This window comes from Agarivorans sp. D1326 (assembly GCF_056958115.1).
Genome location: NZ_JBTWEN010000004.1, coordinates 294366 through 351909, shown reverse-complemented (window position 1 = coordinate 351909; position 57544 = coordinate 294366). Strand labels below are relative to the sequence as shown.

Annotated in this window: 55 protein-coding genes (2 of these 55 only partly in view); 34 read left to right on the top strand and 21 right to left on the bottom strand. The window is 43.6% G+C overall.

Going from position 1 to position 57544, the window contains the following annotated elements; all coding sequences use genetic code 11:
- Positions 1-75: the 5' portion of a GTP cyclohydrolase FolE2 gene (gene folE2 / locus ACYFDN_RS10340; RefSeq protein WP_338623940.1), read on the bottom strand. The gene continues 849 nt to the left of window position 1, outside the view; the window shows 75 of its 924 coding nt (coding positions 1-75); its start codon is at positions 73-75; its stop codon lies off the left edge, out of view.
- A 170-nt stretch (positions 76-245) separates the two neighbouring features.
- On the opposite strand from folE2, the gene arcB reads away from it, so the two are divergent.
- Complete coding sequence (arcB, locus tag ACYFDN_RS10335; protein ID WP_483511015.1) at positions 246-2588, top strand: aerobic respiration two-component sensor histidine kinase ArcB; 2343 nt, start codon at positions 246-248, stop codon at positions 2586-2588.
- On the opposite strand, the gene ACYFDN_RS10330 is transcribed toward arcB, so the two are convergent.
- Positions 2585-3493, bottom strand: a complete 909-nt coding sequence (locus tag ACYFDN_RS10330; protein ID WP_483511013.1) for a LysO family transporter — start codon at positions 3491-3493, stop codon at positions 2585-2587. The two genes, arcB and ACYFDN_RS10330, sit on opposite strands and share 4 nt — an antisense overlap.
- A 149-nt stretch (positions 3494-3642) precedes the next feature.
- Positions 3643-4383 carry a sterol desaturase family protein gene (locus tag ACYFDN_RS10325; RefSeq protein ID WP_483511011.1) on the bottom strand — a complete coding sequence of 247 codons (741 nt, stop codon included), beginning with the start codon at positions 4381-4383 and terminating at the stop codon, positions 3643-3645.
- 155 nt (positions 4384-4538) lie between these two features.
- Here ACYFDN_RS10325 and ACYFDN_RS10320 point away from each other — a divergent pair, with 155 nt between their 5' ends.
- A complete protein-coding gene (locus ACYFDN_RS10320; protein ID WP_016403527.1) occupies positions 4539-4961 on the top strand; it encodes a GAF domain-containing protein in 423 nt (140 codons plus the stop codon).
- A gap of 153 nt (positions 4962-5114) precedes the next feature.
- On the top strand, positions 5115-6308 hold the full coding sequence (locus ACYFDN_RS10315; protein ID WP_040307596.1) for a cyclic di-GMP phosphodiesterase: 1194 nt from the start codon (positions 5115-5117) through the stop codon (positions 6306-6308).
- 63 nt (positions 6309-6371) lie between these two features.
- Here the strand turns inward: ACYFDN_RS10315 and ACYFDN_RS10310 are convergent, their stop codons facing one another.
- From ACYFDN_RS10310 to ACYFDN_RS10300, 3 genes are read right to left on the bottom strand one after another with little or no spacing between them, the layout of a single operon-like run.
- Positions 6372-6818 (bottom strand): copper chaperone PCu(A)C, encoded by a 447-nt coding sequence (locus ACYFDN_RS10310; RefSeq protein WP_152784167.1) that lies wholly within the window; start codon positions 6816-6818, stop codon positions 6372-6374.
- A gap of 14 nt (positions 6819-6832) precedes the next feature.
- A complete protein-coding gene (locus tag ACYFDN_RS10305) occupies positions 6833-7444 on the bottom strand; it encodes an SCO family protein (RefSeq protein WP_483511008.1) in 612 nt (203 codons plus the stop codon).
- The gene (locus tag ACYFDN_RS10300) at positions 7441-7896 is read right to left on the bottom strand and encodes a hypothetical protein (RefSeq protein WP_483511006.1); all 456 of its coding nucleotides are present in this window, start codon (positions 7894-7896) and stop codon (positions 7441-7443) included. The genes ACYFDN_RS10305 and ACYFDN_RS10300 overlap by 4 nt, the downstream gene beginning before the upstream one ends.
- Positions 7897-8048: 152 nt before the next feature.
- On the opposite strand from ACYFDN_RS10300, the gene ACYFDN_RS10295 reads away from it, so the two are divergent.
- Entirely contained in the window at positions 8049-8999 is a 951-nt protein-coding gene (locus ACYFDN_RS10295) for a DUF6279 family lipoprotein (RefSeq protein ID WP_483511005.1), read from the top strand.
- Here ACYFDN_RS10295 and ACYFDN_RS10290 read toward each other — a convergent pair.
- Positions 8932-9537, bottom strand: a complete 606-nt coding sequence (locus tag ACYFDN_RS10290) for an acetate uptake transporter (protein ID WP_040307594.1) — start codon at positions 9535-9537, stop codon at positions 8932-8934. The two genes, ACYFDN_RS10295 and ACYFDN_RS10290, sit on opposite strands and share 68 nt — an antisense overlap.
- A gap of 183 nt (positions 9538-9720) precedes the next feature.
- Between ACYFDN_RS10290 and ACYFDN_RS10285 the strand changes: the two genes are divergently transcribed.
- Positions 9721-10062, top strand: a complete 342-nt coding sequence (locus tag ACYFDN_RS10285; protein ID WP_483511004.1) for a 5-carboxymethyl-2-hydroxymuconate Delta-isomerase — start codon at positions 9721-9723, stop codon at positions 10060-10062.
- 4 nt (positions 10063-10066) lie between these two features.
- Here ACYFDN_RS10285 and ACYFDN_RS10280 read toward each other — a convergent pair whose 3' ends face one another.
- The 5 genes from ACYFDN_RS10280 to ACYFDN_RS10260 form a co-directional block, all read right to left on the bottom strand.
- Entirely contained in the window at positions 10067-11053 is a 987-nt protein-coding gene (locus ACYFDN_RS10280) for a carboxylesterase family protein (RefSeq protein ID WP_483511003.1), read from the bottom strand.
- Positions 11054-11107: 54 nt separating this feature from the next.
- A complete protein-coding gene (locus ACYFDN_RS10275) occupies positions 11108-11788 on the bottom strand; it encodes a MaoC family dehydratase (protein WP_016403519.1) in 681 nt (226 codons plus the stop codon).
- 169 nt (positions 11789-11957) lie between these two features.
- Positions 11958-13172 carry a phosphoenolpyruvate carboxylase gene (locus ACYFDN_RS10270; RefSeq protein ID WP_249483344.1) on the bottom strand — a complete coding sequence of 405 codons (1215 nt, stop codon included), beginning with the start codon at positions 13170-13172 and terminating at the stop codon, positions 11958-11960.
- Positions 13169-13828, bottom strand: a complete 660-nt coding sequence (locus ACYFDN_RS10265) for a condensin complex protein MksE (protein WP_152784175.1) — start codon at positions 13826-13828, stop codon at positions 13169-13171. The genes ACYFDN_RS10270 and ACYFDN_RS10265 overlap by 4 nt, the downstream gene beginning before the upstream one ends.
- The gene (locus tag ACYFDN_RS10260; RefSeq protein WP_483511002.1) at positions 13825-17544 is read right to left on the bottom strand and encodes an ATP-binding protein; all 3720 of its coding nucleotides are present in this window, start codon (positions 17542-17544) and stop codon (positions 13825-13827) included. Before ACYFDN_RS10260 ends, ACYFDN_RS10265 begins: the two co-directional genes overlap by 4 nt.
- A gap of 311 nt (positions 17545-17855) precedes the next feature.
- Here ACYFDN_RS10260 and ACYFDN_RS10255 point away from each other — a divergent pair, with 311 nt between their 5' ends.
- Entirely contained in the window at positions 17856-18509 is a 654-nt protein-coding gene (locus ACYFDN_RS10255; RefSeq protein ID WP_472589204.1) for a 7-cyano-7-deazaguanine/7-aminomethyl-7-deazaguanine transporter, read from the top strand.
- 59 nt (positions 18510-18568) lie between these two features.
- Here the strand turns inward: ACYFDN_RS10255 and ACYFDN_RS10250 are convergent, their stop codons facing one another.
- On the bottom strand, positions 18569-19012 hold the full coding sequence (locus ACYFDN_RS10250) for a DUF2059 domain-containing protein (protein ID WP_016403514.1): 444 nt from the start codon (positions 19010-19012) through the stop codon (positions 18569-18571).
- 171 nt (positions 19013-19183) lie between these two features.
- Between ACYFDN_RS10250 and ACYFDN_RS10245 the strand changes: the two genes are divergently transcribed.
- Positions 19184-19615, top strand: coding sequence for a DUF3859 domain-containing protein (locus ACYFDN_RS10245; protein ID WP_483511001.1), 432 nt, complete (start codon positions 19184-19186; stop codon positions 19613-19615).
- A 17-nt stretch (positions 19616-19632) separates the two neighbouring features.
- On the opposite strand, the gene ACYFDN_RS10240 is transcribed toward ACYFDN_RS10245, so the two are convergent.
- Both ACYFDN_RS10240 and ACYFDN_RS10235 read right to left on the bottom strand, forming a co-directional pair.
- Complete coding sequence (locus ACYFDN_RS10240; protein ID WP_016403512.1) at positions 19633-20046, bottom strand: VOC family protein; 414 nt, start codon at positions 20044-20046, stop codon at positions 19633-19635.
- A 71-nt stretch (positions 20047-20117) separates the two neighbouring features.
- Complete coding sequence (locus ACYFDN_RS10235; protein WP_016403511.1) at positions 20118-20285, bottom strand: PA3496 family putative envelope integrity protein; 168 nt, start codon at positions 20283-20285, stop codon at positions 20118-20120.
- A gap of 449 nt (positions 20286-20734) precedes the next feature.
- On the opposite strand from ACYFDN_RS10235, the gene ACYFDN_RS10230 reads away from it, so the two are divergent.
- The 3 genes from ACYFDN_RS10230 to ACYFDN_RS10220 all read left to right on the top strand — a co-directional run bounded on the left by ACYFDN_RS10230 (position 20735) and on the right by ACYFDN_RS10220 (position 22553).
- The gene (locus ACYFDN_RS10230) at positions 20735-21286 is read left to right on the top strand and encodes a cytochrome b (protein WP_483511000.1); all 552 of its coding nucleotides are present in this window, start codon (positions 20735-20737) and stop codon (positions 21284-21286) included.
- Between the two features lie 16 nt (positions 21287-21302).
- A complete protein-coding gene (locus ACYFDN_RS10225; protein WP_220718968.1) occupies positions 21303-21881 on the top strand; it encodes a YceI family protein in 579 nt (192 codons plus the stop codon).
- A gap of 336 nt (positions 21882-22217) precedes the next feature.
- A complete protein-coding gene (locus tag ACYFDN_RS10220) occupies positions 22218-22553 on the top strand; it encodes a DUF3634 family protein (protein WP_016403508.1) in 336 nt (111 codons plus the stop codon).
- 44 nt (positions 22554-22597) lie between these two features.
- Here the strand turns inward: ACYFDN_RS10220 and ACYFDN_RS10215 are convergent, their stop codons facing one another.
- Both ACYFDN_RS10215 and ACYFDN_RS10210 read right to left on the bottom strand, forming a co-directional pair.
- A complete protein-coding gene (locus tag ACYFDN_RS10215; protein ID WP_152784182.1) occupies positions 22598-23602 on the bottom strand; it encodes a glycosyltransferase family protein in 1005 nt (334 codons plus the stop codon).
- An 11-nt stretch (positions 23603-23613) separates the two neighbouring features.
- Positions 23614-24711 (bottom strand): glycosyltransferase family 4 protein, encoded by a 1098-nt coding sequence (locus ACYFDN_RS10210; protein ID WP_483510998.1) that lies wholly within the window; start codon positions 24709-24711, stop codon positions 23614-23616.
- A 149-nt stretch (positions 24712-24860) separates the two neighbouring features.
- Here ACYFDN_RS10210 and ACYFDN_RS10205 point away from each other — a divergent pair, with 149 nt between their 5' ends.
- Positions 24861-25916 carry a glycosyltransferase family 4 protein gene (locus ACYFDN_RS10205; RefSeq protein WP_338623979.1) on the top strand — a complete coding sequence of 352 codons (1056 nt, stop codon included), beginning with the start codon at positions 24861-24863 and terminating at the stop codon, positions 25914-25916.
- Between the two features lie 352 nt (positions 25917-26268).
- Here ACYFDN_RS10205 and ACYFDN_RS10200 read toward each other — a convergent pair whose 3' ends face one another.
- Positions 26269-27174 carry a LysR substrate-binding domain-containing protein gene (locus tag ACYFDN_RS10200; RefSeq protein ID WP_016403401.1) on the bottom strand — a complete coding sequence of 302 codons (906 nt, stop codon included), beginning with the start codon at positions 27172-27174 and terminating at the stop codon, positions 26269-26271.
- Between the two features lie 188 nt (positions 27175-27362).
- Here ACYFDN_RS10200 and focA point away from each other — a divergent pair, with 188 nt between their 5' ends.
- The 6 genes from focA (at position 27363) to ACYFDN_RS10170 (ending at position 36823) form a co-directional block, all read left to right on the top strand.
- Positions 27363-28886, top strand: a complete 1524-nt coding sequence (gene focA, locus ACYFDN_RS10195; RefSeq protein WP_483510996.1) for a formate transporter FocA — start codon at positions 27363-27365, stop codon at positions 28884-28886.
- Between the two features lie 983 nt (positions 28887-29869).
- Positions 29870-32317, top strand: coding sequence for an EAL domain-containing protein (locus tag ACYFDN_RS10190; RefSeq protein WP_483510995.1), 2448 nt, complete (start codon positions 29870-29872; stop codon positions 32315-32317).
- Positions 32318-32424: 107 nt separating this feature from the next.
- Positions 32425-32838, top strand: a complete 414-nt coding sequence (gene arfB / locus ACYFDN_RS10185; protein ID WP_220718960.1) for an alternative ribosome rescue aminoacyl-tRNA hydrolase ArfB — start codon at positions 32425-32427, stop codon at positions 32836-32838.
- 152 nt (positions 32839-32990) lie between these two features.
- A complete protein-coding gene (locus ACYFDN_RS10180) occupies positions 32991-33977 on the top strand; it encodes a carbohydrate kinase family protein (RefSeq protein WP_483510992.1) in 987 nt (328 codons plus the stop codon).
- A gap of 2 nt (positions 33978-33979) precedes the next feature.
- Positions 33980-35164, top strand: a complete 1185-nt coding sequence (locus ACYFDN_RS10175) for an AGE family epimerase/isomerase (protein ID WP_483510991.1) — start codon at positions 33980-33982, stop codon at positions 35162-35164.
- Between the two features lie 387 nt (positions 35165-35551).
- Entirely contained in the window at positions 35552-36823 is a 1272-nt protein-coding gene (locus ACYFDN_RS10170; RefSeq protein ID WP_483510990.1) for a cation:proton antiporter, read from the top strand.
- A gap of 25 nt (positions 36824-36848) precedes the next feature.
- On the opposite strand, the gene ACYFDN_RS10165 is transcribed toward ACYFDN_RS10170, so the two are convergent.
- Positions 36849-37577, bottom strand: coding sequence for a substrate-binding periplasmic protein (locus tag ACYFDN_RS10165; protein ID WP_016403394.1), 729 nt, complete (start codon positions 37575-37577; stop codon positions 36849-36851).
- Positions 37578-37781: 204 nt separating this feature from the next.
- Here ACYFDN_RS10165 and ACYFDN_RS10160 point away from each other — a divergent pair, with 204 nt between their 5' ends.
- Complete coding sequence (locus ACYFDN_RS10160) at positions 37782-39545, top strand: phospholipase D-like domain-containing protein (RefSeq protein ID WP_483510988.1); 1764 nt, start codon at positions 37782-37784, stop codon at positions 39543-39545.
- 42 nt (positions 39546-39587) lie between these two features.
- On the opposite strand, the gene ACYFDN_RS10155 is transcribed toward ACYFDN_RS10160, so the two are convergent.
- Positions 39588-41480 (bottom strand): putative ATP-dependent zinc protease, encoded by a 1893-nt coding sequence (locus tag ACYFDN_RS10155; RefSeq protein WP_483510987.1) that lies wholly within the window; start codon positions 41478-41480, stop codon positions 39588-39590.
- Between the two features lie 163 nt (positions 41481-41643).
- Positions 41644-42858: a hypothetical protein gene (locus ACYFDN_RS10150; RefSeq protein WP_483510985.1), complete on the bottom strand. Its 1215-nt coding sequence runs from the start codon at positions 42856-42858 to the stop codon at positions 41644-41646.
- A gap of 341 nt (positions 42859-43199) precedes the next feature.
- Between ACYFDN_RS10150 and ACYFDN_RS10145 the strand changes: the two genes are divergently transcribed.
- The 16 genes from ACYFDN_RS10145 to ACYFDN_RS10070 form a co-directional block, all read left to right on the top strand.
- Complete coding sequence (locus ACYFDN_RS10145) at positions 43200-45005, top strand: coiled-coil domain-containing protein (RefSeq protein WP_483510984.1); 1806 nt, start codon at positions 43200-43202, stop codon at positions 45003-45005.
- A 77-nt stretch (positions 45006-45082) separates the two neighbouring features.
- On the top strand, positions 45083-45598 hold the full coding sequence (locus ACYFDN_RS10140) for a 4'-phosphopantetheinyl transferase family protein (RefSeq protein ID WP_483510983.1): 516 nt from the start codon (positions 45083-45085) through the stop codon (positions 45596-45598).
- A 152-nt stretch (positions 45599-45750) separates the two neighbouring features.
- Positions 45751-46434: a beta-ketoacyl synthase chain length factor gene (locus ACYFDN_RS10135; RefSeq protein WP_483510982.1), complete on the top strand. Its 684-nt coding sequence runs from the start codon at positions 45751-45753 to the stop codon at positions 46432-46434.
- Complete coding sequence (locus ACYFDN_RS10130) at positions 46427-47197, top strand: lysophospholipid acyltransferase family protein (protein WP_483510981.1); 771 nt, start codon at positions 46427-46429, stop codon at positions 47195-47197. The genes ACYFDN_RS10135 and ACYFDN_RS10130 overlap by 8 nt, the downstream gene beginning before the upstream one ends.
- The gene (locus ACYFDN_RS10125) at positions 47194-47457 is read left to right on the top strand and encodes a phosphopantetheine-binding protein (RefSeq protein WP_221074802.1); all 264 of its coding nucleotides are present in this window, start codon (positions 47194-47196) and stop codon (positions 47455-47457) included. Before ACYFDN_RS10130 ends, ACYFDN_RS10125 begins: the two co-directional genes overlap by 4 nt.
- A gap of 6 nt (positions 47458-47463) precedes the next feature.
- Positions 47464-47715 carry an acyl carrier protein gene (locus ACYFDN_RS10120; protein WP_221074801.1) on the top strand — a complete coding sequence of 84 codons (252 nt, stop codon included), beginning with the start codon at positions 47464-47466 and terminating at the stop codon, positions 47713-47715.
- A 192-nt stretch (positions 47716-47907) separates the two neighbouring features.
- Positions 47908-48291 carry a COG4648 family protein gene (locus ACYFDN_RS10115; RefSeq protein WP_483510980.1) on the top strand — a complete coding sequence of 128 codons (384 nt, stop codon included), beginning with the start codon at positions 47908-47910 and terminating at the stop codon, positions 48289-48291.
- Positions 48284-49618 carry an AMP-binding protein gene (locus tag ACYFDN_RS10110; protein WP_483510979.1) on the top strand — a complete coding sequence of 445 codons (1335 nt, stop codon included), beginning with the start codon at positions 48284-48286 and terminating at the stop codon, positions 49616-49618. Before ACYFDN_RS10115 ends, ACYFDN_RS10110 begins: the two co-directional genes overlap by 8 nt.
- Positions 49615-49974 (top strand): ApeI family dehydratase, encoded by a 360-nt coding sequence (locus ACYFDN_RS10105; protein ID WP_406610448.1) that lies wholly within the window; start codon positions 49615-49617, stop codon positions 49972-49974. The genes ACYFDN_RS10110 and ACYFDN_RS10105 overlap by 4 nt, the downstream gene beginning before the upstream one ends.
- Positions 49967-51646: a glycosyltransferase family 2 protein gene (locus tag ACYFDN_RS10100; RefSeq protein WP_483510977.1), complete on the top strand. Its 1680-nt coding sequence runs from the start codon at positions 49967-49969 to the stop codon at positions 51644-51646. Before ACYFDN_RS10105 ends, ACYFDN_RS10100 begins: the two co-directional genes overlap by 8 nt.
- The gene (locus tag ACYFDN_RS10095; protein ID WP_483510976.1) at positions 51643-53235 is read left to right on the top strand and encodes an HAL/PAL/TAL family ammonia-lyase; all 1593 of its coding nucleotides are present in this window, start codon (positions 51643-51645) and stop codon (positions 53233-53235) included. Before ACYFDN_RS10100 ends, ACYFDN_RS10095 begins: the two co-directional genes overlap by 4 nt.
- Positions 53235-53660: an acyl-CoA thioesterase gene (locus ACYFDN_RS10090; protein WP_221074795.1), complete on the top strand. Its 426-nt coding sequence runs from the start codon at positions 53235-53237 to the stop codon at positions 53658-53660. The genes ACYFDN_RS10095 and ACYFDN_RS10090 overlap by 1 nt, the downstream gene beginning before the upstream one ends.
- The gene (locus tag ACYFDN_RS10085) at positions 53651-54307 is read left to right on the top strand and encodes a LolA family protein (protein WP_483510975.1); all 657 of its coding nucleotides are present in this window, start codon (positions 53651-53653) and stop codon (positions 54305-54307) included. The genes ACYFDN_RS10090 and ACYFDN_RS10085 overlap by 10 nt, the downstream gene beginning before the upstream one ends.
- Positions 54300-56576, top strand: coding sequence for an MMPL family transporter (locus ACYFDN_RS10080; RefSeq protein ID WP_483510973.1), 2277 nt, complete (start codon positions 54300-54302; stop codon positions 56574-56576). Before ACYFDN_RS10085 ends, ACYFDN_RS10080 begins: the two co-directional genes overlap by 8 nt.
- A complete protein-coding gene (locus tag ACYFDN_RS10075; protein ID WP_406610454.1) occupies positions 56573-57145 on the top strand; it encodes a DUF3261 domain-containing protein in 573 nt (190 codons plus the stop codon). Before ACYFDN_RS10080 ends, ACYFDN_RS10075 begins: the two co-directional genes overlap by 4 nt.
- Positions 57138-57544, top strand: partial view of a beta-ketoacyl-[acyl-carrier-protein] synthase family protein gene (locus ACYFDN_RS10070; protein WP_483510972.1) — the 5' end (the start) only. It continues 802 nt past the right edge of the window; 407 of the gene's 1209 nt are visible here — the first part of the coding sequence; the start codon lies at positions 57138-57140; the stop codon falls past the right edge of the window. Before ACYFDN_RS10075 ends, ACYFDN_RS10070 begins: the two co-directional genes overlap by 8 nt.

Sequence of the window (57544 nt, the reverse complement as noted above, 5' to 3'; positions counted from 1 at the left end):
CATACCTACCCAATCGAGCTTTCCTTCGGTTTGGGCACGGCTTGAGTTTGCTACGTCAGGCATTGCAGTAGACATGCACTTAGTACTCCACAACAGGATGCGTGAGCTAGGGCTCATTGCATTTATATGACACAAAAAGATGGGCTGTTATACCACAAAAGCTAGGTTAATATTAACCATCTTTATTTTATGGATTAGCTAACATTTGCTTAGCTTGCTTCGCGCTATAAAAGGAATCTGGCTTAATGACGCCACTGAAAAATCTTGCCACCTATTACGTTCATTTATTATCTCGATTGGGCGTAGTTAAATTTACCATAAGCTTAGCTAGCGCCATTATTTTAGTGGCCTTGGCAATCCAAATGAGTGTTACCTTCGCGCTTACTGGCCAGGTGTCGTCGGTGGATTTAGTTCGCTCGGTGTTTTTTGGTTTAATTATTACGCCGTGGGCGGTGTTTTTTATGTCGGTGGTAGTAGAGCAAATTGAAGACTCGCGCCAACGCTTGAGCAAGATGATCCGTAAGCTTGAAAAAATGCGCTCTCGAGACCTGCAGCTTACTAATAAACTTAAAGCCAACATCAGCCAGCTAAATAATGAGATTGATGAGCGCGAGAAAGCTGAAGCAGCTCGTGGCCAAGCCATGGCCAACTTAGAACAAGAAGTAAGGCAACGCCAGCAAGCGCAGCAAGAGCTAGAGGAACACTCTGCCTTGTTGCGTAGTTTTATCGATAGTTCTCCTGACTTGGTTTATTACCGTAATGAGCAAGGTCAGTTTTCGGGTTGTAACTTAGCGTTAGAGCAGTTGGTTGGGCGCTCTGAAAAGCAACTTATTGGCCTTACTCCCTACGATGTTTACCCGGAAGATATTGCCGATAAAATTGTTGAGACCGACCACCAAGTATTTGATAACGATGAACAACTTACCTACGAGCAATGGTTAGAGTATCCCGATGGGCGCAAAGCGTTTTTTGAACTACGTAAGGTGCCATTTTATGGGCGTAATGGTAACCGCTTAGGTCTATTAGGTTTTGGTCGAGACATTACCGAGAGAATGCGCCATCAAGCTAATATTGAGAAGGCCAATCGAGATAAAACTCAGTTTATTTCAACGCTGAGCCACGAACTGCGCACACCGCTTAATGGGGTAGTGGGTTTAAGCCAAATGTTATTAGACACTCCACTTAATGATGACCAGCGCAAACACGTAAATACCATCTTATTGAGTGCGACTACTCTGGGTAATATTTTTAACGATATTATTGACTTAGATAAGTTGGACCGACGTCGCTTTGCGGTGTCGCTAGAGCCAATGGACTTTAAAGCCTTAGTCACCGACATTGAAACGCTTACTGAAATGCAGTTACAAAGTAAGGGCTTAGATTTTCGTTTTGAGCAAATTGGCCCCATTCCCAATAGCATCATGGGCGACCCAACGCGCCTGCGCCAAGTGCTATGGAATTTAACCCATAACGCGGTTAAGTTTACCGAGCAGGGCGAAGTTGCTTTAACGATAAAAGCCGAGCCTTTGTCTGAGCAAGAAGTGCAACTTGAATTGATGATTGAAGATACCGGACCAGGCATTCCTCAAGACCAGTTAGAAGAGATTTTTGCCATGTACTACCAAGTAGAAGGCAGTAAATCAGCAACCGGTACCGGCATTGGTTTGTCGGTCTCTCGCCAGCTAGTTCGGGCAATGGGTGGTGACATTAGCGTGAGCAGCAAAGAGGGTGAAGGCTCATGCTTTACCGTTACCCTAAAGGTCACCTTAGATGCTATTCCTGATGAAGCAGAACAAATTGATCATCCTCCATTAGATATTCTGCTGGTTGAAGACGTAGAGCTAAACGTCACCATAGCTAAAGCGCTTCTCGAAAAGTTGGGTCACTATGTTGAGGTGGCAATGAGCGGTGAGCAGGCGCTAGAAGTATTTGACCCAGATAATTTCGACCTGGTTTTATTAGACATTCAGCTACCGGATATGACTGGCTTTGATATTGCCAAACGCTGGCAGGAGCAGTTCGCCGAACAGCACTTACCACCGTTGGTGGCCCTTACCGCCAATGTGGTAAACAGCAAAAGCGAATTTGCTAAAGCGGGCATGGTTGATGTTATTCATAAACCGATTAATCGCAATGCGGTAGTACATTGTTTTAACGGTGTGTTTGCGATAGGTGAAGAGCCAGAAGCAGAGCCTGCGGTAAACCCTAAACAGGCATTAAGTCGCAGCTCTATGCCGATCTTAGATTTAGATTTAGTTGAGCAGTTTTGCGAGACCATTGGGGTAAAAGTGCTTAACGATAGCATTAATCTGTTCAAGCAAGTGATGCCTGATTACATGAAAGTACTCGAGAGTAACTTGTTTGCAAAAGACCAAGATGGCATTGCCTCTGAGGCGCATAAAATCAAGGGTGCTGCGGGCTCGATAGGTTTAGCGAGGATCCAGCGTTTAGCTAACAAAATTCAATCACCAGAACTTCCTGCGTGGTGGGATAATGTTGAAGACTGGATCCACCAACTTAGTCACGATTACCCAGAAGATTTGAAGCTATTAGACAAGGCCATTGCCGACTTTAATAACAATCACTAGGCTAAGTTGACCAGTAGTAAAATCATTACCGGGCAAAGTAGGCTAAGAATAAAGCCGCTGGCAATGGCTACCGGCACTAGTTGGTTGCCGCCAGCACGCTGCAGCATAGGCAAGGAGAAGTCCATGGCAGTTGCGCCGGCATAACCAATAGTGGCTGCGGGTGAGCGCTGCATTAAAACTGGAATTAATAGCAGGATAATTAGCTCGCGGCTTAAATCGGCAAAAAAGGCAGTACTACCAATTAATGGTGTTGCTGCTTTACTTAACAAAGCGCCCGATAGTGAATACCAACCAAAGCCACTGCTCATGGCTAAACCTAGGTTTAGCGGTAAGTCGAACAAGTAAGCAGTAATAGCTCCTGCAGGTAAGGAGCTAAGCACCATCACCACCGCAATAATTAAACCGCGTCGATTAAGTAGCATCTGGCGAACACTAATACCGGCACTTCGCAGCTCGATACCAATACAAAAAATTAGCAGAATAAGTGCGTATTCGGCCAATACTGACTGAGCGGGTAATTGTTGCTGGTAAGCCAAGCCCGAAACTAAACCGATTATCAACAGCGCGATAAGCAACGCAGGTTCTTTAAACATCGCAAGCTTGTTATTGCTTTTTTTGTGGATAGGTTCCGCGGCTGGCATCGCCAAATAGCGCCCCACAAAGTACAAGGCACTCAGGTTGAAGGTGAGCAATAAACTCACTAATACTGCGCTTTGGCTAAATAGCTGAATAATGTTTTGGCTAAGGTTATCAATAAAGGCCAAGCCATAACCCATCAAAAATAGAATCAGATATAGCATCCAGCTACTTAGTCGGCGAATAGTAAGCAAGGCCGAGGGATGTTTTACGGGAATCATGTAACCGACAACTAATGCCCCTAAAATCATCAATAAGCTGCTATACATCTCTATTTCCTTATTCGCGCGGAGCTGAAATATAGCAAGGAACTGAGACTCTCACCAAGTGGAGTTTTGTAAAAGGTTTTTTGGTGACGCTTTGGTTATGTAGGAGCTGTTAACTTGAGCTGATTAAGCTATTGCAGATTGGCTTTAGCTTATTTGCTCGGTGAGCGAAACGGCAGGCTTAATAAGCCTTTGAGTTGGCGGTTATCTTTAGCATTAGGCCAGTGACTTAGGCCAAATTTCAGTTGGTTATGCCCATCTTGCGGTTGAGCGACATAACTATGAAACAGTCTATCCCAAACCGCCAAATTAAAGCCGTAGTTGGCATTATGTTCATGATATCTTTGCGAATGATGTACACGGTGCATATCAGGAGTGACAAGCAGCTTTCTTAATAATGCATCTAGTTTTAAGGGGAGCTTTAGATTGCTGTGATTGAACATCGCCATGCCATTTAGTATCACCTCAAATAAAAACACCGCCAATATCGGCACGCCAAGCAATGTAATTAAGCCTAGTTTTATCAGCATCGATAAGGCTATTTCGATAGGGTGGAAACGTAATCCAAGGCTTACATCATAGTCTGGGTCAACATGATGCATACGGTGAATTCGCCACAGCCAAGGCAGCGAGTGAAATAACCTATGTTGCCAATAAATTGCCAGATCGAGCAAGATTACACACAAAGGTACGGCAATGGCTGCGCTAAGGTTTAGCTGATTAAACAAACCCCATTGCTGATGTTGCGCCCAACTAGCAAGCGCTAAAGTGGTGATAGGAAATAGCAGCTTTAAACATAAGCCATTTACTAGGATTAACCCTAAGTTGGCTGGCCAGCGCTGGGAGCGGGGAATACTGCGTTTGTGCCGTGGCCAAGCTATTTCTAGCAGCATAAAAAGGGCCAGCAGCCCAACAAATATCCCTAAACGCCAAAACTCGAGTGTTTGCATGGACCAAAGTATACTAAGCATTGTTAAAACAACAACCAAATCTAAGCTAAGATTATCTTATTGTTAATAAGCTTTTTTGAAATTGTTTGGAGTGAGCGATGGACGTGCAACAGTGGTTGAAGGATGCAGCTCAAGCCTTTGATATGCAACTAGGGATTATCAGCAATATCCAAGATAATCGTTACGTAGTGCTGGCGGCCTATTCTAGCCTTGATTTAGTGCGTGCTGGCGATGAGTTTCCGGTAGATATGACTTATTGCGCTGACGTGATAAGCCAGGAGAAGGTATTAGCTTATCACCAAGTGGGCGCCATGACCGAAATGTGCTTACACCCTTGTTATCAGGCTATGCATTTAGAAAGCTATATTGGCATTCCTTTAGTCAAGCATGGCGAAATTATAGGAACACTTAATTTCTCCTCTTTAGAACCAAAGAAACAAGGGTTCTCAGATAAAGATATGGAAAAAATTCAAGTGCTAGCCAATGAATACTTAGAACTGGCAGATTTAGCAGTTGATTAAACTTTCGAAAAAATTTACATTTCGTTTCCCTTTTTTGATAGCGATAACATTCTACACTTCTAAGGAAGGCTATTTTTTTTGATTGCTTTAGTATTATTCAAGCAGTGTTTTTCTACCTTTAGCCGTAATTTGGATGAGTGATTGCCAAGCCGTATGACAAGCCCTAAAGCCGATATAAGAACCATCAACATTGATGCCCTAAAAGAAGGTATGTTTGTTGTATCCATCACCAGCCAAACCGGCAAAACCAGCATTGCTCAATCTGGGCGTATTACTCAGTCTAAGCAAGTTACAGTTCTAAAGAATAAAGGGGTAAAAGTTGTAAATGTAGATTGGTCCAGAAGCGTGTTTGCAGAACAGGACTCGGAACAAAAATCTACCGAAATAAGCAGCTCAAGTAGCAAACCGAAGAAGCGTAGCGGTGAAAGCGAGAAGCAAGCCGCTAAAAAGTTGTTTAACGAAGCTAAAAGCTTACAAACCAAATACTTTAAGCAGCTACAACAAGGCGAACCCATTGACATTGAACCAATGGAAAAAGCCGCTGAAGGTTTAATTGACTCCCTAGAAAACCAAAGCAACGCCATGTTGTGTTTGGCCAAAATTCGCGCCAAAGATAAGTATTTGATGGAGCACTCTCTTAACGTGGGAATGCTACTGGCATATTTTGGCCGTTCGCTTGGTATGAACCGGACTAAGCAAAAACAATTGCTAATGGGCGGAATGTTACATGATATTGGTAAGATCAATACTCCCGATGAGATCTTGCACAAACCTGGCCGGTTAACTGACGACGAGTTTGTGATTATGCGAGAGCATGTGGTGCACAGCCACAATATTCTCAAAGAGCAAGAAGGCATTAGCAAAATCATGCTTGAAATTGCCAGTAATCACCACGAACGTTTGGATGGCTTGGGCTATCCCAACCAGTTAAAAGGCGATGAGTTATCGGCTTATACCCGTATGGCCAACATTGTGGATTGTTACGATGCGCTAACCGCCGACCGAGTTTACAAAAGTGGCATGCCGCCTACGGCCGCGTTCCGAATATTGTTATCGGGAGTTGGCACTCAGTTTGATAAAGCCTTGGTTGAAAAGTTTATCCGTTGCATGGGCGTCTACCCAGTCGGCACCTTGGTCAAACTAAAATCGGGTAAGTTGGGCGTGGTGGTTGAACGTAATGAGCTTAAGCCTCTACAGCCTGTGATTAAGCAAGTGTTTAATACGCTAACCAACACCCATACTGAGGTTAAGTTAGTAGACCTAAGTAAGTATGCGCATGAAGAAATTGAAAGTGCGGTATCTGCCCGTGACTACGGAATATCCTTAGACAGATACTTGTCTGAATAGCCAAATATTAAATGGGATTAAGCGCAGACTTAATCCCATAAATCTCTTTAAATAGTCGAAATTTTAGTGATGGTGCTTCATTTTGTGCATCACCTTTTTAACTGGCACTGTGAGCTGTTGCTGACTGCCATCGGAAAAGACCAGCGTTAATTCCACTTCTTCACCTTCGGCAAATTTGTTCGCTAAATCAAATAGCATTAAATGCAAACCGCCCGGCTTTAGCTCTACCTGTTTACCTGCAGGAACCTCGATCTTTTCCACTTGACGCATTTGCATAACATCACCGTCCATCAACATGGTGTGTAATTCCACACGACCTGCTGCTGGCGTGCTGGCCGATACTAGGCTAACCGTTTGCTCACTGTTGTTGTTCATTTGCATGAAGATAGCGCTGGTGGGCGCATTAGGTGGAGTGGCTCTCGCATAGGCGTCGTTAACGGTAATAGCGGCATCATTGGCTGCTAGGTGAACGCTAAATAAAAGACTGAGAGCGAGCAAGATTGAGCGCATGGTTAATCCTTATTTTATTGAGGAAGTAATTGTTGAATTTTGGTGACTAAAGGCTCTGGGTCTAGGGTGTGTGGCACTTTTGCCAGTAATTCGCCTTGAGCATTTAAGAAATAAAAAAACGAGTTGTGGTCAACGCTGTATTCCAATTGTGAGTCGGGAATGTCTACATACTTATAATACACTCCCAAGCTTTGGGTTAAGCCTAATAGCTGACCTTCTTGTGGGCTTAAGCCAATGATATCTGGGTGAAAATAACCTGCGTAGGTGGAAACCGTTTCTGGGTCATCACGTTTTGGGTCAACACTCACAAACAAGCTTTGCAGTTGCTGGCGTTGTGGCTCTGATATCCCCTGCAGTGCGGCGCTAAGTACCGCTAAAGACGTTGGGCAAACGTCTGGGCAGTGGGTAAAACCAAAGTAAGCAATATAGAGCTGTTTATCGTTATTCAGTTCAGTAAAGCGCCCATCACTACTGGTAATTTTGAACAAGTTTGTGGGTACGGTTGCAATCACTTTATTGCTTACCGCCGCTTGTTTAGGGCTAGAGTCTGCAGAAAACCATTGAAAACTCATTACTCCGGCTAATCCACTAACAATAATTAGAGCAATCCATGCTAGATATTTCATTGGCTATCTACCTCAAAACTAAGAGCAACAGGTTGGGTGGGGTCTAAAGAAACAATTTCTGCTCGCCAGCGCATTTTTCCAGTGTTACAAATCGGCAGCAAAATATCCGATTGATAGTGACCATGTTCGTTGGGCTCTAGCTGTAGCTTGATTTCCCCCATGTACATTTCTATCCCTTGTAAACGGAGTTCTAGGCTTGGAGGGTTTTCCCGATTGGTGCTTAACTCAAGATGCTGGCTTAACATGGCGGGAAGTTGCTCACTAGGTAAAGTTAATTGCCATGTTTGCTCATCAACTTGCCACTCACAGCGACCATTATGCAATTGTTGGCAGTGCTCAAAGTCTAGTGCTTCAAGCTGTTGTTGCTGCCAATAACTTACACCGATGCCAAGTCCAAAAGCGCCAGCAATAACTGCTAATACCAGTAATAATTTCTTAGTTAAACCAACCAATTAACCATCCATTGCGTGCTTGGTTTCACGCCACCATTGCAAGTAGGGCTAATCTACTCCGCTTGAATTAATCTCACAAGCCTTAATAATTAAATAGCTGCAGAGTGAGAACTATTTCCGGTTCTTTGGGTCTGCTTATTAAAGGAGGTGTTATGCAAACGAAGCCTTTTAGATGGATACTGATATTGATACTCAGCGGCTTACTGAGCGCCTGTGGTATGCGCTTTGTGTATAACAACCTTAACTGGCTGGCTTACTGGTACATCGATGATTACATCGAGATGAACAGCGAGCAAAAAGCAGCTTTTAAACCCATGTTAAAAAACTGGCTGGTATGGCACAGGAATGAACAGTTGCCGGTATACTTGGCTCAGCTGCAACTTTTTCATGCTCAAATAAATAGTGGTATTAGCCAACAACAATTATTAGAGCAAGTTGACGCTTGGCAAGAGCATTATCGGGTATTGGCTGGTCATGTGTATCTTGATGTAGCGCAGCTCGCACAAACTGCTTCTTCGCAGCAACTATCAGATTTTATGGCTAAGCTGGCCGAGCAACGCGAAGATAGCGATCGTCAACAAAGCCATTATGATTACCGTATTGAACACATTTCTAACAGTGTTGAGCGCTGGCTTGGCGATGTATCACCCAAACAACAACAGGTAATAGAGCAACTGGCTAAGCAGCTAATTGATACTCGTGCCGATTGGCACAACGTGCAAAGTCGCTGGCAGCAATATCTGGCTTATTCTCTAAGTGGACAAAGTAAGTCGGAAAATTTTGAGCAAGAATTTTATGTATTGATGGTGAATTCAGAATCACTCTGGCCGCCGGGCTTAGCTGAACGTTTCTATCATAATCGGCAATTGTGGGCACAAGGCATGAGCGAAGTATTAGCGCTGGCCAATAAACAACAAAAGCGTCATATCTTAGCTAAGATAGACGCTTATATTGAAGATCTTCAATCACTTATAGAAGACAATCCACAACCTGCAAAGCCAGATGTGGTGGCAAAGCTAGTTAAGCAATTAAGGCTTACGCAGCCACTTTTAGTGGCGCACTGTTGTCTTCAAACTTCATTGGACGACCAACAGGCAAAATAGTACGGCCGTATTCAGCATTAAGTACTTGGGCCATTGCAAAATAGATAGCTGACAGACCACAGAAGATGCCTTCGTAGCCAGCAATAGTGCCAATCAATTCACTGCCAGTGAAATCGCGAATTGCCAATAGCGCAAACAAAATGGTCAAGCTGCCGAATACTACTTGTTTAGCTGTTGGGTAACGTAATGAGCCCACAAACATGAACGCAGTGAACAAGCCCCAAAGTGCTAAGTACCAACCCATAAAGGTGTGAGGGCTAGGCTCGGCTAAGCCCATTTTAGGTAGTACCAACAAACCGACTAGAGTTAACCAGAATAAGCCGTAAGAGGTAAAGGCAGTAGTACCAAAAGTATCACCGCGTTTGAAGCACATAATCCCTACAATTACTTGAGATAAACCACCGTAGAAAATGCCCATAGCCAAAATCATTGCATCAATTGGAAAAAATCCGGCATTGTGAATGTTTAGTAACACGGTAGTCATACCGAAACCCATCAATCCAAGTGGGGCTGGGTTAGCGGTAGTAGTATTGCTCATAGTCGATGATTCCAAGTAAAAGGTTAAAAAAAGCACAGTGCTCCAAGGGCCGTGCATTATCTGAGCGAGCATACTTGATAGGTGTGATCTAGATCAACAAAAGCTTGGTTTTTATAAATTGTATTACTAAATAAATTTTTCTATCGTAAAGCTTAAATTTTTAGCATGTGTGAAGTACCAAAAATGCCGCATTGTATTGTTGAATATTCTCAAGACTTGAGTGAGCAAATTACTATTAGTGAGGTTTTAGCTAAGGCTTTTAATTTACTGAAAGATAGCGGTGAATTTGAGCCCGCGGCGATTAAGCTGCGAGCCATTGCTTATCAAGATGTATTAAGTGGTTTAGACGATCGCAGCTTCTTACATCTGCGTTTGCACATTCTTTCCGGAAGAACGACTGAGCAAAAGCTAGCCTTAACCACTGCGCTAGTAGAGGGACTCGGTGCAGAATTGCCCATGGTAAAAAGTATTAGCGCTGAAGTGTTAGATATTCAGCGCGAAAGCTACATAAAACGAATTAGTTAGCGGTTTAACCTAACTCAAATTTATCTAGTAGGGTGAGGCGAGTAAGGGCTAGCTGAGTGTGCTTGGCTTGCTCGATAAAGCGTAAGCAACCTATTTCACAAAACAGTAGATCTTTGGCAACCGGATAAAGAGTGAAGCTGAGCTCGTTGTCTTGTAGGTCTTTACAAAGCAGCTTAAGGCCCTGTTTTTCGCAATAACTAATGCTGACATAGTCATGCTGATTACCGTAGTCACCAGCAAGATGACTTAAATCTTGAAGACTTTGCCGTTCACTTTTTGGGCTTGGATTCGTTTGTTCAAATAGCCAGGTCCAAAAACTGCTAGTGGCGTAAAAATCGTCCCAAATATTATGTTCATGCTGCGGATACCAAGTGCTTTGTAGCTGAGCTTGCCGCTCCATTTGACCAAGCTTATGCGCTAGTTCTACAGAAAACTCTGCTGGGATTACTTCGTCTTTTAAGCCGTGAGCTAACCAAATTGGTAGCTGGTTAAGGCGTTGGTATAGCTCTTCGCAAACGGGGCGAGCTGGCAAGTTTAATGACCACGGCGCTAAGCGGTTAGGGTCTCCCGCCGCCAATATACTCAAGGCCGCAAAGCGCTGTGGCTGTGCTAAGGCTAAATTGGTAACGCCAAAACCGCCCATGCTTAAACCCGTCAAATATATTCGCTGTTTATCGATGGAAAACTGCTGTTCTATTTGGTCTAGTAAGCTGATCAGTTCAGCTATGGCCCAACCGTCGCGACCTTCCGGCACATGTGGGCTAATACAAATAGCGTCTAGGTGATGCTGTTGTAAGTAGCTATTGGGGCCAAAATTGAGCAGCTTTTCAATCTCACCGCCTATTTCCCCACGACCATGCAAAAACAGGACTAAAGGGTAATGTTTAGCGCTATCTAGCGAGCTAGGCTGACTCAGTAAATACTGGTAGGAAGGTTTATTTTGATGAGTATGCTGCTGAACAGAGATGGAATGAGAATGCGCTGTGTTCACGTTAAGCTCCTTTAACTAAACCCTAACGTGAACCATCATAGCGAGTTGTGGCGACTAAAAATAGAGACGAACTACCGATTCCACCACACAAGCTGGGCGACGACAGCCTTCAATTTCGACGGTAATTTCTTTTACTAGCTCTAAACCTCGCTTAATTGGTACAACCTTGGTTAAGCGGGTACGGGCTCTAATTCGATTATTTACCTTAACCGGGTAAGGGAAACGAACTTGGTTGATGCCGTAATTCACCATCATTTTTGCCGATGGATAAAGCGGTTTGTCTGGGTCAACACTTTCGGTAAGTGCTGGCAGTAAGGACAAGGTTAAAAAACCATGAGCAATAGTGGTTTTAAACGGTGACTCTTCTGCGGCGCGCTGCGGATCGGTGTGTAACCACTGGTGATCTTTCGTGACATCGGCAAATTGATTAATTCGCTCTTGGGTGACATTGAGCCAGTCGCCAATGTGGATTTCTTCACCCAGCTGCATCGACAGCTCTTCTAACAAGGCTTCAGCTTTTGGATGTAACTCTATGGTTTCTTTAAAACTGGCTTGTTGCTCACCATTGGAGCTTAATTGGTGTTCTCTTACCCAGTTAACTAATTGACTATCATGAGCTTTATTTAGAAACTCAATCCAGTGATCGCGAATGGCAGGCGATAGCCAATCTTTCAATTCAAATGGGTTTTGGGCTAGCATTTCACGCTTTTTCTTAATAAAATCAACTACTTTCATATTTACTCTCTAATGCGTACCGGCCCAACAACTGGCATATTCTAAAATAATGAATTAGTCAGTCAAATATTTCTATAGGTAAAACGTAAGTGCTTGTAATTAAATATAGGCACTGCTTATTTAGTCGGCAAGAATGTGCTTAGTTAGCTAAGCACATTTGTTGGCTGAATTAACGCAACCATACCTGTAAATCGCGAACAATCCGGTTGCCGCTAAAGATTGGGTGTGGGTCTTCAATGGGGTCTAGCGCAAAGTAGTCACGCTGCTCTTCTGGCAGAGCATGGTAGCTGCCCCACACTTGGTATAACCAAGCCTCGGCATCCCATTCTAAGTGCTGTTCTTGATAGTACTCTAAAGCCGTTTGGCCCGCTGCACTTTCTATTACGCCCAACAGGTAGTTTTCAACGTCTTGCTTAATTTTTTGCTCTTGCAGGGCAAACTCTTCGGCGCCTTCTAGAGAAACCGCATGTTCGGTGTCGCTTTCGCTAACTTTAGTGTGACGTTGCAACTTGAGCTGGCTAAGCGATAGCAATAAGTCGTGTTCATGTTCGCTGTTGTGAATATCAACACTGGCCTTGGATAGTAGTGCAGGGGCTTGGTTAAATAAGCTCGCTACATCGAGTTGTTGCGTTGGGTCTTTCGGGCTGAAGTCGGGATGCTGAGCATGAAATAGCTGCAAACCTTTAAGCAGGCGAGACTTACCACGTAACTCGCGAAAACGGCCGAGCAAAGTGAGTAGGCGTGTTTGCACAACGGCCAGCTCTTGGGTGCAGTCGTAAACCGCTTGGCTTAGGTTCAACACCAAGATCCGGCGCAGCTCGCGAATATCGCCAGCTATTTGGCTCAAAGTATCAAAGTTTAATAAGGCGAGGCTATTGAGCAGTTCGCTCACTTGCTGCTGAGCTAACTCATTTTCACGGATTTTAGCGCTTAAGCTGGGCACATAACCAAACTCATTGTTGATTCGGCTCCACAATACCCGCGAGCTATGGCGCAGGCTTTCGGTGAGGCTGTAGCTGTGTTCGCTTAAATCGCTGAGGTAAACGTCGGCTGCGGCTAAATCGCCAATATGTAAGGCTTCTTTGTAGTGTGCTGCCAAGGTTTTTATGGTTTCTAAGCGCGAGCCAACATTAGAATCAATTTGCCGATTACGAGTATCACTTAAAGCTTCTTCCAGTAATGAGCGCAGGTTAGAGCTTAAATGCAAGCCTTCGTCGGCTGATGGGCGCCAAATAACGCCAGCTTTGAGTAAGGCGTCAATCTGTTTACTGTCTAGCTTACTTTCATCTAGCTTGCCGTTAACGTAAGCATGCATCAGGCTTTCGCCATGACGCGCAAGCAGCTTAAATAGCTTTAAGCCAGCTTGTTGCAAATGTTGGTTCACAGTAAGGGCTCCTGCTGGCCAATGGCATCCATGGCTTGTTGTTCTAAGCCTAGGCCTTCGGCTTCATCAATAAAACTAATGACTTCAAAAATGTAATCCACTTTTGCTGTGGCAATGTAGATCTGTTTTTCTTGGTTTGGTCGAACTAAATAGCCTTGTTCACAGAGGCGCTTAAACACTTGCTTAAGTTGACCATCTACTTGGCTACTGGTTGAGCCAAACAACTTGTATTGAGATATTTTTGCCAGTTGTTCACGCAGCGCTGGGGTGTCTTCCACCACGGTTTGCAACTCGCTTAAACGCAGCGCTACTCCGGCACTAATGGGGCTATCTTGGCCTTGTGCTTCTTGGCTGAGAATTAGCCACTCGGTGAGCGGCAGTAAGCTGCCGGCAATTTCGCTAAATTGCTGGCTTATCACTTTGTGTTCATTGTCGCCTAGCTCGCGATAGGCGCAAAAATACAGTTCGCCTTCACAAGCACTGGCAAGGCGACGATTAAGCACATGTAAGTGGCTGTCGATGCGCTCGCGGTTAGCTTCTTCGGCTAAAAAGTGAAAACCATCTTCGTCACTCACTTGGCAGATAAATTGGCCACTTAACAGGGCTTCTAAAATCCGTCCGGTTTCGCTCATGCCGGTGGCGCTTAACTTACTCATAGCTCAGCCTCCGCTTGTTTAGTACTGGCTTTTGCCGCTTGGGCTGCTTTTAGCTTTTCTTGTAAAGGATTAATTCGCGGCTGCACAACTTGCAGTTGGCGCTTGTCACGGTTGATGATGTAGCGGTGGGTGAACAAGTCCAATACCTCAGATTCTGGGTTAGGAAAAGCCCCCAGTATGCGAATTTGGTTATGGTCACAGGCATCAAAGATCTTTTTCACATTGCTTTGGTGCAAGGTGCCTAATTCATCAATTGGCCAGTGAATGTAAGTATCGGCATTGCCACGCAATAAGCGGGTAAAGGCCAATAAGAACTTACACAAAATTAAGTAGGCCATGCCGTGGCTACTGGATTCATTAAGCTGGCGGTCGGTGCGGATCACTAGGTCGCTATTGCCCTCGCGCAGGGTTAGCTCAATCAGCAATAATCGAGATACCCCTTCTTTAAGTGCGCTGCGACCAATAATGTCTAGTGCTACCCGCATGCTGGTGGCGTAGTCTTCGTCGGGCAATTGATTAAAGCCTTGCTGCTGCCAAGCTTGGAAGTTATCTACAAAGGTTTTTAGTTCGTCCCAAAACTCTAGTTCGCTAATCTTAGAGCGAATTTTTACTGCTGAATCAGATACGCCATCTAGGCTTAAGTCTTCACCAATTTCGCGGGTAATACGGCGGCTTTGGCTCAAAATTCGTTGGTCAATGTCGCTTAAGTTTTGGTAGAAGCTGCTAATGCTCATGCCTAGGTTGCGACCGTGGTCGATTAGGCCTTGTACTTTTTGCGGCACTAAACCGTTTAACAGTTCAGATAGGTGTGGCACTAACTCACGATAGGCGAGGGTACTTTCACCTTCTTCGTTGGTGCGCCGGCATGCGGCACGCGAACGCTCCCAAGTTTCGCTTAAGTCTGAGCCAGCTTGTTGCGCTAATAGGCTATCAAAATGGCGAACCGAATCATTTACTTGCTCAAGCTGCTGGTTACGCTGCACAATTTGTTGCTCGGCTTGGCGAGCTCGCTCGGCGGGTGTACCGGCAGCTTCTGCTGTTTGGTCTACTTGGTTTTGCTTGGGTAAAGCCAATTGTTTGATTTTTCGTAACAGGTTTTGAGTTTGGCTGTATTGTTGCTGAAGCTGTTCTAGTTCTTGTTTGAGCTTGCTGAGCTCAGTTTGCTGGCTATCGCGCTGCTGTTTGAAGTGAGCCAGTTGCTCGTTAAGGGCTTGCTTAGCACTACTTTGTGCTTGGCGAGCATTGGCAAGGGCATCGTTAAGCTGTGGTTTTTGGTTTAGCCACACTTGTTGATGCCAAATTTTGTATTCGCTTACTTCATCACGGTACTGCTCGGCGTCTTGAATTTGTTGATTAAGTTGGCGCTTTTGCTTGGCTAAATCAACAATCAGCTGGTCATCTAAGCCCTGTGCCTGCAACTCGCCGCGATACCATTGTTCCGACTGTTTTAGCGCTTCTTTCGCTTGTTTTTGGCGATTGCTAATGGCGTCTTGAGCTTGGCTTAGTTGCAAGGCTAGCGCATCAATCTTTTCTTCCCACCAGGCCATTTTTTCTAGCTTGGCTTCTTGGTGTTGTTCGCGTAACTCGTCTAGGTATTCTTGATGCTGTGTTTGCGCATTGTCTAAATAGGTTTTCAGCTTAGTTTGTTTTTCTAGTCCAACGCTTTGGCGCTGTTTAAGGGCACTAGAAAAGCTCTCTTTGAGTAGTTGTTTTTCTTCTTGTAGACGTTTGAGTTGATCTTCACTGTTGTGGTGAGCCGCTGTAGCTTCGGCGACTGACAAATCTTGCTGCTGCACGGCTTTGTTGGCGTCACTTAAGTCTAGTTCGGCTTGTTTAAGTTGTTTCTGCGCTTCGTTAAAGCTTTGCTGAATTTGCTCAATCTGCTGTTTGATTTGCTCTTCTGTGGCGGCACATTCTGGGGCATCGATGGCTTTTAAATCTAAGGCTAGACCAAATACGCTTTGATGGTTGGTTTCGCTATGAGGTTTTAAATCACGACGATTGAGTAGCTCAGGGTTAATTAACTTACCAATGCTTTGCTCCCACTGTGGGTGCTCGCTACGTAGGTGCGCCAGTAGGCTGCCATCGGCCGGTTGCAGGCTGTCTTTTAGCCCACTTAGCTTTTGTTCTAGCTGGCGAGATTGTTGGCTGGCGTTGGCTAAGGTTTGGTCGGCTTGTTGGCGCTGCTGCTTTAGGCTGTGCAATTGTTGGTTGTGTTGGCGAACTTGCGCAGATAACAACTGTTGCTGCTGGTTGGCCTCGTCGAGGCGATTATCCATGATATTAAGCTGGCGGCTTTCTTCTTCGGTATAGCCCATTTGTAGGGTGCCGGCCTCTAGCTGTGCCAGTTCTAGCTGATTTTTATGCTGCTGTTGTTGGAAGCTTTGCTCAACCTGGTTAATTTGTTTTTGTTGCTGCTGTTGTTCGTTATTTAGCTCAGCTTGTTGCTGTTGCTTCTCTTGGTTGAGCTGTTGCTGCAGCTGATCTTTGTTTTTATGCAGTTTGTTTAATGCCGAGTTTAGCTGCTCGTTGATTTCGCTTTTGCGTTGGTTGAAATGAGCTTCAATATCGCTGTGTTGCTCGGTGAGCAGCTGGTGGCGTTCGCTAACTTCACGTACTTGCTCACGCCAAAGTGGTAGCTGCTCAACCGCGCTAAGTGCTTGCTCGATGTTTTTATCTTGCCAAGCTTGGTAATCGTCTTCGATGTGATTAAGTTGCTTGTCGAAACTAGAAACATCGGCATTGGCGCTAGAGACAGCTTGGTTAAGCTGTTCACGTTGATTTTGCCACTCTTGCTCTAGTTCACTTAACTGTTGTTTTAGCTGGTTAAGTTGGCGTTGCGCCTGTTCACTTTGGCTAAATAGCTCCGCTTCATCGTTTTGCAGGCTTTTGTCTAGCTGGTTTAATTGAGCTTCGCTGCTGAGCAGTTGTTGGTTAATTTGCTCGAGCTTTACAAATTTAGGGCGAATTGCTTCAAACTGCTGAATTAAGCGGGTTTCTTGGATCCACGCTTGTGCTTTGTTGGCGTCTACCCAGGTGGGTTTTAAGGTAACGCCTTCTTCTTCCAAAATGGCGGCAATCATCGATTTGATGGTTTCCATTTTGCCTTCTTTGGAGTGCACTGCTTTGGCCAATTTTTCAATGTGGCGCAGGCCATGCTTTGGATCGCACATAGAAAACTGGCGAGCAAAGGCTTTTAAATCGCTGTCGCCGGCATTTTGTAAACTACGGTCGTTTTGAATAATTGCCCGAAATTCTCTGGTATTTAGAAAACGCGTAGTGGCTAGCGCGGCGCCATTGTACTCTTGCTTCTTGAGTTTTTGGCCCAGTTTAGCGGGAGCCAAAAACCAAGTACCTTGCTCGTCTTGTTTGTCGATAAAATCTTCTAGCTCAAAAGGCTTACCAATAAAGCGGTATTTTACCCCTTGGTCTTCACGACCCGATGACAAGACTACTTGGGCAACTTGGTCATTGTATTGCTGGTACTCGTAGATGATGTAGCTGGCTTCTCGTGGTAGGTACCAGCGCTCAAAACTGTCGCGGGTACTTGGCACTACGCGGCTGGGGTATTCGCCATAAAATACCGGAATAAGACGCTGTAATGTGGTTTTTCCTGAGGCGTTAGTTCCACATATATTGCTGTGTTGGTCGAGTTTTAGTTCTACCACACCTTTTAGGTGAGTATCGATCAAGATGATCCGCAATAAGCCAGACAAAGTGCATCCTTTTAAATTAACTAAACGTAGCACCCACCGCTGAAGCAAGTGCTGCTGCCATAATCAAACAACAAACCACACTTGGGCTTGAACGCGGGCAGGGCAATAGCTCAGTTTAACTAAGAACGGACAGCGAGCGAAGCCTTGAGAGGTGTGTTTGCTTAAAAACTGTTAGTTATCACCAAAAAAATCAAATAGCGATGATTTCTTGACTAATCGTTTAGCTATTGCAGTTAGCTAATAGTTATGGAATACTCCGCCGCCCTTGGGTTCTCTCACCCCCAATTAACAAAAAGATAGGTAGTTCTATAATGTGGTTTTTACAATTAACTGAGGCCGAGCGCCGCAGTGTTATTATTCTCGCTTTATTTCATATCGTTACTATTGCCGCTAGTAATTATTTAGTGCAATTGCCCTTCACCATATTTGGTTTTCATACCACTTGGGGCGCGTTTACTTTCCCATTTATATTTCTAGCCACTGACCTTACAGTTCGCTTGTTTGGTGCAACCAGAGCTAGAAAGATTATTTTCACCGCAATGCTGCCAGCCCTAGTGGTGAGCTACATTGTGTCGGTACTGTTTTACCAAGGTGAATATCAAGGTTTAGCCGGCTTGTTAGCCTGGAACGCCTTTGTTGCGCGTATCGCTTTGGCTAGCTTTTTGGCTTATTCGGTAGGTCAATTATTGGATGTAAAAGTGTTTGACCGTTTACGCCAGCTTAAGCACTGGTGGGTAGCGCCTGCGGGATCAAGTGTGTTTGGCAACTTGGTGGATACTTTCTTATTCTTTGCGGTGGCCTTTTATGCCAGCAGCGACGCCTTTATGGCTGAGCATTGGGTAGAGATAGCGTGGGTAGATTATGGCTTTAAACTTGCGGTTAATCTTGCTTTGTTTGTTCCGCTGTACGGCATGTTATTACACTTTTTGCAAAGCCGTTTAAAAGCTAATAAAGCACTAGCGTAAAGCTAGCTGTTGTAATGCCAGTTTGTTGATGCTGGCATTACAATGAGATACGCCGTCGTTTAGTTACCTGTTTGCTGTTTTTGTTTGGCTGCGGCTTGCTGCAACATTTCCTCAAGTTTTTTGTGATGCCCCTTAGCCACCAAAGCGCTAGCCAGCGCGCTTTCACGAATTAATGTAGCATTCAACTCTTGGCTCTTTTTGCCAACCGGGGTTTTATAAAATGCGACTAACTGCTCTAGCTCTTCATCTGTAAAATGCTTTAGATAAACCTCAGCAATCTTTGGTTTCATCTCTTCCCAAGTCAGATAGGTGTTTGCCCACTCATCTAATACCGGTCGAAAGTTCTCTAAAGGAGGATTTTGACGAATTAGCGCTTGATTGAGATTGTTACGAATTATCTGCATTTGCAATTCACTGTCGTTGAGCTCCAATAATTCATTAATGGGTGCTGCTTGCAGTGAACAACTGGCAAAAACAAGGGCTGCTGTCAGTAGCTTTTTCATAGGTTCATCCTTGAGAAAATTTAGCTAGTGGCTTAAAGGCCAAGCTATGATTCATTTATGCTTTTAGCCTACACCTTAAGTAAAGCGGGGGAAAGGATTGTAATGGCAGCTAAAGCTAGGTCTAAGGTAAAATAGACAATTTAGATATTCAATGAGACGAGTTTTACGGCAATGGCAAAGGCAAAACCCCAAGTTAAGTTACACAGTTACGGTATTTACAACAAATGGGATAGCGATGCCAAAGCACTGCCGCAGGTTAGCCAATTTACCACTCAAGTTGAAGCTCAAATAGATGTTGAGTTCGGCTTGATTGTTAATATTAAGAAAGCCAAAGGCCAGAAGGTTCGCTATTGCATCTACCACCCTAATATCCCAGATGAAGATGGCGAGGTTATGGCGCCTTTTGATGGTGAAGAGTACATTCGCAGCAACGATTGGGATTTTTATTTAGGTGATACCATTTGGGCTCCTATTAGCAATAAGCTAGGAACTTGGCGCATGACCATTGAATTAGCAGGAGAGATAATTGCTGAGAAGTCATTTGAGTTGTACCAAGAGAACCCCGGCGACCCCGCCCAGTTTTTCCGCAAACGTGGCATGTAAGTAACATCATCAACTTCTTAGTTAAGAGGGCAATTTAGCATCCAGTTGATGCCAAACTGGTCGCACACTCTAGCAAAACGCGCCTGCCAAAATGTATCTTGTAAACCCATGGTGATGCTGCCGTTTTCAGAGAGCTTTTCGAACACCTGTTGTTGCTCGGCCAAGTCTGAAAAGTTTAAGTTGAGCTCGATATTACCCGCGCTTTTTAGCTGTTCGCCGGGCATGCCATCGGATGCCATAAACTCTAGTTCTCCGGCTTTGAAGTGACAATGCATCACTTTATTCAATAACTCATCGGGAATTGGCATGTCGGTTTGATTATCGCTAAAGCGCATTAATGCAATAACGTCGCCTTTAAAGCAGTGCTGATAAAAAGCTAAAGCTTGTTCGGCTTTACCTGAAAAATTAAGGTAGGGAATAATGGCTTGCATAGCTAAATACCTTGTTGTGATGGTAATAGAAAGGGGGAAGTGCCAACACTTCCCCCTCGCGATTACTGTAACTAGTTATAGTCTTCGTCTATGTAGCGTTCTAATTGTTTCCGCTCGTTGTATTCGTCGATGCGGCGACGAGCACGTGCTTTGTCCCGCTGGTTTTTATGACTTTTTGCGTTATGGACCAGGTCTTCTTCATCCCATTCGTCCATATCATCAAAGCGTGATCGTTTCATAAGCCTACTCCAAGCCTTACTTTATTGGGCCCAATATACCTAGTGTTTTGGGCCCAACGTGATTTCTTCTCGCGGCTGCGAGACACGCAAAATGTGCAGTAAAAAGTATAGTAGGTAAAATGAATATTTTATTACTGTAATGTGACGTTAGCCTACCGCAAACAAGCTATGCCATAGCGCATAGGCAACTTTCCACTTGGCTGATTAAATCTTGGTTTTTAAGGCGCTTTTAAGCTTTATTTAGCACTATGCTTTAAGACTAAAAGTACAAATAAACTAAGATCTTTTGCTGATGTTTTGTTGCTTTTTTGAGAGAGAAGTAAAACTTTGAGCGGTTTTCTTTCTAATTGTTCGAATGATTTTTCACATAAAATTCAATTTTTTTCATTGTGGATTTAAGCGATGCTAGTTTCATCGAGGTAATATCAGAAGATATTTAAGGGGACCGAGTGAGTATTCGCAATACCAAACAGACTTATGGATGGGTAGCCATCGTTATCCATTGGTTGGTGGCAGTAAGTGTTTTTGCTTTGTTTGGGCTAGGGTTATTTATGGTTGATTTAAACTATTACTCTAGTTGGTACCAAACCGCCCCGATGATCCATAAAAGTGTTGGGATATTGTTGTTTATGTTGATGCTATTTCGGCTGATTTGGAGAATGTTGAATCCACATCCAGAGTCTCCAGCTAACCATAAAGCTTGGGAAAGGCAGGGAGCTAAAGTCGGCCATTGGCTACTTTACGCACTATTATTTTGTTTAATGATTTCGGGTTACCTAATTTCTACCGCCGATGGACGTGCCATTGTGGTGTTTGAATGGTTTGAGGTTCCCGCCACTATTACCGGTATTGCTCAGCAAGAAGAGCTGGCCGGCGATATTCATGAGATTTTAGCTTGGGCACTAATTGTATTGGCTGCTGGCCATGCCTTTGCTGCTCTAAAACATCACTTTATAGATAAAGATAACACCTTAGTTCGAATGCTTAAGTCGACTAAATAACCTAAAGGGACAGACAATGAAAACACAACTTAAAGCCGCATTATTGTTAGCCAGTACTATGGGCTTAGCCTTACCGGCTAGCGCTGCCGATTACACCATTGATACTCGCGGTGCACATGCTTCAATCAACTTTAAAGTTAACCATTTAGGTTACAGCTTTGTAGTAGGCCGCTTTGATACCTTTAGTGGTGACTTTAGTTACGACCAAGCGGCGCCAGAGGCGACTACCGTTAGCGTTAAAATTGATGCCACTTCGGTGAACTCTAATCACGCTGAGCGTGACAAGCACATTCGCAGTAAAGACTTCCTAGCGGTAGACCAATACCCAGAAGCAAGCTTTACCAGCAGTAAATATGAAGCGAATGGTGACGAAGGTGGCAAGCTCTATGGTCAGCTTACGCTGCGTGGCGTGACGAAAGACATCGTGATTGATGTGACTAAAGTGGGTGAAGGTAAAGACCCATGGGGCGGTTATCGTGCTGGTTTTGTTGGCTCAACAGAATTAGTGATGAAAGACTTTGGTATCCCTACCAACCTTGGTCCTAAATCTACTACCGTAGCAATGGACTTAGTGATCGAAGGTATTAAGAAGTAAGTTTAAGGTTCTCGCTGTCAGCTATGACAGCGAGTCTTTTCCTCCCGCATATTTTTCACTCTTAATGAGCTGGTTTTCTGTACGTTTAACTTATTTATCTAGTTAACTATTGTTCGCTTTTGTCAAATTATTGAAAATGTTTTCAAGTTGTTGTTTGTAAACATTTTGTTGATCAAGCTATCAAAACAAGCATAAATTACTGATTGCTATCAAAATTTTGAACTTAAACCTAGTCAAGCGAAGCGCATAATATTACCCTTGTTGAGTTTATTCACTTCAAGGCTCAATAACGCCTTGATTTTACTCGGCTAGCGACTAAACACAGGGAGTGTTCGTTTGACTATCAGCATAGTGATTGGCTTTATTGCTTTAGCAGTTTTGGTGTACCGTTTGAGGCATATTCATTATACCTTTGTGTGTGAATTGCGTTCCGGAAAAGTCACCGTGGTTAAAGGTCATGTGCCAAGTTCATTCGTTCACGATTGTCGTCAAATGATGCGCGGCCGCAAGGTTGTTGGCTTGGTTAAAGGTATTAACAGTGACGGAAAAATGAAGCTGCGCTTTTCTTCTTCTATTGCTCAGTCTGACCAAATCTATTTGGAAAAACAATTTCCTCATAAACTGTATGACAGCAAATCTTCGGATATAAACGGTAGTGTTTCTTTAGACTAAGAATTTACAAAAAAGAAAAAAGCCCGGTTTATGCCGGGCTTTTTTTATTTGGCTTTAGAAAACATACTAAGTGGAGCGGGGGAGGCTTTTTGCTCCACACCCTTAATGGGATCCCACACAGGCTTTATATACGAGCGAAGCTTAGCGGCAATACGCACTGCCATATTTGCCCCATTCACCGGAACGTATAACCAACGGGCAAATAAAAATACCTTACGTCTAAATACCCATAAGTACATCGCTTGTTCGGAATAGAAACGGTATCCCCAGCGCTGTTCAAAAAGGCGTGAGGAAGCTTCGGTATATTTGGGGTGCCAACGGAAGAAGAAGAACTTCATGTCGTACCAAGCCATTCTGGTACCTAGATTATCAAAAATAATGATTGATTCAGGCTGAGTGACAATTTTGTAAGCCTTTTGACGAAGTTGAATGCCTATATCGATGTGTTCGCGAATCACCATATCTGGCAGTTCAATGTCTTTTAAGGCCTTGGTGCTAAACAGCACGCCATGTAGCTCGAACATTTCACTTTCTTGGATACCTTGAGGAAGCTCCTCAGGTAATGAACGACGAAAAGACTTATGTTCAATAAGGTAATCTTCACCTTGATAATCAATGGTATGAACTGCATTTGTGAATAGGTGATTACGTAACTCTGCGCCTTTATCAACACCTTCTTTCTCGAGTGTTACCGGGTTTACCACCGCAATTTGTGGATCGCTGTTGGCTATCTCTAATAGCGGTGGAAGCCAATTGGCCGTTACGTTTGAATCATTATCAAGAAACATTACGTATTCTGTTTCGATAAGAGGTCTCACTTTTTGCATTGCTTGAATTGGCGAGATTAAACCATAGCTAAGCAGTTCGGCATTATGGTGTTGAGCTAGCTCTTTTTCGATTTTTTGCTTAAGTGAAGACGGATAATCTAAGTCGATGACTTTTAGCTCAAAGCGTTGTTCGGTGCATAGGTATAAATTGCGAATACAATTAATAATGCCTGAGTAACGGTCTCGCGGGGTAATTACAACGGTTATCGAGTTCTTGTCCATGCTGCTCTCGCTTAAGCTTCCTTGAGAAGTTGGTTAAAAATACCTAAATAATTATTAATCATATGCTGGGTATCGAACTGTGAGCGAACACGCTGCTCAGCTGCCTCACCAAGTTTTTCGCGCAATGCTTCAGAATCAATTAGCTTAGAAATGGTGGCTGCTAATTGTTCTGGCTTTGCGGCCGGCACTAAAAAGCCGGTTTCACCATCTATTACAATATCGGGGATGCCGCCAACTTGGGTTGCCACTACAGGAGTATGGCGCAAGCCAGCTTCGATAAATACTAGACCAAAGGCTTCTTCTAACGAAGGTTGCACAAAAATGTCTGCAGCCTCCATCCATTCTGCGGTGTTATTAATTTGCCCAAGGAAATGCACCCGTTCTTGCAGTCCTAATTTATCGCGATAGCGTAGTAGCGCCTTGCTCTCTTTTTTTGAGCCACTACCTGCTATAAATAACTGGCAGTTTTGCTGCTGTGGCAACAGTTTAAATGCCTTCAGCGTATCTTGATGGCCTTTAATTCGCCCTAAGTGGCCGGCACTAAACAAAATAATTTGATTGTCGGGAAGCTGGAGATTTTTGCGCGCTTGAGCAGGTTGTAAAGGAGCAATTTGGGTATCGACTCCCGCATGATTCGCTAAGCAGCGTTGTTCGCTTAAGCCCAGGTTTTGCATAAGCAACTGCCTGCGTTGCTCGGAAACTGCAACAAAGCAGTTGGCTAAGCGCCTTAAAATGCGATTTATTCGATTTTCTTGGTAGTAGCGTAAAATTGAACGATGAAAAGTAAGTACGGTTGGTACATTGCACACTTTGGCCGCCAAACCTGCCCAAATCATACTGCGGTCGCAGTGGCAATGAACTAAGTTAATCCGGTGTTTTTTAATCAACCTGACTAAGTTGTAAAAAATACAAGGGCCGTCAAAGGCCTTAGTATGCAGCACTTCTAGCTGGTCGGGTTGTTGATCGCTACTGTGAGGCGTTTTAAAACTTACCGGCAGCACAAACACACCGTTGTCTCTTAATCCAGCTACGGTGGTAATGAATCTAACTGTGCGACCGCCTCGCTCGAGGCTTTGTACCACCTCAAGTACTCGCAATGAAGAATCCATTCTGTTAAACCCTTTGATAAAAATTAACAAATTCTTTGAGTTAGAGAGTGATCCTTCACCCCTAACTGGCTTATCATAATGCCACTAAGGATAGTCAAATAAGTAATGATATTGTGAATAGCGCGTTAAGTAAAAAGATATCTCATGTTGTGAGTAGTTTACAGGTGGGAGGAGCAGAACGCTTTGTTATTGATTTATGTGTAGAACAGCGTGCTCAGGGAATGGAGCCTGAAATTATATCTCTGGGGCATCATGATGACCCTCTTGTGGCGGTTGCTGAAGAGCTTAATATTAAAGTGACGGTAATACGCGGCATGAAAGGCCTTGTGCAATTGCGCTTGTGGCAAGCTTATCGGCGTCACCCAATTATTCACATGCATTCTCCTTCTGCAGTTATGTTGTCCCTACCTATCTTGCCTTTTTGTTTAGAGCGTAAAATTGTTTATACCCGCCATGGCGCAGCGCGATTAGCGACTAATCGTTGGCGTAAAGTGCACCGCTTTGCCCGCCGATTTATCGACAGCATTTGTTTTGTTTCGGAAGAGGGTCAGCAAATCTTTCACGAAGAGCACGGTTGGGAGCATGTAGATTCTTCGGTAATTGATAACGGTATTGCGATGCCGGAGGAGAAAGATATTGTTCCTCATCCGCAAGATGGGCGTTTACGTATTGGCTCAGTTGGGCGCTTAGTAAGCCTTAAACACCAAATTAGTTTGCTTGAAGCAATCCGCTTATTGCCTAGTGATATACAACAAAAGGTTGAAGTGCACTTTTTTGGCACTGGCGACCAGTTGGCTCCGCTGCAAGAGTTTACCCAACAGCATTTGGCTAATGCCGAAGTTGTTTTCCATGGCATGGTAAGCGATCGCAGCAAAATCTATAACTGTTTCGAATTGCTGGCGATGACGTCAAGAACCGAAGGTATGTCATTGGCCATTATGGAGGCATTGGCCTACAAGCGGGCAGTGGTTGCCAGCAAGGTGGGCGGAAATGGAGTGCTGGTGCAAGAGCAGCAAAATGGTTGGTTATTCGATTTTGATGATAGCCAAAAGCTGGCAGAGATCATCCAAACTGCACTCGCTGAACCGCAGCGACTCATTGAATTTGGCCGCGCAGGGCGGCAACGGGTTTTGGATGAGTTTTCTTTGCAGCGCACCCAGCAGCAATATCAGAAGATTTATGAGGATTTTGGTACTAGCGTATAGCATTGGCTAATTTAAGCTATTGGCCTAACTCGATACTATTGTTATTGGTGTTTTTCTAGCAACTGGCTCTGTTGGCCAATGGCTAGGCAAGCTATTTGGTGAGGGCGCGCTTAGCGCCTTTTTTATTTTGCGGATTACCCATAAGCAAAATACTGCAGTAGCGAGCAGTGATAAAGCCACGGCCAGCGATTCCCATTGGTTTAGGCTCTCAGAGCTGGAAACTGTATTTGCTATGGCACTGCTGCTAAGTAAGCTAGATAAAAGACATAAGCGATTCATAAAGCACCTAGATTAAATGATAATCATTATCATTTAATCTAGGTGCTTTTGTTTTTATATGCAAGCCTTTTAGTTACATATCGCGATGGTGGACTTTGAACATGCGCTTCGCTTCAGTAATCACTAAGTCGCGAAGTGGGTTTTCCGGGGTGTCGTTACGCCATACAAATGATAAAGACCGTTCAATGTTTAGCTCAGGTACGTTTAGCCTAACCAGCTCACCTAACTCTAGAGCTTTTATTACGTCTAGGTAAGGCAGGCAGCTTAAATAGCTATTGTTGGCCACTAAGGAACGCAGCACCGGCACGTGCTCGTATTCCCGGTGAACCTTTAGCGAGTCAATGGTGCCTTGAATGGCGCTATCAAATACTCTTCGGGTGCCTGCTCCTTGCTCGCGCAGTACCCAACGAGCCTGCTCGAGCTGGGCAATACTCACCCGCTCTAATTTTGCGTAAGGGTGGTGGGCGGCGGCCACAATCACCAAGTGGTCGTTACACCATACTTGGTGAGCAATTCGGTCATCGTCACAGCGTCCTTCAATCACACCTAGCTGGTAATCGTAGTTAATTAAGCCATTAATCACTTCAGCGGTATTTTCTACGGAAAAGCTAATGCGTAGCTGAGGGAAGTTATTATCAATATTACTGATGAGATCCGGGATTAAGTGTTCTGCCGCGGTTTGGCTAGCGCACAGCTGCAGCTCGCCGCTTACTAGCTGCTGTTCGGCAAACCCTTCTTCAATTTGCATGGCATCTAACAGTAACTGTTTGGCCTTTGGCCGTAGCCACAGGCCCCACTGGCTAAGCACCATCCGCTTGCCACGCCTATCAAATAGGGGCTTTCCTAATAGTTTTTCAAGCTGAGCCAACGACATGCTCGCTGCAGATTGAGTGAGCGCGAGCTTGTCGGCGGCTGCACTTACGCTGCCGTGGGTTGCAACGGCTTCAAATACGGTAAGTTGCTTTAAAGAATAGCGCATCGCTTACTCCAGAAATGTTTTTAAGAGGCTGTATTAGCTGCTAAGTATAGTAAACATAGGTGCTATAAGAAGTTTTGATATAGCTCATAAAAATTATCCGCTTACCAGCCCAATGCTTTATCGATATTGTAATAACACGTTCAGTCATTAGCGACTCTAGTTGCTTGTTATTACAGGTTTTAGTGTAGATGAATCATATTCAAGTGGAGCGATTGCCAGCTCCTACAGTAGTAAGCAGTGAAAAGCCTAAAGAGAGCCTTTCATCCGCCGCGCTAAGCCCCGATCAAATGACCCAGTTTGCCGAGCAGTATGCTTATAAAAAGGCAACTAATACTACTGCTAAAACCTTGAGTTTAGCGCTTAGTGCTGGCGTGTTTATTGGTTTAGCTTTTGTTTTTTACATCACGGTAACTACTGGATCTTCAGGAGTGGGTTGGGGAGTTAGTCGCCTACTTGGTGGCTTGGCTTTTAGCTTAGGTTTAGTGATGTTGGTGGTATGTGGCGGTGAGCTATTCACTAGTAGCGTGTTGTCAATTATTCCGCGGGCCAATGGGCAGCTTAATACACGCGCCATGCTAGCTAACTGGAGCAAAGTATACCTAGGAAACTTTGTTGGCGCCTTACTGCTAGTACTGGTGGTGAGTGGTGCAAAGCTTTACCAGTTAGATCACGGTCAATGGGGACTTAATGCCTTATCTATAGCGCAACACAAATTGGAACATAGCTTTATGCAAGCGGTGATGCTGGGCATGTTATGTAACTTATTGGTGTGCTTAGCCGTATGGATGACCTTTAGCGCTAAAACTAGTGCCGCTAAAGCTGCCTTGGTGATATTGCCTGTCGCCATGTTTGTTAGCACCGGCTTCGAACACGTAGTGGCAAACATGTTCATGGTACCACTCGGCATTGCAATTAAAGCCTGGGCTGAACCTAGCTTTTGGGCACAAGTTGGCGTTCAAGCAAGTGCATTTGAGCACCTAACTTGGGCAAATTTTGCCTCACACAATTTAATACCAGTCACTATCGGCAACATTATTGGCGGCGCAGTGATTGTAGGCTTGGGTTACTGGTCGGTATATAGCCGCGGTAGTCAGCTTGAGCCTGTACGTCCTAAATTTTCTGTTTTATCAAATCAATATTCTGGTCCTGTTGGAGAACCTACTATGCAAAACTTAAAAACAATTACAGTCGCTGACATCATGTCTCCTGCCGACAATGCACTTAGCCCTGACATGACCATTGCAAGTGCTTGTGACGCGCTGGTAGCTCAAGAGTTATCTGGAGCGGTTGTGGTAAACGAAAACAATGAGCTACAAGGCTTTGTTTCAGAGTTAGAAATTTTAAGAAAACTGTGGCTAGAAGATTACAGCAAACCAAGTACAACAACCGTAGCAAGCATTATGCAAAAGGATATTATGACCGTGGCACCTAATCACAACTTATTAAAATTAGCTGAGTACATGAGTGTTGATGTTGCCCAAGTTTACCCAGTATCTGAGTCAGGTGTTTTGCTAAGCTCTACTCACCAGCCTTTAGAAGAGCGCTTACGTAACAGTAGTGTTTACCGTCCTAAAATTTTCCCAGTAGTAGATAGTGGCAAACTAGTTGGTGTAGTTACACGTCACCAAGTACTTAAAGCCCTACGCCCAGCTTTGGGAGCCCCGGTAAAGTTAGAAGAGCCACAAGCTGAGGTGGCTGAATCAGTCGCGTAAGCTTTATTGGTAGGCTAGTGATGCTAGCTTGATATAAATTACTCTTATGAGCAGCTGCCCTTACGCAGCTGCTTTTTTATGGGCGGAAATCAACAAATCTAGCTTTTAGAACAAGCTTTAATCGCTATTTTACAGATAGTTAATGAAACTACTGTCCTATATTCATGCTGTTTTGCTTGTAGAGCCTACTTCTTTAACTGTCTTTTACAAACTGAGTTATCACTTACCTAGCTAACAAGTAAGACCTTAAAACTGAATTTGCTGTTTTCCAATAGAGGCAACTAAGGGGTAGAAGTTATGGTTAGCAAAAAAAACAAGGGCTTAACTGGATTATGGCTAGCCGGTAAAGCGTGCTTTGGCGAGCTTTGTGGCGATATCAATGTTCGCTAGGTAGGCTGATTGTTTCGATTGTGCTGCCAGTACGGGGCTATTCATATTGGTATCATAAAAAATGATGGACTATCTAAGTTTTTGTTTTTGTGATGATTATTTTCTTTTGTTAAGGAGGAGGCTTTTAGCTTAAGTATTCTCATGTTTGATTGACAGAGTGTTTGAGCAAGTGCTGGTTTGCCCTAAGGGCTGCTATAGCGGTTTAGCTTAGCCCCCAAAAGGCTTTGTTAAGCATTGAATGGGGCGAATTTGGCTGAATGTAAGCAGTTTTAAAATACTTAGCTTGGTTTCAATTAGCTAATAAATGCACTTTTGTTAAGCTTTCAATATGTATCAGATTTATTGATTCATATATGGGAGGCTATTTGAGGTGCTTGATGCCACATAGCAGCGAATAGTTTTAGCCAAATTTTATCTGCAAAAGACTAAATAAGTGCCTTAAACCTTTGGGCTGTGAGCTACTTAAGTAGAGCATAAATACATAGCGCTAAAAGTGCTTGCTCAATTAAGCGTTGTTTTTGCAAAAATTAACTCATATATGGATGAATATCATGTAAAATCGGCGTTTGTTTTTTAACATATCTGGCTCAAGGATGAATCGGCGGATCTCTCTACGTTATATTTTGTTTGTTATTTGCATGTTTGCGGCTTTGCTGCCGACCTTAATGGTTAGCTCTTGGGTTCAGCATCAAGTTCAACAAAATGAAACCGCCACAGTGCATGAAAAGCACTTACTTATCGCGCGCAATCTAAGTACTGCACTGGCTCGTTATGCTAACGATACAGCGGCTATTTTTAGCAGTGCTAACCAGCAAATCAGCCTTGAACATTTTCACAATGATTTATCACCACTACTTAAAGAAATAAACTTATACGCCTTGTTTGAGTGGCAGCAAGGGCGAGGCCAACGCTTCTTTTATGGCGAATCAACCTTAAGCATTTTCAACAGTGTGCCAGCGCAGGTTCAAGTAGCTATGGAGCAAGCTCGAGCAAACAAAAACCAAGTGTATTTTAGTGGGGTAGTGGTAGAAGGGGTGCCTCAGCCGACCATCTTTTTAGCGGTTTACCAAGGCCAAGATCGTTTCTTGATGGGCGCTTTGGGTACCCAATACCTGCTAGAAAGTCAGTCTGAAGTGCGATTTGGTGAGCTAGGACATGTGGCTATTTTTGATCAATACGGGCGAGTTTTAGCGCACCCTAACGAGCAGTGGAGTATTCGAGCGAAAGACCTTTCTGGTTTAGCTCCAGTTGTGTTGATGCGAGATAACAGTTTTGGTGTGAGCGAGTTTTATTCACCCGCATTGCAAGCCGACATGATCGCTGGTTACGCCAAGGTCGAAAATACTGGCTGGGGGATTATTGTTCCTCAACCCCTCACCGAGCTTCAGGCCTACTCGTTAAAACTGCAGCGCTATGCTTTTTTTGTCAGCCTGCTTTGTGTATTTGTGGTGGGCGTAATTAGCTGGTATTTGGCCTGTATGATTGTGCGGCCAATTAGCCAAGTAGTAGATACTGCTCAAGGTATTTCTCATGGTGAGATGGGCAAGTTTGTAAACCCTAAACGCTGGTTTATACCGGTTGAGATTGCCGCGTTAATTGCCAAGTTTAATGCCATGGCTGGTGAGGTTTATACCAGCAGGACCTTGTTGGAACAGAGAGTTAAGCAGCGTACTGCGGCTCTTAGCAAAGAAGTGGCGGTGCGTAAAAAGGCCGAAGAACAAGTATGGCAGCAAGCAAACTTTGACCCACTTACGGGCTTACCTAATCGGCGTATGCTCAATCGGCTTCTTAGTGATGCCTTAGCCACGCGTTTAGAAACCGAGCGCGTGAGTTTAATGCTTTTGGATTTAGACCAATTTAAAGGCATTAACGATACTCTGGGTCACGACATGGGCGATATGTTGCTGCAAATTGCTGCTCAGCGTATTCAACATTGTATATTGCAAGGTGAACATGTGGCCCGCTTAGGTGGCGACGAGTTTATTATTTTGCTAAAAGAATCCGGTGACGGTAGCAGGGTAGCGGAACTGGGTGAGGCGGTACTTAAGACCTTGAGCACACCGTTCCAGCTGGGCATTGAGCGGGTGTATATTTCAACCAGCATTGGCGTGGCGTTTTCGCCAAATGATGGCGAGAAAATTGATGACCTTCTAAAACATGCCGACCAAGCAATGTATGTGGCCAAACAAGAGGGGCGTAACCGTTTAAGTTACTTCACTGCATCCTTGCAGGAGCAGGCTCAAGTACGCCGTTTGTTAGCAAACGATTTACGCCAAGCGGTCGCTAAAAAGCAGCTGCATTTACACTACCAACCAATTGTGGACTTGAATACCGGTGAGCTGCTTAAGGCAGAAGTCCTAGTACGCTGGTTACACCCTAGCCAAGGCTGGATTAGCCCTAGTGACTTTATTCATGTTGCTGAAGAAACTGGAGTGGTAGTAGAAATAGGCAATTGGGTATTTAGCACCGCGGTTGCTCAACTAAAAGCCTGGAAAGAACGCGGCTTAAGTCCAATTCAACTAAGTATTAATACTTCTCCCAAACAATATTATGAAGCTGAGTGCGATGTTAATCAGTGGCTAAACGAATTGTCGGAAGCGGGTTTATCTAGCGCCGATGTGGTAATGGAAATTACCGAAGGTTTGCTGATGGAAAACAGCCCAGTAGTGAATGAAAAACTATTAGCTTTTAGCAAGGCTGGCGTTGAGGTAGCCTTAGACGACTTTGGTACCGGCTATTCTTCACTGGCTTACCTGCAAAAATTTGATATTGAATATCTCAAGATTGATCGCATGTTCATTCATAACCTTGAGCAAGACGGTGATGACTTAATTGTGTGTAAAGCGATTGTAGTGATGGCGCACAAACTGGGCATTCATGTTATTGCAGAAGGCATTGAAACAGAGCACCAAGCTAACTTACTGCGCGAAGCCGGTTGTGATTTTGCCCAAGGTTACTGGTTTGCTAAACCCTTGCCTCATGATGAGTTTGAACTCATGCTTAGTGAAAGCTCCGCTTGTTTACTGCCACAAAAGCGCTAATTGCCGTTAAACATTATAGTGGCCATTAAGGCTTGATACTTTGGTATTGCCCCTTACAGCAGTTTGTTACAATGACCACTTCTAGGCGCACAGGCTACTAATAAATTATGCTGGAAATATCTAATACCGTTAGTTTAGGTGAATGGGAAATTGAGCTTAGCGCTATTCGTGCTCAAGGTGCTGGCGGGCAAAACGTAAATAAAGTCTCTAGCGCGGTACATTTGCGCTTTGATATTCCCCATTCAAGCTTGCCTGCATTTTATAAAGAGCGCTTGCTTAAACTCAACGATCAACGCATAAGCAAAGACGGTGTATTAATCATTAAGGCGCAAAGTCATCGTACTCAAGAACGAAATAAAGAAGACGCCTTACAACGCTTAAAAGAGTTGATCCTAAGCGCGGCGGTTGTACAAAAAAAACGCCGTCCCACCAAGGCTACTTATGGCTCTCAGCGTCGCCGCATGGATAAAAAAACGCAGCGTGGCCAAACCAAGCAGCTACGTGGGAAAATTTCTTACTAAACGCGCATTTCTGCTATTTCATTTCGTGAGTTTTTTCAGCTCGTGACCTTGCTCGGAAAATCATGGGAAACTGCCACAATCTTTTCCTTAGCGGCTGACGTCTGCAATTTTTATGTGTAACGTTATCTAGCCATTCTCAACGAGGACACACTATGCCGCGCTTACTGGCTTTTGGTGAAGTATTGGTGGACTGGATCCCTTTGGAGTTTCAACGCCAAGGTAAAATAGATATTCCTATTTATGGGCAATATCCTGGTGGCGCGCCAGCCAATGTAGCAGTGGCCGTTGCTGGCTTAGGCCATCAAGCCTTAATGCTAGGGCAAGTGGGAGAAGATGCCGCAGGGCACTACTTGCGAGAATGCCTCGTACGCCAAGCGGTAAATTGTGACTACCTGTTAAGCAGCAAACACTACGCCACTCCTATGGCCTTTGTGAGTTTGGACGCAGAAGGGGAGCGCAGCTTTAGCTTTCAACGCAGTGAGACAGCAGATCTAAAAGTGCGCCTAAATGATTTCCCACAACAGGTGCTAGAAGAGGAGGGTATATTACATGTTTGCTCTAATACCCTTACCGAAAATGACATTGCAGAAACCACCTCTAGTATTTTGTCTGCAGCTAAACAAGCTGGTTTGCTGATAAGCTTTGATGTGAATATACGCTTGCCGCTTTGGGTAAGCACCGAGCAGCTTTTTCAGCGGGTGATAGATACGGCCGCGGCTAGCGATATGCTTAAGCTCAGTCAAGAAGAGTGGGATTACCTTAGCAAACTTGGCCAGGTAGATGATTTAGCGACATTTCTTTTTGAGCGAGGGGTAAGCCTTATCCTGTTAACCGATGGTGCTGAAGATGTGCAGCTCCTAACGGCTAATTGGCAGACAAGCCTTGCTACACCCAAGGTTACTGTGGTTGATACCACCGGGGCTGGGGATGCCTTTACCGGGGCTTGGCTGGCTTCACTTATGCAGCAAAACATTTGTAAGCGGGAGTCGCTAGTGCAGGCCGTTGAATCACAAACTCCACTGCTAAATGCCTTACAAGCGGCAGTGGTCGCAGGGGCGCTAGCCGTAACCAAACGCGGTGCATGGAGCGCCTTACCCAGCGCTGCAGACATTCACGCATTCATTCAAAGCAAGGAGTAGTCATGCTTCCGGTTTTTCGTAGTTCTCAGTTTTTAGAGCAGCATGTAAGTGCGCTTAGTCAGTTTTATCAGCAGCATGCCATTGACCCGCAAGGCGGATATTTTCAAGCCATTGCCGCTAATGGGGAAGCCGAAGAAAAAGGCCTTAAGCAGTTGGTGAGCTCAACACGACTCGCTTACATATTCGCCCATGTTGGTTTATTGGATAATAATATCGAGTATTTGCAGCTGGCAGAACATGGCTTTAAGTTTGTTGAGCAACAGCATTTTGACTCACAACGTCAAGCTTACAATTGGGTACTTGATGGTGATAGCCCAATAGATAAAAGTAACCTTTGTTATGGTTTGGCATTTGTAGTGCTGATGTACTCAGCCGCCGTGAAGCTGGGACGAGCAGGTGCCAAACAACAGTTAGCCGCTACCTTTGATTTGATGGAACAGCGCTTTTGGCAAGCAGAATGGGGCTTGTACGCCGATGAAGCCAGTGCCGATTGGAGCGAATTAAGCGATTACCGTGGCCAAAATGCCAATATGCATGCTTGTGAAGCGATGATTGCTGCGTATGAGGCTACTCAAGAACAACGTTATTTGCATCGCGCTATCACGATTGCACAAAACATTTGTTTACGCCAAGGCTACACCACAGACGGTTTGATTTGGGAGCATTATCAAGCAGATTGGCAGGTGGATTGGGACTTTAATCGCGACGATCCTAAAAACCTTTATCGCCCTTGGGGCTTCCAGCCTGGCCACCAAACCGAGTGGGCAAAATTGTTGGTGATGTTATCTCGTCATCATAAGGCAGCGTGGTTACTCCCTTGTGCAGAGAAACTGTTTGGCTTTGCCATGGAGAAAGCCTGGGATCACCAATATGGTGGCTTATATTACGGCATAGCCCCAGATGGCAGTGTTTGTGATGATGAAAAATACTTTTGGGTTCAAGCTGAATCTTTTGCCGCCGCCGCGCTGTTAGCAACAGCAACCGGCAAGCAGGAGTATTGGAGCGCTTATGACAGCCTGTGGAAGTATAGCTGGCAGTTTTTCTGCGAGGCTCAACATAAGCCTTGGTGGCGAGTATTAAGTAGAGAGGGGCAGGTACAAGATCCACTTGTTGCAAGGCCCGGAGCAAAGATTGACTACCACACCATAGGCGCTTGCTTAGAAGTAATACGTGCCATGCAAGCTTAACCCTAGGCAACACCCGTTCAATCTTTAATAGCCAACACCCTTAGGTTGGCTATTGGCATTCACCTCTGGATATTTTCATTTCTCGAAATATTGCTTCGTCTGTTAGAGCTTTTGTTTGCGTAGCTGCGCATGGGGAAACCGTTGCTCGTTTAGTAGCGGTGTTGCCTATACTAATACCAACCGTACTAAGTAACTGTTCATTCTATCTGGTTAAAATACTCGATAACAGCGTTAGAATTTTTGATTGTAGAGTAACTACTTATCGAAAAATTCTGCCTTATTCTCAAGTATTTTTCCTGCGTTATTTCTGTTCACTTACTTAGTGTGATTGGTATAAAAGAACATCTACTTGGCAGTATTTACTGCTCCGTTAAAGGGACTTAAGTCTTGGAAACCTATTACAGTCTTTGTTACTTGGCTGCCTTAGCTATGCTGATTGCTTATATCAATAGCCGAGTGGGGTCAGTGCAATCAACTATTACCATAACCGCTGCTTCTATTGTCCTGTCTTTGATAATGATCTTGCTGGGAGAAACTGGCGTACTAGAAAACTTGCCGCAGCTTATAGCGTCTATTAATGCGATCAACTTTCAAAATCTGTTGTTGCATGGCATGTTGGGATTTCTGCTATTTGCTGGTGGCTTGGGGATAAACTTAAAACACTTAGCGAGCCAAGGCGTGGAGATTGCTGTTTTGGCGCTATTTTCAACCTTGTTATCGAGTTTCTTGGTGGCTGCTTTGCTCTGGTGCTTATTGCCTTACATCGGTTTACCCTTGGATTTTATTTATTGCCTGTTGTTTGGCGCGCTTATTTCGCCCACCGATCCCATCGCAGTGCTGGCTATTGTGAAGAAAATGCATGCACCTCAGCAAATTGCGATTCAGGTGGAGGGTGAGTCCCTGTTTAACGATGGCTTCGGCTTAGTTATGTTTGTGTCGGTATTTGGCATTGCTTTCTCCCATGAAACCTTAAGTGTTCCCGCTATATCTTGGCTGTTTTTGCAAGAAGCGGGTGGTGGCATAATTTATGGTTTTGTTTTGGGTTTAGTTGCCAATTATTTAATTAAACATACCGACGATGATTCATTGGAGCTCTTGGTGAGTTTGGCTATTCCCACTGCTGGCTTTGTATTTGCTGAGCAATTGGGCGTGTCTGGCGCCTTGGCAATGGTCGTGGCGGGTATCTATATCGGCAATATCACCCGCGAGCAGCATTTTACCCAAGCTAGTAAACAAAGCTTTGACCACCTATGGCATGTACTTGAAGAGTTCTTGAATAACCTATTGTTTTTGATGATTGGCTTAGTGTTGATCAGCTTTGTTTTTCATCTAGAAGATTTGTGGTTAATGCTATTGGCCATCCCTTTGGTATTGCTAAGCCGTTTAGTGAGCGTTGCCCTTCCTTATTTAGGTTTTTCACTGTTTAAAAAGTACAACCCCATGTCACTACCAATTTTAACCTGGGGCGGATTACGTGGTGGTTTGGCTTTGGCTATGGCCATGTCTGTGCCTGCAGGCGTAATGGTATTACCGGAAAAGAACATTGATGTACGTGAGATGATTTTGGTGATGACCTATGCAGTAGTGGTTTTTTCTATATTGGTACAAGGAGCTAGCATTGTTCCTTTGATCAATAAGTCTAAATCTTATGAGTCTTAAGTGGCGCAGCATTTATTGCTATTGCTTACTGCGGGGCTAAGTAACGCTGTTTGGTTTTTTCAACAAAACCTTCGTCGTGTAAAAGTTGGATCTGGATGGCGATTTGCTGAACCAGCTTAACATCGGTATTTTTAGAAGCAGCTAAAAATAATAAGTTCGTGACAACGGGATCGCCAATAATGAGTGGCTGCTCGGGAAATTGCTGGTTCCAATACCAAATAGACTCAGGTGTGCCATTAAACCAAGCATCAATGCGGCCTAATTGCAGCATCTTGGCGGTGCTTGGCCCTATTTTGAGTTCCACTATTTGGCTATCTAAAAAATTTTTGTTTTTAAGTATTTGAGCCTGCGCCGAACCTAAACCCACCCCTACCTTGTTAAGTGTTTTTTTGGCTTGTTGATAGTCATTAATACGCAGCTTAGTGGTGGCAAAGCTACGCTCTAGATCCATTATATAAGCTACCCAAGTAAAGTGCTCTTCGCGGCTAGGTAGCAAAGCCAGAGGCATGATAAATATGTTTTTGCCTTCGCGGGTAATCCGTTGGGCGCGTTTCCAGGGTACTTCTTGAAGTAAAACTTGGTGTCCTAAGCGGGTGAATGCTTCGATGACCACATCTCCTACAATGCCAGCTTGTTTCGTATCAAGCATGGTAAGGGGTGGGGCATCGATGCTGTAAACAGTATAGGTAGCGGCCTGCAGGCTGTGGCTTTGCAAGATTTTAAACAATAGCAACAATGCCAACATAAAGCGCATTAATTGGTGTCTCTCAAGATTAAAAAATGTTCTTATAAAAATAGCCTATGCTTTTAAAAACAGCGAGTTATTAAGGTTCTATGTATTCTTTGAAGCGATGAAGCTGCCAGTGTAAAGTTGCCGGACTAGGGTATGATCTTGCTAAGCGAGTTAACGCGGCTTTTGCTAGCTAAATTGAAGTTTTGATACAACAGGATGTTGCTAATGACTAAAAAGGGATGTTTGGTACTTGTAGCACTTATGCTGCAGGCCTGCTCGGCTCAAATTACCGCGCCAGATTATGCGATTGAAGACTCGTGGACAAGCCAACAACTAGAAGATAGGCGCTGGCGTGCAGCAGATGAGCTAGAAAAAGACTATTTAAAACTCGCCTCAGAATCTGAGTTACCTAGCCAACCAGCAACAGTGAAAGTTGTTGGCTCCACGACCGAAGAGGCCATTCAAAGTTTAGCCATTAAAATCCACCTGATTGAACAAGCACAACATAGTGTAGACCTTGCTTACTATATATTTACCCCCGATCTTTCTGGTGATGCCATCTTAGGGGCGTTATGTGAGGCAGTAAAGCGCGGCGTTGATGTGCGCATTATGGTCGACAGTTTGGGCTCGCTAAGTATGGAACATGGCGATCTAAAAGGCCTTATTGAGTGTGCTAAAAGTGCTGGTTTTGTAAAGGCCCGCAATGGTGAAGTTACCATCAATCGAGCACGTGTTCAGGCGGTAGTGTTTAATGCTCTTACCCAGTTTGGTTCAGACGCAAATCGGCGTTCTCATGACAAACTACTCATTGCTGATGGTGCTTATCCAGATAAAGCTTGGGTAATGACCGGTGGCCGTAATGTGTCACTGCATTACTACGGTTTAGACCATCATGGTGAGCTTGACCCTAATGCTTTTAAAGATTTAGAAGTGCTTATTCGTCCGTTAGCTGACGCTCATATAAAGAATTCTCCTGCACAACTAAGCGAGTATTATTACTCGGTGCTGTTCTCAAAGCCTGGCAATAAACGCCTATCAATTACATTTCCTTATAGCGCGAGGATGCAACAGTCTTTAGATTCGCTAGCAGAGCTTAAAGGGAACGTCGAGTTTGCGGGGGCCTACCAAACCATCGACCAATATTTACAGGAAGGATTCTCTCCGGTTGATACTCGTTTTGCTCATGAACTTGATAACTTAAGCTCAACGGATTTAGTGAGCAACTACAGTAGCAACAAAAAGGCTAATGCTAATTCAATTAGTGGTATCTTGGCGCGCGCAGCATACGGTGATAATGACTTAACGACTATTCGTGTAGTGTCACCCTACCTGTTTTTGCAGTCTGATCTGTTGAAAGACGAAGGGGTGTTAGAAGAAGATGTAAATACGGCCTTAGAGTGGTTGAATAAAGACCCTGAGCGCAAAATTGAAATCATTACTAACTCGGTTCTAAGTAGCGATAACTTCTTTACTCAAGCAGTGATTGATATGCACACTGTGCCGTCTATCTTAATGGGTGAAGAGATGCGCCAAACCTGGTTAGAGTCTGATTTAGATTTACACGAAAATAATCCAGAGTTTATCGCGTCGGCCGAATGGCAAGCCTTAGTTAATCACCCTCGAATTTTCTTTTATCAATTAGGTAAACCTGATGCGGTGTCTTTGGGGGGCGAAACCTATTACGGCAAATTGCATGCGAAGTTTATAGTAGTAGATGAGTCTGCTTTTGTAGGAACTACCAATCTTGATTTCCGTTCGTTACTTTACAATAACGAAGTGGGTTTTTTCTTCCAGGGGGAAGAATTGATAGAGCGTTTAAATCAAGAATTTGAGCTACTTAAGTCGCAGTCTTCTCGTTGGGGAAGTAGTGAATGGCTTGAAATTCGCCAGAAGCTACGAGACCAAGGTGGCATGAAGGGAACCACCACCAAAGGCCAGCGAGGTATTTATAAAACCTTGGATAAAACTGGCCTCAAGTATCAGTTTTAGTTGATACAAAAAACGGCCCCACGGGCCGTTTTAATCTGCAAATCATGGCTGTTTGGTAAGAATAAAACGGCCGTCGCTGCTTACTACAAAGCCATTACGTAAGTAGTTCTTACCTAAAATCATGCTATAGCTAAAGTTCTCTCGGTTTTGCAAGTTAACCCGTACTGTCTCTGTTACGTTTCCTAGTTTAACTTCCATCATTACAACCGGGCGAGAGTTGGCTTTTTCGCCTACCCGCGCTTTAATGGTCATTTCGTCAACCACTTCTCGGGTGAACTCCTGCTCTAAACCGTCGCCATTGCGATAGGTGAACGTCACCATGGGTTTGCCTTTTTTTTCAAAGCGTTTTACTTGCTCAGCATGCATCGAACTGACATCGGCACCGGTATCCAGTTTTACTGAAATCGATAAGCCTTCTACTTCGGCTTGTTCTACATAACCGGCGCGAATTACCGCTCTTTTATCAAAAATATTGTTGGTACGTGTATTCACCCATACCGGGCCATCAGCAAAACTCTCGCCGATGAGCAGTTCTTCAGGATCATCTTTACTGGCTAGCTCTAGTGCAATGTCCGCTTGGTAGTTTTTGCCGGCCAGGGCAATTTGGGGAGTGATTACTGGACGAGTAACTTCACCAACAACGATGTTGCGGTCAATGGGCTGTTCAAATACATAAACCTTGTTATAGGTGTCAGTGGCTGAAAACGCTGCTATTGGTTTATTTTGCTCGCTTCGTTCTAACGTTTTTAAACTTTTCACCCTCATTAGGGAAGTATTAACAGCAAAAGAGGGTTCGGCTTTAAAAGTAACATCATCAATGGTGATCCGCTCTTCTGGGCTCATCATTAAAGGTGGCTTATTTGCAAAGTCCATGGCAGATTTAAGCGCTTTATCAGCTAAAAACTCAGCACTTAAATCAATGAGGAAGTACTGGTTTAGTGCTTCGGTGCCAAGACGCAGCTGAGTAGAGCGTTTAGAACGATCACGCAGCAATAACTCTATATGTTTTAGTTCTTGGCCAATACTAATAGGCATGTTCACCATTGGGTGATGTTTATCGCCAATTTTCAACATTTTAAGTAGTGGTAGCGTATATGCTTTGGATTTGTTGTTTTTGCCTACTGCTTCAAAACTCACCTGCTTCTTGTCTTTATCTACCTTTATATTCACCGCATTTAGGCTGGTGCGTCGATTAGCCAAAGATACACTTATTGCTAAAGGAAGGTCGTCTAAATAGGCAGTTTCTTTATTGCTGATGATTTTTGCTTCAGGTTCTTGCTGCAAGTAGTCATAACTCGAGTCAACCCAAGCTTGCTCTCGCAAAAAGGTTTTGCCAATTAAGATGGGGTAGGAGAAGGCGCTGCGATCGGTAAGGTTCACCGCTGTGTTTACCGTAATATCACCCGACGACAAAGCAAGCTCAACTACTGGGCGGTAGAGTATGCCGTGGTCTCCGCGCCCTTGAATACCACTGAGCCTAGCAAGTGGTCGCTCTAAAGTAATGGCTTCACCAGTATGCGGGTGAATTAAATCAAACTTTACCGTGGCATTGATATTGCGCTCAGGCGTATCAAAACTGTCTAGCCACCATTCGCTATCTGGATCGCCAAAGCTTTCTGCGATGCTTTTAAGTAAGGCTTCGCCTTGTAAATCGGCAAACTTGGGGTTGCTACTTTGAATGCTAATGTTAAGTGCGTGAATCGAGGTGGTATCGGCACCTGTGTCAATTTTAGCGGGTACTCCCACTCCCTTGAGCGAATCCACATTAGCATAGTAAATGAACTCGATTCGACCCATTACCAGTTTGTCGTCTAGATGGTAATGCGGTCCATTGTTGTAGAAAGGACTTTGTTCTAGAGAGGTAGCTAAGCTGTGAGATTGAGCAGCGAATATACACAGCAAAGAGATGAGAGTTCTGGAAATAAATTTCATCATTGGCCTTTCTTTCAATAAAGTTATATTTGTTATAGCACTTAATGTCTTTAATCATAGCGCCATGTGGTAAATAAAGTGAGTTTTTTTAATAAGTTGCCGTATTTAGATAGCAAACTATTTGGTAGGTTCAGGATCATCAAAAGTAGAGTGCGTGCGGCTAAGATTAGTCACTAAGATCGATGTATAGGTCGCCTTTATTACTTGGCTTACTATTCTTCGGAATTGCAGATTGATTGAGCTTGTCTCGAGCTTGGTTTAGGCGTGAGTCAAAAAAGCTGGCTTGTTGGGCAAGTTGGTCTAGCGGTTTTGGCTCGGCGTTTATCATTGCTTTTTGTGCATGATTGATAGCCTGTTGGCTATTGCTGGCATCGATACCCATTACCGATACCCCCATTTGGCTTTGCATAGCCCCCAAGCTGGCTTGATCGTTGGGTTTCAACAATTGGGTGATAGCTTGATTTAAACGTTGCTGAATAAGTTGTAGCTTTTTGGGCGCACTTAAGAAGCCAGAAATGGCTCCTTTGCCTAAAAAAACTATTGATATGGCTTGGTTGAGTTTTTTTAAATTACCCAGCAATAGCTGTTTAAGGCGTAGGCTTGCTTCTTCATTTTGATGTTCTAGTTTTAGCGCAAAAACGATTAACGTTTCTTGCCTTGATAGTTTCTTTTGAGCCAGTGCCAGTTGTTGAGCAAATTTAGCTTCGCTATTCCAAACCTGCTGTTGTTGAGGGGCTAATTCGGCAACCAGTTGATAAAGGGTAAAGCGTCTTTTAGGGGCGTTAGTATGGATGCTTTTTAAACGAGCATCTAGCGGTACTCGCTGGCCACCAAGGCTTTTAATGTAGTGCTTAACCTTGCCGTTTTCATCGGCATCGGAGTGAACCACTTTACTGGCAAGCAATTGGTAACTGGTTTGTTGTAACGAGGTGCAAGCAGCTTGATTGAGCCAAATAATCGTATCATTTTGATTGCAGATAACCGCCGGAATGAGTTCTGCGCTTAAGTGTTCTTGAATTAACTCTCGTTCTTCAGCTTTACTCAGTAACGGCAGAATAAATTCGATGGAGCCGTTTACTTGGTTTATTTGTTCTCGCCAAATTAATACTTGGCCAATATAGCGTTTACCTTTGATGTTAAAAATCAGGTTTAGCTCTAAAGTTTGTTGCTGGTTCTGAGAATCAAAAATCGCCCGCTGCAAATAAGTTATTTGCTCGGCTTCTAAACGGCTAATTAGCTGTTTTAAGCTTAATTGCTGTTCGCTGGGGTAAGCTAAGGCATCAATTAAAGGTCTATCGCAATGTACTTGGCTGCTGTTTCGAATCCAGTGCCAGGCGAGAGGAAAGCCCTGTAATTGCTTTATGAGATCTTTATCAGTCATACCAACACCATAGAGTCACCTTTAGCTTAACTGTTGATCTTATTTCTAAATGAATAACTCAATATAAACCTTTCAGCTTAAATATTAGGTGATGGATTTGTAAATACAAATAATTGCTGCGCTTTTAAGTTGTTTTGAAGACGTGCTTTTTGCGGGTTGAGCATGATTTAGCTCAGTTAGTACCACAATAGTATGATTACCTTAACTGTTTTAATGCCTGTTGATTGCACCTTAGATTGGCTGATTGGTATAGTGCCGCTAATCAATAGTGATAGGTGGTTATGATTGCCACCAACATAGCAGTGTTGGGTTTGTTGCGAACAAGCTCAAAGGGAAAGGTCATGGACGCTGAAAATATAGATTTCTTGGTTCACCAAATGCTCGCTGAAGGCGGCTCATTTGATGAAGCATTCTTGGTGGATTTTTTAACCGAGCATAATGGAGAGCCCCCCTCTCAGCAGCTTATTGAGCAGGCTAAAGCCAGTGCTCAAAAACAGCTAACCAAAACTTATCAGCAGCAACATGCCATTGCGCAATTGCCGAATGGTTTCGCTAATTCACTAAATGATTGGTTTGTGCAGTTGGCGCAATCAACAGAAGCAAGAATCGAGCGGCTTACCCAAGAAAAACAGCAAGGCTGGGAAGAAGGCCGCGAGGCCCTTATTGTGGCGCACCGCCAGCAACTTGATGAAGCCGCAAAGCTACAAAAAAGTGCCGAGCAAGAGTGCCAAGAACTGCGTGAAAAATTAGAGCAAGCAGCAGCCAAAACTAGCGAGCTTTTTGGTGAGTTAGATAAGTCTAAACAACAAAGTGAAGAGCAGGATCAGCAGCTTAAAGACGCACAGCGAGCCCTACATGATAGCGAACAAAGCACTCAAAGCTACCAGGAGCAGTATCAACAGCTTGAGCAACAAGTTCAAAGCCTTCAAGCTGAGCTACAAGCAGCCGAAAATGACCAACAAACCTTACAAACCTTGCAGGTAGCAAAGCTAGAACTTGAGCAGCAACTACAAGAGAATCAACAAGAGCTAGAGGCTTACCAGCAAAATGGTAAAGAAGCCCAGCAACAGCAAACTGAAGTGGAACAGGCTTTGCGCAAGCAATTGGGAGAAATGAGTGAAGCTCTAGACAAAGAGTTAGCGCTAACCAAACAGCTTACCGAAGAACACTGTGATGTAAGTGAACGAATGACTAGCTTGGTGAAAACTAAGCAAGGCTTAGAGGCGACCAATCAAGAGCTACAAACAAGGCTTGAGCAACAACAGAAACAATTGCAAGAGCAGGATACGCAAAGCCAAACATTACAGCAGCAAAGTGACGAACAGCGTAAAGAGCAGCAGCAACTAACTGAACAAGTCGAGCAACTAAGCCAAGAGTTAGCCGCTGCTAAACAAGCCCATTCTGAGCTGCAAGAACAAGCTGCCGATGGTAGTGAATTAGCAGCCGCAGCGGAACGTGAAGAAGAGCTTTCTCAAAAGCTGATTGCATTAGAGCAGCGTTGTTTAGAAGATGCCCAAACAATTCAAGAGTTAACTCAGCAACAACAGATTGTGAACCAAGAGCTAGAAGAGTTGCGTGGTGATAAACAGGCTTTAGATACTGTGAGTCGAAGCGCAGAAGCTCAGCTAGAGCAAGTACTTCCAGAACTAGAGAAAACGCAGCAACAAGAACAAGAGCTGCGTGAGCGAGTAGAAAAAGTAGAATCTAAATACCTAGAAGCTACTTCCGAGTTAGATCAAATTCGTAAGCAACTTGCAGCAGCTAACTCTCAGCTTGAGTTAAGCAATAGCATGGCTGATACCGATAGCCGCTTACTGGACAAGGAACATCAACTTAAAGAGCTTAAGCAGCAATTGGTGACGCTCGAATCTAACTACCGTAAAGAGCAGCAGGGACACTCGTTAACTAAACAAGCCTTGAGCCAGTTAGATGAGCAAATCCTTGATGCTCAAATTGACAGTGGTAACTTGCAGGGTCAATTAAACGAGTTGGAAGACAAGCTAAAAGCTGGTGAGTTAGCTAATCGTCAGCTACAACGAGAAATTGCTGAAGCGCACCAAGATATTAGTCAACTAAGCCAAGCGAACGTAACACTCAATGATAAGTTGGAGTTAGCCTTAAAAGCCAAGGCTAAATCTCCTGCTTAGTTTTTAATTGTTACGTAAGTGTTTCTTGGTGGGTGTATATTTATGCCAATTGTTAATGTAAAAATATTAATTTGACTATGAATGAAGTAATCATTAGCGAAGTGCCTAATGATTTAACGCGAATTGAGTTTAAACAATTTTGTAATCAGAACTTAGCTGACTGTGCGAGTGCGTTACTTGATGAGTCTATTTCTTATGGAAGTATTAAAAGAAATAAATTCGGGCAGCCTTTTATTGATAAAGAAATAAACGAAAAGGCTTATTTAAGTTTAAGTCATAGTGGTGAATATGTTGCTGCTATGGCTTGCCTTGTGCCTTGTGGAATAGATATTGAAAGAATTAAACCTCGGCCATATGCTGAAATGTGGCTCGAAATACGCCATTCTATAGAACCTATTGAGCCGACAAGTTTAGCTGAGTTTTACCAATGGTGGACAAGAAAAGAAGCAGCTTGGAAGGTGTTCTCCTGTCAAACACCATCCAATATGAAGTCTTTACCGGTGGTTTGCAGTAAACAGAGAGTATATAAGGGACTTATGTTGAAAAACTCAATAGCTCCAATAGGTTATGCTTTAACCATCGCTCACGTCTAAGGTTTTCATCCAAACTTAGTGCTTTTTTATGGCTTAAACGATACAATTAATCGAAATAATTAGACTGGTTTTAATTGAAGTAAAAGTTGTAAATATAAAGTCACATGGAGTGACTTAACGTTGTCGTTAATTTTATTTTTTTAAGTTGTAGTATGGACGCTGTTTTTAAAATTGAAAGTTGGACTAGTTGGAATTCCACTATTAACGATGGTGTGGCAGCTACCCCCCAGTTACCTGAAATCCCCCCTATGCAAAGAAGACGCTTTAGTTTTTTAAGTAAAATGGCATTGAGGGTTATTTTAGACATACTTCCAAATCCCCGAGCGATTCGAAGCGTTTTTTCTTCTCGCCATGGTGAGCTTCACCGCACTTTAGATTTGCTATTAGAGCTTACTCAAGGCTCACCCTTGTCCCCCGCGAAATTTAGTCAGTCTGTTTATAACACTTCAAGCGGGTTGTATTCGATCAACCAGAAGAATACTGCGCCATCAACGGTAGTCACTAGTGGGCGAAATTCTCTAGCAATGGCTTTTGTTGAAGCTATTAGTCAATCAATTTGCTACCAAGAAAAGGTTTTGTTGGTTTATGTCGATGAGCCTTTACCCGAAATTTATAAAGCGTACGCTGACGAGCAAGAAGAGCTTGCGGCGTTTGCTTGTATCCTATCCGCTGCTGAATTTGGCTGGCATGCTAAGTTAATTGCGGATGACGATAGCTCGTTACAATCACCTAGGCATTTAGCTAGTCAGCTTATAGCTGCACTATCTAAATCAGAAGATTACTTTGAGTTAGAGTTAGAAGCTCAAAAGTGGATTTGGGATTTGAAGGATGAGTAAGCAAGTGGGGTATTATTGGCGTTTATTAATGACCGCTTTCTCATTCTTCAGCTTTGGTGCTTTGGGCGTTTTATTCTCTATTACCTTATTTCCGCTGTTGTACATCTTGCCTTCGAAAGATAAAACAGCTCGTAATCAACTCGTCGTGCATTTCATTTTTAAGTCATTTGTAAAAATGATGCAGTTTTTGGGAGTGCTTAGTGTTTCGGTTTCAAACAGAGAGAAGTTAAAGCACTCTGCTGGGAAGCTGGTGATTGCTAATCACCCATCGCTTATCGACGTAGTTTTGTTAATTGCCCATTTACCAGAGACTAGTTGTATTGTTAAGCAAAGCTTGTGGAGAAATCCATGTATGTCGATGATTATCTCTGCTGCGGGCTACATTAAAAATGGAGCCGAGCCCGAACTAGTTTTAAGTGCTTGTCAACGTAGCTTCGCCAAGGGGGCAAGTCTTATTATTTTTCCCGAAGGGACTCGAACTACCCCAGGTGAAGACCTAAATATGCAACGAGGTGCGGCAAATATAGCGTTGCGCTGTGCCGTTGATTTCTTACCTGTGACGATTCGTGTGTCACCTACTACTTTAACTAAGTCAGAGCCTTGGTACTCAATACCGGCACAAAAACCGCATTTCTCGTTGGATATAGGGGATACGATTTTCGCCCAAGATGTTTGTGAAGACGAAAACAGTGATTCACGGAAAGCAAGAGCGTTAACTAGATACTTACAGCAACATTTTTACAAGGAACTTAACTGCCAATGAATTTATTAGAGCAGGAACTTAAACAACTTATTATTGAAGCACTAGAACTAGAAGATGTTGAGATCTCTGATATTGAAACCGATGAACCACTATTTGTAGAGGGTTTAGGCTTAGATTCAATAGATGCTTTAGAACTTGGACTAGCGATAAAGAAAAAGTACCAAATTAAATTGGATGCCAACTCTGAAGATACAAAAAGACACTTTTCCAGTGTAAAGGCTCTGGCTGAGTTTATTGAACAAGAAAAAAAAGCGGCGTAAGTTACTATGAATAGAGAACAAATTTATCAAGCGCTACAAGACATCTTGACCAGCGAGTTTGAGGTAGCTGAGGAAGATATTTCTTTGGAAGCTAACCTTTATCAAGATTTAGATTTGGATAGTATTGATGCAGTCGACTTAGTTGTGAAACTGCAGCAACTAACTGGTAAGAAAATACAACCGAATGAGTTTAAGTCTGCTAGAACAGTGGCTGATGTCATTGACGCTTTAGAGCAGTTAGTTAGTAATGCTGCTTAAAAACTGATGGTAAGTCGCATTGTTAGAGCCTTGGTTATTATCGCATTAGCGGTTTACCCTCTGATTGTTTATTTTGGCTTAAGCTTATACTCCTTCCAAATGATTGGCGGTTTGTTACTCGGCGCTTTTTGTTTAAGGCTACTGCTGACATGGCGGTCTAAAGGAGTGTTTCAACAACAAAAGGTGTTAGCTATGGTGGGTATCGTTCTCATAGCTGTTGCGCTTTTATCAAAAGAGCAAACTTGGTTTAAGTTATACCCTTTACTGGTTAATTTAGTTTTGTTGGCAGTGTTTGCTCTTAGTCTTCGCAGTGAGCAGCCAATGATTGAAAAGTTTGCCCGACTTGGAAGAAAAAACATTCCAGCTGCGGCTAGGCCTTATTTCATGCAACTGACCAAACTTTGGATGGCATTTTTTATGTTAAATGCCACGGTGAGTGCTTGGACTATTTTCATGGGCAGCATCGAGGCATGGACTTTATACAACGGATTCATTAGTTACATTTTGATGGGCTGTTTGTTAATTGGAGAATGGCTTTATAGAAAGCTTTCGAAACTAGAACAATACAATGAATAAGATTAGCCTCCCTCCTCTTTCTATCACTTACACCACCGCAATCCGCGATACTGAACTCTCGAATCAGGATTGGTGGGAACAGGTTTACAGTAAGTATAAACAAATAGAAGCCTTGCCTTATCAACATTGGTTATTGTTTGCTGATGACAGCTTTGATTTTTCTTGTTGCTTTTTTGCCTTATTACTGGCCGGTAAAACACCAGTATTACCGCCAAATCTTCAAGTTGAAACTCTTAAGAAGCTCGCGCAAGAGCTCGATGCGGTATGTGCAGACAGAAATGTAGGCCAGCATGAACCAGATGTGTATACCGACTATAAAAGCCTATCTGAAACAAAAGATTATAAAGATATCTATAGAGATGTAGGCTCTGAGCAAGAGATATTTTTGTATACCTCGGGAAGTACTGGCGAACCTAAACTAGTGGTAAAAAAATGGCGACAATTGCAAGCTGAGGTCGAAACACTGGAAAGCTGCTTTGGCGAAGACGTAGATAAAACCACCATTTGTGGCAGCGTTTCCCATCAGCATATTTACGGCTTACTATTTACTGTTCTCTGGCCTTTGCTTTCACAACGAGTATGGCAAGTTCGCCCGATTAAATATATCGAAGACTACCGTTTTGCAGTAAAAGAAAGCATTAGCTTTGTATCGAGCCCTTCTTTTTTAGAACACTTAAGCCGCCAAATAGCGCCATTAGAAAACAGCCCGAAATACTGTTTCAGTTCTGGTGGTGCTCTAAAAGATGAGACGGTTAAGTTGCTTGCTCAACAATGGCAGCTAGCGCCGACTGAAGTTTTTGGTTCCAGTGAAACAGGGGGGGTAGCCTATAGAAATCAGCTCATTCAACAACACTGGTCGGTATTTCAGTGTATTAAATGGCGAGTATCTGCAAACAATGCTTTGCAAATTAGATCTCCATACTTAGTTGATCTAGAACGATGGTATGAGATGGATGATGCGGTTGAAGAAAGTGGCGATGGATTTAAGCTCTTAGGGCGCTTAGACCGAATTGTTAAAATTGCTGAAAAGCGTGTTTGTTTGGATCAGATGTCTCGACTCTTGGAAAAACACCAATGGGTAATAGAGTGTGATTTACTAACACTATCTTCTTCTCGCGATTGTATTGCAGCTGTTGTTGTTCTAAACAACTGTGGTTTAAAGCAATTAAAGGCGAGCAAACACGCGGTGAACAAAACACTACGTATGTATTTAGCTGATTATTTTGAGACGGTGACATTGCCTAGAAAGTGGCGTTATATAGACAATTTGATGGTTAACTCACAAGGTAAGCGTCAACTAGCAAAAATGAGGTCGTTGTTTACATGAAGGACTTTGGTAGGCCGAGTGTTGAACTTGTTCAGCAAACTGATGACACTTTTACCTTAAGCTTGAATATTGCTTCTGAGCTACCTTGTTTACAAGGTCATTTCCCCAATCTGCCTGTTGTTCCTGGCGTGGCTCAACTTCACTGGGCTGTTGAGTTCGCTGCAAGTTACTTGGGTGTTAGTAATGAAGTTTCTGCCTTAGAAGTGCTGAAATATCAACATGTAATGCAACCAGATCGCAGCATTCAACTGTCTCTTCGTTTTGATGAAAAGAAAAGTAAACTTTACTTTAACTACTTTGATGAAGACAACAAGTATAGCAGTGGAAGAGTAGTTCTAGGGGCTGTTGATGTTTAAGCCCTGTGTGGTTATCCCAAACTACAACCACACCAATGCAATTGCGGAAACAATCACTAGTATCTCTTTGCCTATTGTTTTAGTTGATGATTATAGCGATGCAAGCGTTGCAGATTACTTATCTCAATTAGCTAATCAATTTGAACATGTTCAATTGTTTAGGCATGAGCAGAACCAAGGTAAAGGTGGAGCGGTTATGACTGGCTTGCGTCAAGCTGCTAGTCTGGGTTACAGCCATGCTTTACAAATTGATGCCGATGGCCAGCATAACTTGGCAGACATAAATCGATTTTTAGACTTAGCTAAGTCAAGCCCGTATGCGTTGGTTACGGGAGTGCCTGAGTATGATGCCTCTGTGCCTAAAGCACGTTACTACGCCAGATATATCACTCATGTATGGGTATGGATAGAAACTTTAAGCCTGGAGCTGCAAGACAGTATGTGTGGCTTTAGAGTTTATCCTCTTGATTCAACAGTTAAGCTACTTAACTCGGTAAATCTAGGCAAACGCATGGATTTTGATATTGAAGTTCTTGTGAGACATTACTGGCAAACAACACCAATTATTCAAGTGCCAACTAAAGTGATTTACCCTGAACAAGGGCTTAGTCATTTTAAGCCCTGGGAAGACAATTGGCTGATTAGTAAGATGCATACCAAGTTGTTTTTTGGCATGTTATTTCGTTTACCTAGGCTTATTTGGCGTAAACGCAAACAAGCTCACTGGTCCTCTATGGCAGAAAGGGGCAGTTTGTGGGGGCTAAAGCTAACGCTTAAAGGTTATCGGTTGGGTGGACGTTATCTCGCTAAATTATTGTTGTATCCAGCCATTGTATATTTTTTTGTGAGTGGCAGGGCGACACGTAATGCTTCACAAGCATTTCTGCAAAAAGTGGCTAAACATCAAGATAGTGCGATGAGCGATAAAATCACTTGGGTAAATAGCTTTGCTCACTTTTTAAGTTTTGGTAATGCCTCTTTAAATCGTTTAGACGCTTGGGCGCAAAAAGCCTCGCGAGCTGAAGTCGATTTCCCAAATAAAAATATCTTGGTAGAGCTATTACAAAGCCGGCAGGGCGCGGTATTACTAACTTCTCATTTAGGTCACATAGAAATGTGCAGAGCCCTAGCTGAGACTGAATATCGAACTCGAATTAATGTTGTGGTGCTTACAGAGAATGCTAATAAATTTAACAAGGTTCTTTCAGAGCTTAATCCAGATTCTCAACTGAATTTAATTCACATTTCAGAGTTCACACCAGACCTTGGTATCCGCTTAGCTGAATATGTGGAGAATGGTGAACTAGTAGCCATCGCAGCAGATAGAACCCCGGCAGATAGTTACGGCAGAGTGAATTACCATTCGTTTCTAGGTGAGCTGGCACCTTTCCCACAGGGACCCTTTATTATTGCTGCTCTGTTGCGCTGCCCAGTATTTAGTTTGTTTTGCATGCAACAGCAAAGTGGTCGCTACCATATGTATTTTGACAAAGTGAGTGATAATTTGGGGGCAAACAGGAAAGAACGCAAGCAGCGAATAGAGCAAGCTAGTGAGCTTTATGCGAGTCGCTTAGAAACACTTGCCGCACGTTACCCCCTTCAATGGTTTAATTTTTTTGATTTTTGGTGTCCAGATTCCAAGGACACCGTGACTAAAGGACAAATTCGATGACTCAGGCTGATATCGCGTCGTCGCAGCAACATGCTGAACAAGTAGTAAACTCTGATGCCAAAGTGGTGTTTGGGCAAGAATCCATCACTATAGAGCAAGTAGAGCTGTTGAGCAGAAGGCCGCAATTGGCTTGCTTAAACACTCGTCCTGACTATGTCGCCAAAGTAGAGCGGGGAGCTGATTTTTTAGACCGCCTACTTGAGGAAGATGGTGCAATATACGGCGTAACTACTGGTTATGGCGATAGTTGTACCGTTGTTGTTCCGCTGGATTTAGTAGAAGAGCTGCCACTGCATTTAACCCGTTTTCATGGCTGTGGAATGGGGAAAGAGTTAAAACCTAATGAGGCTAGAGCAGTGGTGGCTAGCCGTTTAAGTTCTCTTTCCTTAGCTAAGTCCGGTGTTAGCTATCGTTTGTTGCAGCAACTCGAATTGTTGATGAAACACGACATAATGCCTGTCATTCCCTCGGAAGGTTCTGTGGGAGCCTCTGGCGATCTTACTCCTCTATCTTACGTCGCCGCTGTCTTGATGGGAGAGCGAGAGGTTTATTATAAGGGGCAGCGCCGAGCAAGCTATGAAGTATTTGCCGAGCTGGGTATAGAAGCGATTCGCTTAAGGCCGAAAGAAGGCTTAGCCATTATGAATGGTACTGCGGTGATGACGGGACTTGCCTGTTTGGCTTATCGTCGGGCGGAGTACCTTACCCAAGTTTCTAGTCGAATAACCGCGCTGGCATCGCTAGCATTAAAAGGCAATTCTAATCACTTTGATGAGCTACTGTTTGCGGTTAAACCTCACCCGGGCCAAAACCAAGTGGCTGAATGGATCCGCAATGATCTAAATCATCATGAACATCCTAGAAACTCAGAGCGACTGCAAGACCGCTACTCTATACGTTGTGCTCCGCACATTATTGGTGTGCTAAGGGATGCCCTGCCTTTTATGCGCCAGTTTATAGAAACTGAGCTAAACAGTGCCAATGACAACCCGATTATCGATGGCGATGGTGAACATGTATTACATGGTGGCCACTTTTATGGTGGGCACATAGCTTTTGCCATGGACAGCATGAAGAATGCTGTCGCTAACTTGGCGGATCTAGTTGACCGCCAGCTTGCCTTGTTAATGGATGAGAAATTTAACAATGGGCTACCAAGAAATTTAAGTGCTGCATCTAAAGAGCGGGCTTGTATCAATCATGGTTTTAAAGCGGTACAAATCGGCGCTTCTGCATGGACAGCTGAGGCACTCAAGCAAACTATGCCTGCCAGTGTTTTTTCACGTTCAACCGAGTGTCATAATCAAGATAAAGTCAGTATGGGAACTATTGCTGCAAGAGATTGCTTACGAGTACTCGAACTTACAGAGCAAGTTATTGCAGCCGGTTGGTTGGCGGTGCACCAAGCTGTCACTATCCGCATGCAACAAGGTGAGCTGGATCTGGAAAGTTTGAACGATGAAGTTCGTGCCAACTACCAGCAAGTAATGGAAGACTTCAATTTGGTAAAAGAAGATCGACCTTTAGAAACAGAACTTCGCAATACTGTTGAGCAGTTACAGCAACGTAAGTGGGAGTTGTATTGCTAGTGGAAGCGTTAATCAACGCCCAAGTGGAAGTAACAGTGCCGTTTCATGATGCTGACCCCATGGGGGTGACTTGGCATGGGAATTACCTCAGATACTTTGAGCAGGCACGTTGTGCCCTGTTGGACAAAATTGGTTATAGCTATCGTGAGATGGAAGCTTCAGGTTACGTTTGGCCTATTGTCGATACACGTCTTAAATATGTAAAAACCAGTACTTTTGAACAAGTATTGGTGGTAGAAGCGGGGCTTACAGAATTTGAGAATCGCTTAAAGATAGAGTACCGGATTGTAGATAAGCTCACCAATGCGGTATTGACTAAAGGGTACACCATTCAAGTTGCGGTCGATCTAAGCAATCAAGAAATGTGTTTTGTCTCGCCAGAAGCTTTGCTCTCTCGATTGGCTAGGTTGGGAATATGTTCGTAGTGCTTCTTAGGTACAGTTATTTAACACTGCTTTTAGTGTGTAGTTTTAGTATTTCATGTCTTCAGGCTAGTGAGAAAAACTGGTTACCTATTCATTCAGACTCTGAGTTTTTGCAACAAATATCACTGTCAGGTGGCGAGCAGTATCGCGCCAGTTACACTCAGCTAAGACAGCTAAAGATAATGAACAAGCCGCTAGAAAGTCATGGCGAGTTATTGCTCACTTTGCAAAATGGTGTACTTTGGCAACAGCACTTCCCAATCAAACAAACTCTAATTGTAACCCCAAAAAAAGTACAACAGCTTGATAATGAAGGTGAGCTGATAGACCTCCCAGAAGCTGCGGAGCACATGCTCAGTGCTTGGGCTCCGATGATGCAACAAGTTATTCTTGGTCAATGGCAAGCCGTATCTAAGCAGTTTGAGGTGTTGCTGCTAGAAGGCTCAAGTGCAAGTAGTTGGCAGATTAAATTGATGCCCAAAGACTCCAAGGTGCAGGGTGCTTTAAATGACATTGAATTACGTGGTTCTGCTTTTTTAAACAGTATCCAGATGCATCAAGCAAATGACGACCAGCTAACTATTCATTTAGTTAAATCGGAAGAGCGAGCGCTTTCCGAACAGGAGCTAAGTTGGCTAAATGAATAAACGGTTTTTGCTGATTTGGCTGGTTCTTATTGCTGTAAGTACTTTGGTTATTGTTCATCAAAGTGACGGGATTAGCGTAAATAGTGATATTAGGGCAATGCTGCCAGACTCTATGGCAGATCCTCTTGGTCTAGTGGCTAGGCAGCAGCTAGAGACTAAGTTAGAAGGGCTTAACTTTATTGCTGTTGGGCATGAGAACAAAGCTACCGCGATACAAGCTGCCAAGGCATTCTCAAACAAGGTTGAGCAAACTGAAGCTTTTGACAAGGTTGTTTTACAACGACTAGACCAAGGAGCAAAGATCTCCAAAAGCTTATACCCGTATAGGTTTTCTCGTCTCAGTCCGCAGCAGAAGCAAGCTTTGAGTGATGGTGATTATGCTGCCCTTATTGCAAAAGCGCAGAGCCAGTTGTGGTCTCCCGCAAGCTTGGTTACTTCTTCAACAATTATTGAAGATCCGTTTTTTCTATTCCTCGAACAATTAGATGGTTTTGCCAGTTTGTCCCTCTCTAATGATAATGGCTATTTACTTACTCAATCAGCAGGCAAATATTGGGTCTTGATAGAGCTATTGGTAAGCAAAAACGTCTTTTCACCTTCTCAACAAGGTAAGTTAATAAGTGCGATAGATAACAGCAGTAAAAGTCTTGAGAGGGAATTTGAAGGTGCCTCGTTGCTCAAAGCTGGTTTGTTGTTTCATGCGAATGCAGCAACTCAACAAGCAAGATTTGAAATGAGCACTATTGGCGGGTCGTCAATGCTTGTGATTTGCTTAATCATTCTTATGTTTTTTCGTTCTATCAAGCCCTTAACTCTTGCCTGTCTAAGTCTGTTAGGCGGCTTATTGTTGGCGTTAGCTATGGTAAGTCTGTTCTTTGAGCAGCTACATTTGCTTACCTTAGTATTTGGCGCCAGTTTAATAGGTATAGCCATTGATTATTCTTTTCACTTTTCTGCGGAGCATGCTGGTAAGCAAGTATCTGCGCTAACAACCTTAAAACGAATCTCACCTGCTTTAGGCTTAAGTGCTTGTAGTAGTGTGCTTGCTTATTTATCGATGCTATTTGTAAACATGCAGGGTATTCAGCAGATGGCAGTGTTTTGCGCCGCAGGCTTGTTTGGTGCTGCTCTATCGTTATATTTGTTAGCACCTGTGATATGCGCGCAAATGCCAAAGGCTAGATGGTCCCGGAATGTTACACAGTTAAGCGTTAAAGCGTGGTTTTGGGTTGCATTGGTGGCTTTGATTGCTAGCGGGTTACTTCAGCTTAGAGCCGAAAATGATCTCAGGCAGTTAAGAGGAAGCTTTCCTGAGGTAGAGCGTCAGCAAAAGCAGTTAATGGAGATGTATCAAAACGGTCAAGCGAACCAGTTTTTCTTGGTGAGAGGACAAAGTGCCGAACGGGTTTTACAAACAGAACAGCGGTTACTTGAGCGTTTAAGCACTGTGATTGAACAAAAAGGTTTGGGTAAGGCGTGGGGCTTAAGTGAAATTATTCCAACAGTGGATGAGCAGCTGCATAATTGGCGGCTGGTTCAGCAGTTTTATCAGCAGCTACCAAGTCTATTTGAACAAATGGGTTATAGCGAAGCGCTAGTGGAAAAAGCTCAAGGAAAGTTTGAGGTAAGTGACGCTATGGTTTTAACGCCTGAGCTATTTTTGGCGGCACCTGCCAACCATGTTTTTAAAGATTTTTGGCTTAGCGATGGAAAACAGCAAGCATCAATAGTAAGCCTTTTTGATGTTCAAAATCTGAGTCAATTAGAAGAGCTGGCCCAAACCATTGAGGGGGTTGAGTTTGTCGACCCTGTGGCAGAAATTTCGCTCTCTTTAAATGTGTTAAGAAGCCAAGCTTCAACCCTTTTGTTGGTTGTGTTAGTGGTCATTAGTACGTTATTACTTATCCGTTTACCAAAGTTAAAAGCTTTACGTTGTTTGGCAACTCCTACACTAGCTGTACTCTTTGCTTTATCAACTGTGGGCTGGTTAGGGCAGGGAGTCAGTCTATTTCATATTTTGGCCTTATTGTTGGTGTTTGGAGTGGGCTTGGATTATTCCTTATTTTATCAACTTAGTACTAAACCTAGTTATCGAATTGTTATGGCCACTAGCTTGGCGGCTTGTTCAACCTTACTGGCTTTTGGTCTGCTGGCTTTAAGCACCACTCCCGCATTGTCGGGTTTTGGTGTGGTGGTATTGAGTGGTATCGCCTGTAGTTACTTACTTGCGCCTCTATTTGTCGAGTCTGCAAAGGAGTCAGAAAGATGATAAAAGTCGTTCTGCTAGGCTTGCTTGTATTTCTAACGGGGTGCTCTATCAATACGCCCCCCACAAGCAATATCTCTCGTGACTTGCTTGCCCCAGCCGAACTTGGTGAATCAGTCGCAGTAGAACAACTTGTGAGCTTCGCTTTTAATGAAAAGAAGCAACAAATGTTAGTTCACATGGACATAAAGCCATACGCTCTAGAACTGTTGGCTTTTGACGGATTCTCTACACCTCTATTTAAACTTGAATACGACGGAAAAAAGCTTGTAAAAGAGAACTACATTCCCTTAGTTGATGATGGAATAGCTAAAAGAATACTGGCAGATATGCAATTAGTTTACTGGCCGGTGCCTCGTTTAAACCAACAACTTGCTAGTGGAGGCTGGATGGTTGAGCAAACAATATGCCAGCAAGGTTTATCTTGTAGAAAGTTGTATCTAGATGATGAGCTTGTCGCGGTAGTGCTTTATCAAAGTGATAAGCAATGGCATAGCGATGTGAGTATTAATAACCTTACTGCAAACTATCAGATTGAAATTTCTACACTTAAGGTGCATCACCATGAGTAAAGCGTATGGTTTACCTGCAATGGCAGTGATTTGTGCATTGGGTAACAATAAACAGCAAGTTTGGGAGAATTGGTTATCTGGGAAAAAAGATACATGCCAACTGCGTAGCGATTTAGTTCCGGGTGAACAAGTACTTGTTGGTGCGGTGCAAGCTGAATTGCCAGATTGTGATGTTCGTTTTCCGCAGCTTGCTAGTAGAAATAATCAGTTACTTGAAGCTGCCTTGCAGCAGATTGAGGATGAAGTAGAACAACTTATTGAGCAATATGGCCGCTCACGAATAGCGGTGGTATTGGGAACTAGCACCTCAGGCGTTGCCGAAGGCGAGCGCGCTTTATCTGAGCGATTAAATGGGCAATTTCCTGACGCCTTTCATTATGCCCAGCAAGAAATGGGTAC

Bases quoted from the DNA above. Each gene is read 5' to 3' on its own strand.
- arcB (WP_483511015.1), top strand. From the start codon at position 246: ATGACGCCACTGAAAAATCTTGCCACCTATTACGTTCATTTATTATCT.
- ACYFDN_RS10330 (WP_483511013.1), bottom strand. From the start codon at position 3,493: ATGTATAGCAGCTTATTGATGATTTTAGGGGCATTAGTTGTCGGTTAC.
- ACYFDN_RS10325 (WP_483511011.1), bottom strand. From the start codon at position 4,383: ATGCTGCTAGAAATAGCTTGGCCACGGCACAAACGCAGTATTCCCCGC.
- ACYFDN_RS10320 (WP_016403527.1), top strand. From the start codon at position 4,539: ATGGACGTGCAACAGTGGTTGAAGGATGCAGCTCAAGCCTTTGATATG.
- ACYFDN_RS10315 (WP_040307596.1), top strand. From the start codon at position 5,115: ATGACAAGCCCTAAAGCCGATATAAGAACCATCAACATTGATGCCCTA.
- ACYFDN_RS10310 (WP_152784167.1), bottom strand. From the start codon at position 6,818: ATGCGCTCAATCTTGCTCGCTCTCAGTCTTTTATTTAGCGTTCACCTA.
- ACYFDN_RS10305 (WP_483511008.1), bottom strand. From the start codon at position 7,444: ATGAAATATCTAGCATGGATTGCTCTAATTATTGTTAGTGGATTAGCC.
- ACYFDN_RS10295 (WP_483511005.1), top strand. From the start codon at position 8,049: ATGCAAACGAAGCCTTTTAGATGGATACTGATATTGATACTCAGCGGC.
- ACYFDN_RS10290 (WP_040307594.1), bottom strand. From the start codon at position 9,537: ATGAGCAATACTACTACCGCTAACCCAGCCCCACTTGGATTGATGGGT.
- ACYFDN_RS10285 (WP_483511004.1), top strand. From the start codon at position 9,721: ATGCCGCATTGTATTGTTGAATATTCTCAAGACTTGAGTGAGCAAATT.
- ACYFDN_RS10275 (WP_016403519.1), bottom strand. From the start codon at position 11,788: ATGAAAGTAGTTGATTTTATTAAGAAAAAGCGTGAAATGCTAGCCCAA.
- ACYFDN_RS10265 (WP_152784175.1), bottom strand. From the start codon at position 13,828: ATGAGTAAGTTAAGCGCCACCGGCATGAGCGAAACCGGACGGATTTTA.
- ACYFDN_RS10255 (WP_472589204.1), top strand. From the start codon at position 17,856: ATGTGGTTTTTACAATTAACTGAGGCCGAGCGCCGCAGTGTTATTATT.
- ACYFDN_RS10250 (WP_016403514.1), bottom strand. From the start codon at position 19,012: ATGAAAAAGCTACTGACAGCAGCCCTTGTTTTTGCCAGTTGTTCACTG.
- ACYFDN_RS10245 (WP_483511001.1), top strand. From the start codon at position 19,184: ATGGCAAAGGCAAAACCCCAAGTTAAGTTACACAGTTACGGTATTTAC.
- ACYFDN_RS10240 (WP_016403512.1), bottom strand. From the start codon at position 20,046: ATGCAAGCCATTATTCCCTACCTTAATTTTTCAGGTAAAGCCGAACAA.
- ACYFDN_RS10235 (WP_016403511.1), bottom strand. From the start codon at position 20,285: ATGAAACGATCACGCTTTGATGATATGGACGAATGGGATGAAGAAGAC.
- ACYFDN_RS10225 (WP_220718968.1), top strand. From the start codon at position 21,303: ATGAAAACACAACTTAAAGCCGCATTATTGTTAGCCAGTACTATGGGC.
- ACYFDN_RS10215 (WP_152784182.1), bottom strand. From the start codon at position 23,602: ATGGACAAGAACTCGATAACCGTTGTAATTACCCCGCGAGACCGTTAC.
- ACYFDN_RS10210 (WP_483510998.1), bottom strand. From the start codon at position 24,711: ATGGATTCTTCATTGCGAGTACTTGAGGTGGTACAAAGCCTCGAGCGA.
- ACYFDN_RS10200 (WP_016403401.1), bottom strand. From the start codon at position 27,174: ATGCGCTATTCTTTAAAGCAACTTACCGTATTTGAAGCCGTTGCAACC.
- focA (WP_483510996.1), top strand. From the start codon at position 27,363: ATGAATCATATTCAAGTGGAGCGATTGCCAGCTCCTACAGTAGTAAGC.
- ACYFDN_RS10190 (WP_483510995.1), top strand. From the start codon at position 29,870: ATGAATCGGCGGATCTCTCTACGTTATATTTTGTTTGTTATTTGCATG.
- arfB (WP_220718960.1), top strand. From the start codon at position 32,425: ATGCTGGAAATATCTAATACCGTTAGTTTAGGTGAATGGGAAATTGAG.
- ACYFDN_RS10180 (WP_483510992.1), top strand. From the start codon at position 32,991: ATGCCGCGCTTACTGGCTTTTGGTGAAGTATTGGTGGACTGGATCCCT.
- ACYFDN_RS10175 (WP_483510991.1), top strand. From the start codon at position 33,980: ATGCTTCCGGTTTTTCGTAGTTCTCAGTTTTTAGAGCAGCATGTAAGT.
- ACYFDN_RS10165 (WP_016403394.1), bottom strand. From the start codon at position 37,577: ATGCGCTTTATGTTGGCATTGTTGCTATTGTTTAAAATCTTGCAAAGC.
- ACYFDN_RS10160 (WP_483510988.1), top strand. From the start codon at position 37,782: ATGACTAAAAAGGGATGTTTGGTACTTGTAGCACTTATGCTGCAGGCC.
- ACYFDN_RS10155 (WP_483510987.1), bottom strand. From the start codon at position 41,480: ATGATGAAATTTATTTCCAGAACTCTCATCTCTTTGCTGTGTATATTC.
- ACYFDN_RS10150 (WP_483510985.1), bottom strand. From the start codon at position 42,858: ATGACTGATAAAGATCTCATAAAGCAATTACAGGGCTTTCCTCTCGCC.
- ACYFDN_RS10145 (WP_483510984.1), top strand. From the start codon at position 43,200: ATGGACGCTGAAAATATAGATTTCTTGGTTCACCAAATGCTCGCTGAA.
- ACYFDN_RS10140 (WP_483510983.1), top strand. From the start codon at position 45,083: ATGAATGAAGTAATCATTAGCGAAGTGCCTAATGATTTAACGCGAATT.
- ACYFDN_RS10135 (WP_483510982.1), top strand. From the start codon at position 45,751: ATGGACGCTGTTTTTAAAATTGAAAGTTGGACTAGTTGGAATTCCACT.
- ACYFDN_RS10130 (WP_483510981.1), top strand. From the start codon at position 46,427: ATGAGTAAGCAAGTGGGGTATTATTGGCGTTTATTAATGACCGCTTTC.
- ACYFDN_RS10125 (WP_221074802.1), top strand. From the start codon at position 47,194: ATGAATTTATTAGAGCAGGAACTTAAACAACTTATTATTGAAGCACTA.
- ACYFDN_RS10120 (WP_221074801.1), top strand. From the start codon at position 47,464: ATGAATAGAGAACAAATTTATCAAGCGCTACAAGACATCTTGACCAGC.
- ACYFDN_RS10115 (WP_483510980.1), top strand. From the start codon at position 47,908: ATGGTGGGTATCGTTCTCATAGCTGTTGCGCTTTTATCAAAAGAGCAA.
- ACYFDN_RS10110 (WP_483510979.1), top strand. From the start codon at position 48,284: ATGAATAAGATTAGCCTCCCTCCTCTTTCTATCACTTACACCACCGCA.
- ACYFDN_RS10105 (WP_406610448.1), top strand. From the start codon at position 49,615: ATGAAGGACTTTGGTAGGCCGAGTGTTGAACTTGTTCAGCAAACTGAT.
- ACYFDN_RS10100 (WP_483510977.1), top strand. From the start codon at position 49,967: ATGTTTAAGCCCTGTGTGGTTATCCCAAACTACAACCACACCAATGCA.
- ACYFDN_RS10095 (WP_483510976.1), top strand. From the start codon at position 51,643: ATGACTCAGGCTGATATCGCGTCGTCGCAGCAACATGCTGAACAAGTA.
- ACYFDN_RS10085 (WP_483510975.1), top strand. From the start codon at position 53,651: ATGTTCGTAGTGCTTCTTAGGTACAGTTATTTAACACTGCTTTTAGTG.
- ACYFDN_RS10080 (WP_483510973.1), top strand. From the start codon at position 54,300: ATGAATAAACGGTTTTTGCTGATTTGGCTGGTTCTTATTGCTGTAAGT.
- ACYFDN_RS10075 (WP_406610454.1), top strand. From the start codon at position 56,573: ATGATAAAAGTCGTTCTGCTAGGCTTGCTTGTATTTCTAACGGGGTGC.